Source organism: Stenotrophomonas sp. YJH_SMC_10, assembly GCF_059371555.1.
Window position 1 is genome coordinate 54115 of the sequence record NZ_JCAFUS010000014.1, and the last position, 56676, is coordinate 110790.

Genomic DNA, 56676 nt, shown 5'->3' on the forward strand with positions numbered 1-56676 from the left:
GCTACATCGCCGCGCGCCACGACTGGATCGAAGCGCTGACCGACCTGAAGCTGGCGACCAGCTTCGGCGGCGGCCATCTGGCCTCGCAGCTGATGCACATCGCGCTGACCGACAGCGGCTACCGGCGCCACATGCAGTCGATACGTTCGCGTCTGGCTGACGCGCGCCGGCACACGTTGCGGAAGCTGCATGCGCTGGGCATCACCCCTTGGCTGCAGCCGGAAGCCGGCCTGTTCCTGTGGTGCCAGCTGCCCGATGGCCGCGACGCCGCGACGCTGGCGCGACGGTGCCTGCGCGAGGGCGTGGTGCTGGCACCAGGCAACGCCTTCAGCCAGTCGCAGCGCGCGGCCGACTATCTGCGCTTCAATGTCTCGCAGTGCCAGGACCCGCGGATCTGGCAGGTGCTGGCGCGGGCGTTGCGTTGAGCTGGATGCAAGCCGGTCAGCGCAGGCAGGAGTGACCCGCGGCAAATGCACTTGCATGCCACGCTACAGTGGAATGTCCCCGCCGCAGGAATCCGCGCATGTCCACGTTCTCCGATCCGCAGGCGGTAGCCCGCTATGCCGAAGCACCGCTGCGCCAGGTGCCCGGCTTCCTCGCGTTGCAGCAGATGAGTCGCCTGCTGCTGGCCGAACACGTTCCTGCGCAGGGACGCGTGCTGGTGCTGGGCGCCGGTGGCGGGCTGGAGCTGAAGGCTTTTGCCGAGGCGCAGCCGGGCTGGCAGCTGCTGGGCGTAGACCCGGCTGCACCGATGCTGGCCCTGGCCGAGCAGACACTGGGCCCGCTGATGTCGCGCGTGCAGTTGCTGGAAGGCTACATCGACGATGCCCCGGACGTGCGTTTCGATGGTGCCAGCTGCCTGCTGACCCTGCACTTCCTCGACGCCGCGCAGCGGCTGCACACACTGCGCGAGCTGCACAGGCGCCTGCAGCCCGGCGCACCGCTGGTGGTGGCCCACCACAGCGTACCGCAGGATCCGGCCGGCAAGCTGCGCTGGTTGCAGCGCTACGCCGCGTTCGCCGAAGCCTCCGGCGTTGCCCACGCCGATGCACGGCGCGCGATCGACGCCATTGCCGAGCGGCTGCCGCTGCTGGCCCCCGAACAGGAAGTGGCGCTGCTGCATGAGGCCGGCTTCGACGATGTGGAGCTGTTCTATGCAGGCTTCAGCTTCAAGGGCTGGGTGGCGTGCGCCGGGTGATGCCTACGGCACCACGGTGATGCCGATGCGCTGCATCAACAGCGCCACCTGCTGCACGTCCAGCGTGGCGCCGCGCAGGTTGGTGCTGCGCAGGTCCAGCTCGCCCAGCTCCGAGTTGGTCAGGTCGCAGTCGGTGAAGTTGGCGCTGTTCCAGTCGATGCCCTCGAACTGGCCGCCGGACAGGTCCGAGCCGGCGAAGCTGGCGCCGCTGACGTTCGCACCGTCCCAGCGGTTCTCCCACAGTTCGCATTTCTCCAGCGTGACCCGCGAGAAATTGGCATAGCGCAGGTTCGACTTCTTGATGAACGCGCTGCAGAACCAGCTGCGCGTGGTGATCTGGTTCATGAAGCTGGCGTTGCTGAAATCCGCGCCCTGCGCACGGCACTCGCTGATCTCCAGGCCCAGTGCCTTGATGAAATTGAAGTGGCACATGCTGATGTCGCAGCTGCGGAAGCTGGCTTCCTTCAACGTAGCGCCGTTGAAACGGCAGCCGCTGCGACTGTCGGCGTCGTAGAAGCTGCAGTTGATGAACTCGGTGGCGGTCAGGTCCACGCCTGAAAAATCGCACTCGTGGAACTGCTGGTCGACCACTTTCTGGCCGGTGTACTGGTCCGCGCCGATGCGCAGCTTGCGGTGAACGGTGGGGGACATCGTGGATTCCTTGCCAAACGCCACGCCATGATGCCGGGCCGCGGGGGCGATCCACAGACACGGCCGCGGCCAATTCACCGGCAGTCCAGTTGACCTGTGTCCACACGGGTCAAATGCACGTTATTGCACGTTGATGCACGAACGTGCAGACTCGCAGCATGAGCTCCGATCCCAGCCCTCTCCCCGCCCAGCGCACCCGGCAGATCCTGGAGGAACTGCGCCAGCAGGGCCGCGTGGTCGCCGCCGAGCTGGCGCGCCGCTATGCCGTCTCCGAAGATTCGATCCGCCGCGACCTGCGCGAACTGGCCGCACAGGGCCTGTGCCAGCGTGTCTACGGCGGCGCCGTGCTGCCGCCGCCCAAGGAACGCCCGCTGCGCGAGCGGCTGACCCGTGACCGCGGCGACAAGGCCGAGCTGGCCGCCCGCGTCTGCGCATTGCTGCAACCCGGCCAGGTCGTACTGCTCGATGCCGGTTCAACCAACCTGGTGATCGCCCAGCAGTTGCCGGCCGCCCTCGGCCTGACGGTGATCACCAATGCGCCACAGATCGCCACCGCCGCCAGCCTGCTTGATGGCACCTCGGTGCAGCTGATCGGCGGCCGCCTGGCCAGTGGTGGCGGCGCGGTCGGTGCCGAAGCACTGGCCCAGGTGCAGCGCCTGCGTGCCGACGTGTACCTGCCCGGCCCCTGCGCGGTGGACGGCGACACCGGCGTGTGGGCAATGGATGCGGAAGAAGCCACCCTGAAGCGCGCGATGGTCGCGTGCAGCAGCCGCGTGATCGTCGCCGCCACTACTGAAAAGCTCGGTGCCCGCGGCCACTGGCAGATCGCCAGCCTGGACGAGATCGACGACCTGGTGCTGACCACCACCGCACCGCCCGCATTGGCGGCACGCTTCCGCGCCGCCGGCATCGCGGTGCACCCCACTCCCCCCTGACCGTACCGCTCATGTCCCTTGCCAACCGCGCGCGTGCCGAACAGCACGCGACCCGCGCTGCGTTCTTCATTCCCGGCTTCGCCACCGCGCTGTGGGCCACGCTGGTGCCGTTCGCCAAGGCGCGCACCGGGATCAACGACGCCACGCTGGGGCTGGTGCTGCTCTGCCTCGGTGCCGGTTCGCTGCTGGCGATGCCGTTGTCCGGCGTGCTCGCCGCGCGCCTCGGTTGCCGGCGGGTGATGGTCGCCAGCAGCCTGCTGATCTGCCTGACCGTGCCCGGCCTGGCGCTGGCCGGTTCGGCCTGGATGCTGGGCCTGGTGCTGTTCGTGTTCGGTGCCGCCGTGGGTGCAATGGACTGCACGATGAACGTACAGGCCGTCATCGTCGAGCGCGACGCACGGCGCGTGATGATGTCCGGCTTCCATGCGTTCTTCAGCATCGGCGGCTTCCTCGGCGCGGCCACCATGACCGTGCTGCTGTCTGCTCAACTGCCTCCCTTGGCGTCCGTGCTGATCGGCGTTGGCGCCATGCTGCTGGTGATGCTGCTGTCGGCGTCGTACTGGCACAGCGAACGGATGCCGCACGACACACCGATGCTGGCCCTGCCACACGGCATCGTGCTGTTCATCGGCGTGCTGGCGTTCGTCGCGTTCCTCGGCGAAGGTGCGATGCTCGACTGGAGCGCGGTGTTTCTCAGCGACGTGCGCCGCATCGATGCCGGCCTCGCCGGCATCGGCTATGTGACCTTCACCCTGACCATGACCGTCGCGCGCCTGTTCGGCGATGCACTGGTGGCACGCGTGGGCCGCCAGCGCGCGATCGTGTTCGGCGCGTTGCTTGCCGCCGCGGGCGTGCTGGTGCTGACCCTGGTCACGCCGTGGCAGGCATCACTGCTCGGCTATGTGCTGGTCGGCCTCGGCTGCGCCAACATCGCACCCGCACTGTTCTCGCTGGCCGGCCACCAGACCCGCATGCCCGGCGCGCTGGCCATCACTGCCGTTTCCACGCTGGGCTTTGCCGGCATCCTTGCCGGACCGGCGCTGATCGGTTTTGCCGCCAACCACTTCGGCCTGATCGCCGCGTTCGTCGGCGTAGCCACGGCCTTGTTGCTGGTGGCGATGTCCACGCGTTGGCTGCGGGTGTAGCCCAGGTCCAAAAAGTACCGCGCGCCCGAAGGCCCGCGGTTCAACAACGCTGAATCAGCGGCAGCAGACCTCAGTACGAGGAGAACTCCCAGCGCTGATTGTCGCCACCATGGCACATCCACATATGCACCTTGGAGCCGTTGGTGTTGCCCAGGCCCGGATCATCCAGGCACATGTTGGTCTGCGGATTACGGATTTCGCCGACCAAGCGCCAGGACTGGTGGGCGCCACCATTGCACGACCACATGCGGATCGGATTGCCGTCATGGCTTGCGCCATCGGCCGCCTCCAGGCACTTGCCACCCAGCCCACGGATCGAACCATCCGCACCCAGCTCGAAGCGCTGCTGTGGCACGCCCGTGCAATCCCACAGCTGTACGCGCGTGCCATCTGCACTGTTGGCACCTTCCACATCCAGGCACTTGCCGCCAACGCCGACGATCGAACCGTTGGCCGGGTTGAACTCCCACTTCTGGTTGCTGGTCTGCGCGTTGCTATACAGCTGGATCTTGGTGCCGTTGGCACTGGACGCGCCGATGGCGTCGAGCACCTTATCGCCCACGCCGACGATGGAGGTATTGGTGAACTTCCATGACTGGTTCCAATCACCGTGCGCGTCATACAGCTGGATCCGGCTTCCATTACTGGTGCCGTAACCTACGATATCGAGTACGCGGTTGCTGGGCACACCGGTGATGGTCGACGTGTTGGGCTTCACCGTCCACAACTGCTGCGGCGTGCCCGGCGTGCAGTCCCACACTTGGATGGCGGTACCCGGACCGGTGTTGGCGCCTTCGGCGTCGAGGCACTTGTTGCCTGCGCCGCGGATCTCACCGAAGGTTGGAATGTTACGCAGGTTGACCGGCGCCGACACCGAACCTTGCGAGAACTGGCCATCGCCGCTGAACGTGGCGGTGATCGATGCGGTGGTGAAGCCGGCGGGCACGGTGTAGTTCACCGCAACCTTGGCGGGGCTGCCATAGGCATAGCGATGCGTACAGAACTGGACATCGCGTGTTGCCGCGTAGCAAGCCTGGTCAAGCTGGGAAACGAGACCTGCCATTGGTGTATTGGTCGTGCTGACCTGCACTTTACCCACCGCCTGGCCATTCACCTTGAATTCGACGAAGCCACCGATCTGCTCATTGCCCGGGATGTGATACAGCCCCAGCGCCTGGCCATCGACCTGCGCAGAAAGCTGGATCACCTGCCCCGGCGCCGGAAGGGCATTGGACACGGAAGCCGTGGTGGTGGTCGGGAGGTTGTAGAGACGCGGGAACGATTTGGCCTGCGCGCCCGCAGATGCCGCTGCAATTCCAATTGCGAGAACACCCATCGAAACGTAGTTCATCCTTGCTCCATTTACGTTGTGTGGAAATCCTATCCAGGGACCACCATTGAAACGCTGCAAGTACGGTGCCCCCTGCACTCCCTGGCCATCGACATCGACTGCGGGCCGCGGCCTTCATGGCCAGGAACTCCGGATAGTCTCACAGACGGCATGCTCGCGGCAGGATGCTACCGCCGCCTGCGCCGCAGCTTCATCCGCAATCGCCGATAGCCGATCACTGTCGCCGTGGCACACAACGCGGTGCCGGCAGCGCTCAGCAGCAGCAACACCACCAACCGGGCACCTTCCTGGCGCAGCATCGCCGGCAGGTCCCAGCTGTGCAGGAAGTAGAACAGCCAGCGCCCGACCCGCTCGCGATGCCCCATCGTCAGCAACGGATCGCCGTTCGCCAGGTCGAGATAGACGCGTGTCGCCTCGGCATCACCGAAATCCACCACTGCCACCGGGAAGCGACGTACCGCTGCACCATTCATGGCCTCGGGCGCACGCGGGTAGAAGTACGCATCCGCTGCATGCTGCACCACGAAACCCTGCATGGGTGCAGCGGACAGCGCACGTGCCCTCTGCTGCAACCACGCGGTCGGCAGCCACCGTGCGACATGCAGGTGCCCATTGCCGCCGGACACGATGCGCGTATCACCCCGCCCGTCCAGCAACACCGCGAACAGCTCACCACCGATCCGTCGCCACTGGATCTCCACCGGCTGGAAGCGGGCAGCTTCGGCCACCGCCAGAAGCTTCGCAGGATCACCCAGCGCACCATCGACCACCACCGCGCCGCCACGGTAGTGCTCAACATCGATCGCTTCACCCGTACTGCTGAATACACCCAATGGGTTCATCGACATGAGCCCGCTGAAGATCCAGGTGAACACGAAGGCGGACGCCATCAGGCCAAGCAGGTGGTGCCAGCGCATCCACGACTCGACGTACGGCGTCTTCGCACCGGAACGATAGTGTCCACGGAAGCGCCAGCGCCACACCCCCACCACGATGCCGCTGACCGCCACCAGCGTGCACAGCGCGGACAGCGCGATCACCCCCCACGTCCACACCGGATCCACCGACTGCATGCGCAGGAAGTACAACCAGTGCAGCCAGGCGCCCACATAGTTCCAGCGCTGCTGCACATGCGGGGCGTCCAGCACGACTTCACCGGTACGCGAGGACACATACAGGTCGCCCGGCTGCGCGCCACCCACCTCGACGCGATACAGCGGTCGATGCACATCCAGTGCGCGCGAATGCGTCCAGCGGTCCTCCTCCACGCGCGTCGCACCCACGAAGGCCTGGCCGCCCGCGAACTGTGCAGCGGATGCTTCGGCGCGCTGTGCCGAGACCGGCAGCAGGGCCTGGCCGGTATATGCAGACCAGGCCCCCACGTGGTTGCCACTACGCACCACATAGGCGGGCTCGCCACGCAGCGTGGTCACCGCCACGCTCTCCGGTTCGGCCTGCACGGCGGCAGGCAGTATCGACGGCCCCTGCCAACCGCGGGCATCACCCAGCGCCGGCAACGCCGCCAAACGTTCGCCAGGTGTCAGCTTCGGATATCCGATGAACAGCATGACCGTGCCGCTGACGAACCACAGCAGCATGAGCAGGGATCCGCCGATGCCCAGCCAGCGATGCACCAGGTAAGTCCAGCGCTTGGCGGTGGATCGCAATGTCATCGCCAGCGTCCTCAGAAGCGATGGTCGACGGTGAATTCGACGCGCCGGTCCGCACCCAGCAGCCACTGCGTGCTGGTGTAGTACGCGGTGGCGTAGTACGCCTTGTCGAACACGTTGAACAGCCGCGCGGACAGTCGCGTGCGCGGTGCCGCCTGCCAGGTCAGTGCCAGGTCGGTGGTGCTGTAGCCGGGCAGTTCCAGCGTATTGGCGTTGTCGGCGTAGCGCTTGCCGACATAACGCACGCCCCCCGCCGCACTCCAATCCGGTGCGAACTGCCAGCTCAACCACATACTGGCCAGGCGCTCGGCCACGTTCGGCGGCACGTTGCCGTCGCGCGACACCAGCACCGCCGGCGAACCCGTGGATTCCAGGAAGTCCTCGAACTCGGCCTTCAGCACCGTCGCATTGGCATCGAGCGACCAGTGCGGCGCGACGTTCCAGCTCAACGACGCTTCAACACCGCGCGAGGTCTGCGCGCCCACCTGCACCCGACGATCCGGCACCAGCGGATCACGGCTGAGCAGCCCGGTCTTGCGGATGCGATACGCCGCCAGCGTCCACTCGCCACCGTCGAAGGCCTGCTTCAGGCCCACCTCGATCTGCCGCCCCTTGGCCAGGTCGAAGGCACCGTTGGCCGGGCTGATCATCAGCAGGCCACTGACCGGGTCTGCCGCCTGCGAATACTGCGCATACAGGCTCAACGTCGGCTGCAGCGCGAATACCGTGCCTGCACGCCAGCCGGTGCTGCTGTAGGTCTTCGAGAACGCGTTCTGGCCGCTGATCAAATCGGTGCGATCAATGCGCGCGCGGTCGTGGCGCAGGCCACCCAGCACCGACCAGCGCTCGCTCAGCGCCAGCCGGTCCTCCACGAACAGCGCGTACTGCGCGGCACGGTTACGGTAGCGCGGCAGGTTCGGCGCGTCGCTGGCGAACTGGCCCGGCACCGGATCGAACGGATCGACCGGGCCCGAGCTGCCGGCATAGGTGTTGTTGGTGTGCTTGAAGTGCGCGCGGTTGGCGTCCAGGCCCACCGCGAAGCTGTTCGCCCAACCGCCCACATTGCCCTGCACACGCAGCGTCGAGGTCAGTCCGGTCTGGTCCTGGTTGTGGGTGATCTCGGTATTGCCAGATCGATCGATCAAGCCAGTAGCGCGGTTGTAGACATAGGCCTCGGCATTGCGCCAATCGCGCTGGCTGTCGATCTGGTAGACGCGCGTGCGCCATTCCACGTTCGCGTTCGGCGTCCACAGCGCATCGAGCTGGGTCCAGCGGTCGCGGAAGCGGATCTCGCTGTCGTCCACGTTGTAGTTGCGGTGGCGCAGCGCCTCCAGCTGGCGGCCGTCGACCAGCGGCGTGCCGAAGTAGCGCATCGGTTGCTGGTAGCCCTGCGCATGGGTGAGCGTCAGCTGCAGGTCCGCACGCGGCTGCCACAGCAATGCACCGGAGAACGTCGCGTCATTGTTGCGCCCACGATCAACCCAGCCACCGCTGTAGTTGCCACTCAGATCCAGCCGGTAGGCCAGCTCGGGCGTCAGCGCGCCACCACTGCCGAAACCCAGACGCGCGGTGTCGTCGCTGCCCACGGTCACGCTGATCTCGTTTTCGATGGCACCGCGCGAGGGCTTCTTCGGCACGATGTTGATCACGCCGCCGATCGCACCGTCGCCATGGATCACCGAGGCCGGGCCGCGCAGCACTTCGATGCGCTCGATCGACCAGGTATCGAACGGGAACGTGATTCCCACGCCGCCGTACTGGCGCAGCCCATCGTACAGCCGCATCACCGAGGCACCGTCGGTGAAGCCGCGGCTGGACAGCGCACTCAGGCCATTGCCCGGATGCGGCATGGCACTGATCGCACCCGCCCGGCTGATCGCATCGTTGAGGTTACTGTCGCCGCGCTGCTCCAGCTGCTCGCGCGAAATGACCGTCAGGCTGGCCGGTGTCTGCAGCACGCTCAGGCCCAATGCAGAGCCTGCGCTGGCAGTGGAGGACAGCTCGCCGCTGCGGGTGTCGACCACCCGCACGGTCTCCAGCGTGGTCGGGGGTGCCGCGTCGGCGGCAAGCAGGGGCGCAGCATGCAGGAGCAGCGCGCACAGGACAGGCAGCGTCGCCCGGCGCAGGCACGCGGGGTTGGGGTTCGTTTTCATTTTTTCACGGCATGCAAGGCTACCCCGCAATGGCAGGGCAGCAATCAGAAAGGGACAGACACGCGCGTGCGGGCACCGGCCGTAGCCGGCAACCTCATGGAAGAACGTTCAATGCAGCGCGCGTGCGGCTCAGGCAGCCATCAGTGCCGGCGGTCCACGCGCGCCCAATGTGCCGCTGATCCGTTGCGGCAACGCCCGCACCGCGCCGCGCAGTGCGCGGCACACCGGTGCCATCGGCGCCAACAGCAGCACGGCCGCCACCAGCAGGGTGATCAGCCGTGCAGCGATCAGGCAGTAATCGCAGTCCACGCCCATCTCATGATCGGCGTGTGGGTCGGCGGGCGGCTTCTTCGTGGCCCCGCCGTGCGGCATCGCCATCGCGTGATGGTCGTGGTGCCCTTCCATCGCGTGCTGTGCATGCTCTGCGTGCATCGCATGGTCCATGGCCGCCACCGGCGCAGCGGCAGCCACGTGACCGTGCGCCAGCCAGCGGCTCACCAGCGGGGCGAGCAACACCAGCAGCATGGCAAGCCATGCCAGGGCCTGGAACCGGCGGTGGAGAGCAGAACGGCGCACGCCGCCATTCTACGGGGCCATGGCCAACCTTGGACCCCGTTCAGGGTTTGCCCCCTGCGACACGGTGACGCAGGGGCTCGCCTCCAGCGGCGACATGTGAATGCAACGCACCGCGGTCCCTACGCTTGCAGGCCCCGCCTCGCCAACGTTAGGGTTCAGATGGCCACGGCAAGGAGCCAGAGGGATCCGCATGACCACCCGCATCACACAACGGCTGCGCATCAGCCTGCTCGGCCTGACCGCGCTGCTTGCCGCCTGCGCCGACAAGGGGCCGCCCCCACCGCCAGAGCCGCTGGAACTCTCACAGCCCATCGCCGTGGACGCGCCCGGCCAGCAGGTGCAGTTCGAGTTCGAAACCACGGCGCGCAATTTTGCCAGCTACCACACATATGCGGTGGAGCTGGATCTGCAGCACGTTTCCTCATCGCCAGATGCCGCTTCTCCGCGCGACCTGCACATTCCTTTACGCGTAGGACTTCAGCAATGGTCCGGCGGCACGTGGCAGCCGCTGGCAAGCCCCGACGCGTATCAGATCGCACAGTCGCAATCTGGCCAGCCTCTGCCAGACTGGCACCGCGGTAAGGGTCTGAACTACGCCCAGACCCAACGAGGCAGCGATGGGGCCTATCGACTCCATGTCGCACTGCTGCCGTTGCAGGCACAAAGTCGCTACCGCGTACAGATCAGCACGGTTGAAGACTTCGCACCACTTCGTGGCGCAAGCGCCAGGATACTGATTCACGAATCGCGTCCGCTCGCCAAGTAGCACAGTGCCTTGGCACGCACTAAAGAAACAGCGCAGCGTTCCCGCATCAACTCACGTACTGCGCCTGCCCATTGCCAAACGACCAGTTCTCCTTCTTCACCTCCACCAGGTTGATGAACACATCCTCGCGGCGGATGCCCACCGCCGCATGCAGTCCATCGGCGATGCCAGCGTACAGCGCCTTCTTCTGCTCCAGCGTGCGCCCTTCGTTCCAGGTGATCTGGATGCAGATGAAGTCGTCGGTACGGTCCACGCCCAGGTAGCCGGGGTCGTACATCAGCGTGCCGGGCGCGTGTTCCTGGAAGATCTGGAAGCGGTCGTTTTCCGGCACACCCACCGCGCGCATGGCCTGGTAGATGGTTTCGCCGACGCGTTGCAGGTAGTCGGCGGATTTACCTTTGCGAAGATCGATGCGGGCGAGCGGCATGGTGGCACTCCAGAGTGGATGGGCATGGCAACGGGCTGAGACTACGCCTGCCCGGGGCGGCGGGACAGCGCAGGGATGGAACCCTCTGGCTCCATGCGTGGCATGGTCCCGACTCCGCCGCGCGGGGTGACGCGATTGCCGTGGCGGCGCCGCTCTGGAGTCGTCTCGTGCACTGTCGGTAGGGGCGGCGATGTGCGCCATCAGTGATGGGCCGCACTACTCGCGCGTGTCGAACGGCACACATCAGAAAACGTCTGGCCTGCCTAGGGACAGTTGAGAATTTTCCTTACAGACCGATGTGATTGCCCGGCTTGAAGATCGCCGCGCCGAGGCAAGACGCCTTGGCCGGGATTGGCGTCTCGAATAAACGAATGAACACCCATCGCTGCGGTTTGTGCCGCAGCAGAGAGAATGCATCGATTGCCTTTCATGGCGGCCGGTGCGTGGGGATCGACAGATCCGCCAGGCCTTCTTCTTGATGGGAGTTCGTTTGCCTTGGCACGCCAACCCGCACCGTCCGCCACCTTCACTCCGGAAGGTGGCCCTACGCCAGTGAGGGTTTCGCCATGACCAACCGCACCGCCATCCATCCCCGCCTGCATGCCCTGATCGGCGACGTCGCAGCCGACGTGCCCGGGGACCTCGCACGCGAGATCGAGTGCGCCCTGAACGAACAGAACCTGCCGGCGCAGTCGGCCACGTTCTTCACTTGCCTCAATGCCATCAACCATGCCGACGGCGATGACGGACAGCCGTGCAACAACCTCACCCTCGGTGCCAGCAATCACGCTTCATTGCGCCGCTCGCTATCTGGGCTCGGCGCGTTGCTCGATCTGCTGCAGGCCGCCGACCGGGCGCGCAACGAAGGCGGTCCGAACGAGCAGTTGGGCGCCTTCCATATCGACGGACTGATCGTGGCCGCACGACAGTTGGTGCGCGAGGCACATCATTGCCTCTCCAGCGGCGATGCCTGACCGGCCCGGATGTGCTCCCGCTACAATCGCGCAGGGAGCGCAGGAGACCACACAGCGCTTGAAGTTCAGCAAACTTGATGAACGCCTGCTCGCAGGGGTTAGCGTCGTGTCCCGTAGTACGGCGGACAAGCACTATGAAATGTACTGCACGCGGTTCTCAGCGGACGTAATGGACGCGAATGGTCGCCCGCTGCTGGCCATCTGGCGGCATCATGGCCGAGGATCAGCCCTGACCTCTTCGAACTGAATCTGCGAAAAATCCAATCCCAGCCTGAACCTTATGGGCGCGTCTGCGTCCATTTCGGCCTCCGGGATCATTTCTAGCGCATACGGGAAGCTTGATGACAACGTCTGCATTACGAGATGTACGACCAGGATTTCAGCAATCTCCACGAGACTCTCCGCGATCACCTGCATATCCAAATGAATCGCTCCCGCAGTCTCATCATCGCTACCGACGATAAACCAGGTTGGTACACTGACACTTCCGTTGGGCAGAAGATGGAAATTCCGAACGACCGTCTTTTTCTCTGGAGCCGGGTGCTCTTGGAAGTTTCGAAGAGCGGCAATTTTGGCTATGAACTCTGAATTTTCTTCAACAAAGATGCAGAGCGGCGACTCGCCAATTCTTGCTCGCAGCGCTCTTCCCAAATGATCAAAATTATTGCACTGCTTCGCAAGCTCCAGAAAATAAGATGGGACCTGCGAAATCAGCTTTACAGCCCTGTTCGCCTGCACAAGAAACGTTACACAGTCAGCATCCAGGTCTTCAACCTGCGGAAATGGGTTCAAACCGTGACCTGAAGAATCAATGGAGAGTCCTGCCGACTGGATGGCTTCAACGATCGCCTTTACCCGTCCTCCCACTCGAATTGCTACTGCGTCACAGGCCAAAAGCGCTTCTTTGCATGCATGAAGGTGAAGCATTAGGTCTTGCCTCTGCTTCCCCGGGGCGAGCGTAGCGTGGTTCAAAAGTTCGTCCGATTGGATCAATACCCGGGCAATGGCCGGGTGTGAGGATCCGACCCAAGCGACTGGAGAAGTCACCCATGGCAAATTCACATTTGTCCGGTCTGGATCTATGGAATCTGGGGTCCTCAAGCGAAAAGTCACATCACGCTTGTACACCTCCAAAAACTCACCCATAGGTAGCATCTTGGTAATAGGCCCGGTGCCCTCTACCAGCTTGACCTGCCCTGCCTGATCTCGTTGCGACATGACTCGCTGGTTCACAGAAGCACTCCCGTGGGAACTTTCGGCATCGACCGTTATGTCAAAACTAACTCAAACAACAAGACTTCAACTGTCTGCTCTAGAGAAAGAACGTCTCTACTATCAGAGATGACCAGCGGTGGTGCACCACTCACTACGATCAGCGATCAACGGGAACTGAGACACCCCGGTCCTACAACTCGTCGTCTAGCGTCAGCTCGAAAGATTCCGACGGCAGCTCTCTCCCCTCATACAGCTCGTCAAGTGCATCATCAATTGCCTTATTGAGGCGATCAATCTGGTACTGACAGACCTGCCCGAGCGACGAGAACAAGCCGCCACTGATGTAGTAGGTGTCAAGCTTCAACGCGATCCCAATGCGCGACATGGGAACGATGTCATCGGGCGCAGCCCCAGGGGGCACTATCGTCAACTTGCGGGCGTTCTGATCGTTGTGCGCGATCACCTCGTGCCGCGCCCTGATTACGTCATTATGGACGTCGGTCATCCACCGGTGCTCAAACTTCGCCCATCTACTTGGAAGGACGCCAATAGCGGAATTCACGAAGGGCTTTGCGTACGAAACAACGGAGGATGCGTACAGGTGATAGTAAAGCGGGTGATCGAACCCAGTGACATGCTTGACCATGTAGGCACAAGCCTTTCGGCTGGCGAAGAAGTCAGAGCGGGCCAGAGTGAGCTTGTAGAGCCCCATCTTCATCTGGCGGCGAGTCAACTGCTTGTTGGAGCCCATTCGACCTCCCTGCACTTACTCTGCACTTACGAAAAAGCCGGCTCAAGGCCGGCTTTGACGTTAACCCATTAAAATCAGGGTTCTATTTGGTGGGCGGTACAGGGATCGAACCTGTGACCCTTGCCGTGTGAAGGCAATGCTCTACCGCTGAGCTAACCGCCCGGTGTGTTGCTGAGCCGCTCATTATAGGGGCTTTTCAGAGGCCGTCAACAGTTTTTCACAGTCGTGTTCACGGCGTTTCGGGGCACGCAGCCGGGCATGGCCCGGCGCTACCGGAATCACATCGTATGGGTCGGCTTGTCCGAGCCGGTCAGGCCGGCCAGCAGGGTCTCGATCTTGTGGCGCACGCCCTCGCCTTCGGCACCGTCGGCCAGCTGCACGCCGATGCCGGCGGTGCGGTTGCCCTGCGCGCCGGCCGGGGTCACCCAGATCACCTTGCCGGCCACCGGCAGGCGCTCGCTGGAATCGGGCAGGGTCAGCAGCAGGAACACCTCGTCGCCCAGGAAGTAGCGCTTGGGCGTGGGCACGAAGATGCCGCCATTCTTCACGAACGGCATGTACGCGCTGTACAGCGCGGCTTTGTCCTTCACAGCCAGGGACAGGATGCCCTGGCGGGCGTTGCTGGCACTCATCGATTTCCCCTTGCGGCAGGCCGCTCGTTCACCTTGTTCCAGGCCAGCAGCAACTCGACCACCGCGAGGTCTGCACGCACCGTGGTGCGCAGCAGGTCGCGGGTGCGGTTGGCCGCATCAAACCAGGCTGCAAGCTTGTGCAATCGCTCCGGCGTGGTCAAGGCATCGGTGCTGGCCTGGGCCAGCGCCAGGTCGGCAGCGAAGCGCAGGCGCAGCGCCGCGTTGTCATCACCACACCACTTCTGCGCCAGCTCCACCGCGCCGGTCTTGCCGGCGGCCAGCTGTTCCAGATCTCGACCGACTTCGCGGCGCAGGCTCAGGCCGTCTTCGCGCAGCCAGTTGTCGGCCTGCCCGGGATGGCCGCGGGCGGCCTCCAACGCTTCGCGCGCCGATGCTTCGCTGTGGCCCTGCTGCTGCAGCCAGGCCAATGCTTCGTGCTGCGGCGGCAGCTTGAATTCCAGGCGCTGGCAACGGCTGCGGATGGTCTGCGGCAGGCGTGCCGGGTCGCTGCTGATCAGCCACAGGTAGCGTCCGGGCTGCGGCTCTTCCAGGGTTTTCAGCAGCGCATTGGCGGCCGAACGGTTGATCGCATCGGCCGGATCGACGATCACCACCTGCGCCACGCCGTACTGCGGGGTCAGCGCGAGCTTGTCGGTGATCTCGCGCACCTGCTCGATGACGATCTCGGTACGCAGCTTGTCGCCGCTCTTGTTCGGAATGAAGCTGACCAGCTGCAGGTCCGGATGGGTACCGGCGGCGATCAGCTGGCGCGTGCGCGTGGCGTGCGTTGCATCACCCTGCGCCAGCACGTGGTCGGCCAGCGCCAGCGCCACCTCGCGCTTGCCCAGCCCGGCCGGGCCGCAGATCAGCAGGCCATGACCGAGGCGACCCGCATCGAGCGCGGCCACGGTCTGGTCGAACGCGCGCTGCTGCCACGGCGAAAACGTGCTCATGCGCCCACCCCGTCCTGCAGCCAACGCTCGATACGTGCAACCACATCGGCGGCCACGCGTTCCTGCACCTGGCCGGCGTCGATCAGCGCGAAGCGCTGCGGGTCCTGCTGTGCGCGGCTGCGGAACACTTCGCGCACGCGCTGGAAGAAATCGTCCTGCTCGCTCTCGATGCGGTCCGGCCACAGGTCACGACCGTTGGCGCGCGCGCGGCCGACGGCCACGTCCACGTCCAGCAGCAGGGTCAGCCCTGGCAGCAGGCCGACCGCGCGGCGCTCCAGGTCGGCAATCCACTGCGGGTCAAGCCCGCGGCCACCGCCCTGGTAGGCATAGCTGGAATCGGTGAAGCGATCGCTCAGCACATAGGCACCGCGCTGCAGCGCCGGTCGGATCACCTGGCGCACATGCTGGGCGCGTGCGGCGAACACCAGCAGCAGCTCGGCTTCGGCGCTGAGCGGCTCGGCGGCGATTTCGGCATCGGGCTTCAGCACCAGGCCGCGGATGCGCTCGGCCAGTGGCGTACCGCCCGGCTCGCGGGTCAGCACTACCTCGTGGCCGTGGCTGCGCAGGCAGTCACGGATGGCATTGATGGCGGTGGTCTTGCCGGCGCCCTCGCCGCCTTCCAGGCTGACGAAACGCGGGTGGCGAAGCAGCGCGGGACTCATTGCGCCGGGGTCTCCTGGGTACGTTGCTGGCGCAGCTGCTGCAGGTAGCGGGCTACGGCGGCGTTGTGCTGGTCCAGGCTGGGCGAGAACACGTGCGCGCCGCTGCCGTCGCCCACGGCGACGAAGTACAGCGCGTCGCCCGCAGCGGGCTGCGCGGCGGCCATCAGCGCGTCGCGGCTGGGCATGGCGATCGGGGTCGGGGTCAGGCCGGCACGGGTATAGGTGTTGTACGGCGTATCGGTGGTCAGGTCGCGACGGCGGATGTTGCCGTCATATGCAGCACCGAGGCCGTAGATCACGGTCGGGTCGGTCTGCAGGCGCATGCCGATCTTCAGGCGGCGCATGAACACGCCGGCGATCTGCGGTCGTTCGCTGGCCAGCGCGGTTTCCTTCTCGATGATCGAGGCCAGCGTCAGCAGTTCGTAGGGCGTGTTGATCGGCAGGTCCGGCGCGCGGCTTTCCCAGGCTTCGTCCAGCGCCTTTTCCATCGCGGCGTGGGCGCGCTTGAGCACGTCCAGATCACTGTCGCCGCGCTGGTAAACGTAGGTCTCCGGCAGGAAGCGGCCTTCCGGATGCTGGCCACCGAAGCCGAGGCGCTGCATCAACGCGGCGTCATCCAGGGTATCGGTGGTGTGCAGCAGCGGCTCGGCGCGCTTGAGTGCGGCACGCAGCTGGCGGATGTTCCAGCCCTCGACAATCGTGACCCGGTGCTGCAGCACCTTGCCGGCGCGCATGCGCAGCAGCAGCTCGCGCGGGGTCAGATCGCCACTGAGCGCATACTCGCCCACCTTCAGTTTGCCGGCCGCATCGAGCTGGCGCGCCAGCAACTGCCACTGGGTATCCTGGCCCTCGTCCACGCCGGCCTCGCGCAGCTTGCGCAGCACGCTGTTCATGCCATCGCCGCTGGCGATGACCACGCTCTCGGCGGTCGGGGTGATCGGGGCATCGGCGAACCGGGTCTGCTGGTAGAAGAACCACGCGCCCGCGCCGGCCACGACGGCGCCCAGCACCACCAACAGCGTTACCACGAACAGACACCCGCGCTTGGCTCCCGCCATGGACTACCTCTGAACTCGATTCCGTCGTGCAGGATACCGTGCCGGTGGATTGGGGTCATGACCGGGGCCACACACCCGTGCCGACCAACGGTCGGCACCCACCACAACACTGGCACCCACCGGTACGGTAGTGCCGGCCGCTGGCCGGCAAGCGCGCGGATCATGGGTGCATGAGGTTGCCGGCCAGCGGCCGGCACTACCGGAACACGCCTACCCTTGCTGGCCCAGCGCGCGCAGCAGGCCGCGGGCCTTGGCGCGGGTCTCGTCCAGTTCCTTGTCCGGGTCCGAATCGACCACGATGCCGGCGCCGGTGCGGAAGCTGACCTGGTGGCCATCCACTTCGGCGGTGCGGATCAGGATGTTCAGGTCCAGGTCGCCATCGCGGTTCAGCCAGCCGAACGCGCCGGTGTAGGCACCGCGCGGCACCTGCTCCAGCTCGCTGATGATCTGCATGCAGCGCACCTTGGGGCAGCCGGTGATGGTGCCACCGGGGAACGTGGCGGCGATCACCTCGCCGGGGGTGACCTCCGGGCGCAGGTGGCCGCTGACGTTGCTGACGATGTGGTGCACGTGCGCGTAGCTCTCCACGGTCATCAGCTCGTCGACCACCACGGTACCGGGCAGGCAGATGCGGCCCAGGTCGTTGCGCTCCAGGTCGATCAGCATCACGTGTTCGGCGCGCTCCTTGGGGTGGCCGACCAGCTCCTGGATGCGCGCGGCATCATCGTCCCCCTCGAAGCGCGGACGCGTGCCGGCAATCGGACGGGTCTGCGCGTGGCCGGCATGCACCGACACCAGCCGCTCCGGCGAGGAACTGACCACATGGCGGCCATGCGCGCTGAACAGGCCGGCGAACGGTGCCGGGTTGGCGCGGCGCAGCTGCGCGTACAGCGCCTGCGGGCTGACCGGCGCGGCAAACTGCGCGCTCCAGCGCCGCGACAGGTTCACCTGGAACACATCGCCGGCGCGCAGGTACTCGATTACCCGGCGCACACCGTCGGTGAAACGTTGCGGCGCATCCTCGTCCACCGCCTGCGGCGGCTGCCAGCCCTGCCCGGCTTCGGGCAGCGCGGCCGAGGCCAGTGCCACCAGCGCATCCAGCAACGCCTGCTCGCCGGCCTCGGCGATGACGAAGCTGGCGTCGTTGTGGTGGTCGTGCAGCACCGCGGCCGGGCAGCGCAGCGCCAGCGCGGTCGGGCGGCCATCCTCGCGTGCGCGCGCCGGCAGCACCGGTTCGATCTGGCTGGCCACTTCGTAATCGAGCATCAACGCCCAGCCGCCGCGGAACGGCAGGCTGTGGCTGCCGTCATGCGGCAGGCGTTCGCGCTGCCAGGCACGGTCCAGCACCTGCAGGAAGCTGCCGGCGTGCACCGCGTCGTGCTGGTCGCGCACCTGGCCATCCGCATCCAGCCGCAGGCCATCACCCTGCGCGGCCAGCAGCAGGCTCCAGCGGCCCTGCGCGGTGCCCGAAGCAGTGGATTCCATCAGCAGCGGAAAGCGAGCCGGGTCATGCTGCTGCAGGGCCAGCAGATCGATCGGGTGCGGCAGCGGGTGGATCAGCGGTGCGTGGGTCATGGCAGCCAGTTCTGGGGGTTCAGATGCACGGAAGCCGCCTTGCGGCGGCTCCGGAGAACGCGGCGTCGAGCATGGCCCGACGCTACAACTCGGTCAGACGCGCTTGAAGACCAGCGTGCCGTTGGTGCCGCCGAAGCCGAAACCATTGGACATCACCACGTCGACCTTGGCCTGGCGTGCTTCGTTGGGCACGTAGTCCAGGTCGCAGCCTTCGCCCGGCTGCTGCAGGTTGATGGTCGGCGGGATGACGTTGTCCTGCAGTGCCATCACCGAGAAGATCGCTTCCACGCCGCCGGCAGCACCCAGCAGGTGGCCGGTCATCGACTTGGTGGAGCTGACCATCATCTTGTAGGCGTGGTCGCCGAAGGCGGTCTTCATCGCCATCGTCTCGCCCAGGTCGCCCAGCGGCGTGGAGGTGCCGTGCGCGTTGAGGTAGCCCACCTGTTCCGGGGTCACGCCCGCGTCCTTCATGGCCATGGCCATGCAGCGCGCGGCGCCTTCGCCGTTCTCGCTCGGTGCGGTCATGTGGTACGCGTCGGAGCTGGCGCCGAAGCCGGCCAGTTCGCAGTAGATCTTCGCGCCACGTGCCTTGGCGTGCTCGTACTCTTCCAGGATCAGGATGCCGGCGCCGTCGCCCAGCACGAAGCCGTCACGGTCCTTGTCCCACGGGCGCGAGGCCTGTTCCGGGGCGTCATTGCGGGTACTCATGGCCTTCATCGCGCAGAAGCCGCCCACGGCGGTCGGCGAAGAGCCACGTTCGGCACCACCGACCACCATCACGTCGGCGTCACCGTACTGGATCATGCGCATCGCGGTGCCGATCGAGTGGTTCGAGGTCGCGCACGCCGACACCGCCGAGAACGACGGGCCCTTCAGGCCGGTGATGATGCTCAGCTGGCCCGGCAGCATGTTGATGATGGTCTTGGGCACGTAGAAGGGCGAGATCTTCTTGCCCTCATGGAACTCGATGGTCTGCTCTTCGATGCCGAGCAGGCCGCCGATGCCGGCGCCGACGATGGCGCCGATGCGCTCGGCATTGGCGTCGGTGATCTCCAGGCCCGAGTCGTGCAGGGCCATGAACGAGGCACCGAGGCCGTAATGGATGAACGGGTCCATCTTCTTGGCATCCTTGCCGCTGACCCGGAACTTGCCGAACAGTTCATTGTCGGCGGTGATGTCGAATCCCTTGACCTCACCGGCAATCTTGGTGGTGAACCGATCCAGATAGGCATCAGAAACGTTGGTCAGCGGACCGATGCCCGAACGACCGTGGGTGATGCCTTCCCAGCTGCTGGCCAGATCATTGCCCAACGGCGAGACGATACCCAGGCCGGTTACGACGACGCGACGCTTCATTGCTGATTCTCCTGGCCCGGCTGATTTCAACGGGCAACGCGGTTTGCTTCGGTGTGATGCCCAAACACACGGGGCCGCAACAGCGGCCCCATGGGGTGCGGTGCGCGGCGAGCGTGGCCCGCGCGCGCACTGCCGTCTGACATCAGGCCTTGACGTGGGCCTTGATGTAGTCGATGGCGGCCTGCACGGTGCTGATCTTCTCGGCTTCTTCGTCCGGGATCTCGCACTCGAATTCTTCTTCCAGGGCCATCACCAGCTCGACGGTGTCCAGCGAGTCAGCGCCCAGGTCATCGACGAACGATGCGCTGTTGGTGACTTCTTCTTCCTTGACGCCAAGCTGTTCGACGACGATTTTCTTGACGCGTTCTTCGATGGTGCTCATGGGATCTCGCTCCAGATGGAGTTGTGGTTCAAAAGTGGTCGCCATCAAGGGCGATGGCCGTGGGATAGTGTAGTGGAAACCGGCGCGGCCTTGCATTGCAGCAAAAACCTCCGCAGATCAATCACTTGCGGCGCAATCCCTGCGCCCCTTGCTTACGGCATGTACATGCCGCCGTTCACATGGAGGGTTTCGCCGGTGATGTAACCGGCAGCCGGGCTGGCCAGGAAGGCCACCGCATGGGCGATGTCTTCCGGCGATCCCAGGCGTTCGAGGGCGATGTCGTTGATCAGCGCGGTGCGCGCTTCTTCCGGCAACGCCTTGGTCATGTCGGTGTCGATGAAGCCAGGTGCGACAACATTGACGGTGACACCGCGCGAACCGATTTCCTTGGCCAGCGACTTGCTGAAGCCGATGATGCCGGCCTTGGCCGCGGCGTAGTTGGCCTGGCCGGCATTGCCGGTCACGCCCACCACCGATGCGATGTTGATGATGCGGCCCTTGCGCGCCTTCATCATGCCGCGCATCACCGCCTTGCTGGTGCGGAACACGCTGGTCAGGTTGGTGTCGATGATCGACGCCCAGTCCTCGTCCTTCATGCGCATCAGCAGGTTGTCGCGGGTGATGCCGGCATTGTTGACCAGGATCGAGATCGGGCCGAATTCCTTGGCGATGCCATCGAGCACGCTGTCCAGCGCGGCGGCATCGGTGACGTTCAGCGCGCGGCCGTGACCACCGTGGGCGGCCAGGCGTTCGCCGATCGCGGCAGCGCCGGATTCGGTGGTGGCGGTACCGATGACGGTGGCGCCCTGGGCGGCCAGCAGATCGGCGATGGCGGCACCGATGCCACGGCTGGCGCCGGTGACCAGTGCGATTTCACCCTGCAGGGGCTTGCTCATGATGTTTTCCTCAGGCTGGGGCGACCGCCGCACCCGTGCCGCTTGCAGCGGCGACCGGCACGGTCGGCAGGAACAGGGGAATCAGGCCGACCACGCCTCGCGGGCGGCTTCGAAGTCGCCCGGAGTGGCCAGCGGACGGCCGTCGATGGCCTTGTCGATGCGCTTGACCAGACCGGTCAGCACCTTGCCCGGGCCGCACTCGGCGATCCGGGTGACGCCACGGGCAGCCAGCGCCTGCACGCACCCGGTCCACTGTACCGGCTGGTACAGCTGCTGGACCAGCGCGGTGCGGAGGGCGTCCACGCCGTCGTGCACCTGGGCATCGACGTTCTGGATCACCGGCAGCTGCGGCGCCTGCCAGGACAGGCCGGCCATCACCTCGGCCAGGCGGTTGGCGGCTTCGCGCATCAGCGGGGTGTGCGAGGGCACGCTGACGGCCAGCTTGACCGCCTTGCGCACGCCCTTCTCGGCCAGCAGCGCCAGCGCACGGTCGACCGCGTCGGCGTCGCCACCGATCACGATCTGGCCCGGCGAATTGAAGTTGGCCGGCACCACCACCTGGCTGCCCGCCGCTTCGGCGCAGACGTCCAGTACCAGCTGGTCTTCGGCGCCGAGCACGGCGGCCATGGCGCCGACGCCGGCCGGGGCGGCTTCCTGCATCAGCTGGCCGCGCAGGCGCACCAGGTGCGCACCGTCATGCAGGCTCAGCGCGCCTGCGGCAACCAAGGCGGTGTACTCGCCCAGGCTGTGGCCGGCCAGCACCGACGGGCGCGGACCGCCCACGGCGTTCCAGGCGCGCCACACGCCGATGCTTGCCGCCAGCAGGGCCGGCTGGGTGTATTCGGTACGGTTGAGCATTTCCTCCGGGCCACCCTGGGACAGCGCCCACAGGTCGACGCCGGCACCATCGGATGCCTCGGTGAAGGCTTCACGCACCTGCGGGTGCAGTTCGGCCAGCTCGGCCACCATGCCCACAGACTGCGAGCCCTGGCCGGGGAAGACAAAAGCGAGGGTGGATACGGTCACGCGGTCATCCGCTTGTTGCAATCGAAGCGGGCCATGATAAGGGCGAATCCGCTGTGTCGTCTGTACGTGCGCGTATGCAGGCGTATGGAGCGCGGCCGGGCAAGCGCAACGGGTCAGATCCCTTTTCCGCAGGAAAAGGGATCTGACCCCTGTCAGCCATCAGCAGAACAGCTGCAGCACGTCCAGATCGCCGTCGGCGAGGAAATCCACGCACAGCCCCACCAGCATCAGCACCCCGGCCGTACTGGCGCCGTGGGTGATGAAGATCGAATGGGCCAGCGCGCGCGCTGAACGCCCCAGCTTCATGCAGACCCGGGCCAGGCTGCGCAGGCGGCCACTGACCGCATGCACGTGCTCGCGTACCGGCGCCTGAACGTCGCCCATCGCTTCGGCCATCATCGCCTGCAGGTGCTCGGGGCGGTCGGCGTAGTACTTGGCCACGCCATAGCCGAACATCAGCCAGTCACGGGCCTGCGCTTCGGACAGGTCCATCACTTCCAGCGGATCTTCCTCGAAGTCGATGAAGCCGACCTTCTCGCCATCCCAGGTGAGGTTGCGCGGCAAGGGCTGGCCGAAATAGGCCCCGCGCGCATGCGCCTGGGCGATGGACTGCATCGCCGCCATCACCAGCCGATCGCGGCCGGCCTCATCGGCTTCACGCAGGCAGGTATTGAACGAGCTGCCGTTGTCGCCGATCACCAGTGCAGCGTGGCCGGTGCCCAGCACGTCGGGCACGTTCACGCCCTGTGCCTGCAGTTCCCCCAGGCGCCGGGCTTCGGTTTCGCGTGCTGCATCGCCGCCGCGATGCGGTGGCGGGCGCAGCGCATCCAGATGGAAACGGCGCGCAACAAAATTGAGCAGGCCCAGGGCCATTGCCCGGCTTCCCTTGCCGTACTGCTTCAGCCAGGCACGTTGCCCTTCGATGACGATGGGCTCAACCATGACAGGTCCTCCTTAAACGCGTTACGGCCCCGGAGGGGCCGTAACGACAAGACTTCACATTGTCGTAACTTGCACTATCAATAGCGCAGCAGGGCCGAACCCCACGTGAAGCCGCCGCCGAAGGCCTCCAGCAGCAGCAGCTGGCCACGCTCGACCTTGCCCGAACGCACCGCGGCGTCCAGCGCCAGCGGCACCGAGCCGGAGGAGGTGTTGCCGTGCTTGTCGACGGTCACCACGACCTGGTCCATCGACATCTCCAGACGCTTGGCGGTGGCTTCGATGATGCGCAGGTTGGCCTGGTGCGGGATCAGCCAGTCCAGGTCGGACTTGTCCAGGCCGTTGGCAGCCAGGGTCTCGTCCACGACCGAGTCCAGCGCCTTGACGGCATACTTGAACACGTCGTTGCCCTTCATGTTGATGGTGCCACCGCCGTTGGCGCCGTCCTTGAAGCCGGTCGAAACGCCGACCGGGTTCCACAGCAGTTCCTTCTTGCTGCCATCGGCATGCAGGTGGGTGCTGAGGATGCCGGTCTCTTCGTCGGCCTTCAGCACGACAGCGCCGGCGCCATCACCGAACAGCACGCAGGTGGTGCGATCGTTCCAGTCGACCATGCGGGTCAGCGTTTCGGTGCCGATCACCAGCACATGCTTGCAGTCGCCGGAGCGGATGAACTTGTCGGCCACGCCCAGCGCGAACACGAAGCCGGAACAGGCCGCGTTCACGTCGAAGGCAGGGCACCCCGCCACACCGAGCTTGGCCTGGACCAGGCACGCGGTGGACGGAAAAATGAGGTCAGGCGTGGTCGTACCGACCACGATCATGTCGAGCTGCGAGGCATCGATGCCTGCGGCTCCCAGCGCGCGCAGGGCGGCGTTGTAGCCGAGGTCGCTGGTGGTTTCGCCTTCGGCCGCGATGTGCCGTTCACGAATGCCGGTGCGCGACTGGATCCACTCGTCCGAGGTTTCGACCATTTTTTCCAGGTCGGCGTTGGTCAGGACTTTTTCCGGCAAATAGCTGCCGGTGCCCGCGATCCTCGAGTAGATCCGCTTGCTCATCATGTTTCCTGTTGCGCGGGCCGCCGATCACCGGCACGCCCGGGAAAGAAGGCAAAGGCCGCTGCCCGGAGACAGCGGCCTTCCCGGCACATCAATCTTCTTCGACGGCCGAGGTCTTGGTCTGGATGACCTTCTTGCCGCGGTAGAAACCATCGGCAGTGATGTGGTGACGCAGATGCACTTCGCCGGTGGTCGGGTCGGTCGACAGCTGCTTGGCGCTCAGGGCGTCATGCGAACGGCGCTGGCCGCGGCGGGACGGGGTAACACGGGATTTCTGCACAGCCATGGGATTGCTCCAAACTCGGTTCGTTTTGCTTCGTCGTATCGTCGCGCAGGACGCCAGCGCCCAGCACACTTTCGCTTTCGCCGCAGCCGCCGACGACAATCCGGCTGCTATTGTTTCTTCAGTGCCGCCAACGCCGCGAACGGGTTGGCCTTCTTCGTTTCTTCTTCGCTCGGTGCCCAGTCCTTGTCGACTGCTTCACCGTCGGGCGACAGCGGCACCACAGGCACCGCCAGCACCAGCTCGTCCTCGACCAGGTCCAGCGGACGCAGCTGGCCGTCTTCCGGCACCAGCAACGCCTCGTATTCCTCCGGCAGGGACGATTCCTCGTCCTCGTCGCGGATCAGGCCAAGCCTCTGGGTCACCTTCACCGGCAACAGGAATCGCTGCATGCTGCGCTGACAGGTCAGCGGCAACGCGGTGTCGATGGTCAGTTCCACATAGGATACCCGCAAGACGTCGTCGCGACCGAATTCAAGCGAGTAGACACACTCGCCGTCGGTATCTGCGACCAACCCTTGCAGGCGGGTCAATTCAGCCAGGGGCACCTGACCGTCGAAGCGCCTTCGCGCTACAACCATCCGCCAGGCATCCAGCGTTTCGGGCACGTTCGCGGACATAAGCCGCTGAATACTAAGGATCGCGGTGTCTGCTGTCAAATGCCTGCCCTGCAGGACTTGCCGCGGGCGGCGCAGGCGGGCCAGACTGCCGCGCCCTGCCCCGGTATTGTCACATGCCACTGGTCCTGGCCTCCACCTCCCGCTACCGCCGCGAACTGCTGCAACGGCTGGGCCTGCCCTTCGACTGCGCACGCCCGGACGTGGATGAAACCCCGTTGAACGGCGAAGCTCCGCTGGCGCTGGCCACGCGCCTGGCGGCCGCCAAGGCCGCCGATGTGGCCGCCCACCATCCGGGCGCCTGGGTGATCGGCTCGGACCAGGTGGCCGACCTGAACGGCCAGCCGCTGGGCAAGCCGGGCACGGCCGAGGCCGCCTGTGCGCAGCTGGCGGCGATGTCCGGGCAAACCGTGCGCTTTCACACGGCAATCAGTCTCAGGCGCGATGGAGAATCCTTCGCCGCAGTGGATCTGACCGAAGTACGCTTCCGCGCGCTGGACCCGCTGGAGATCGCCCGTTATGTCGCCGCTGAGCAGCCACTGGACTGCGCCGGCAGCTTCAAGTGCGAGGGCCTGGGCATCAGCCTGTTCGAGGCGATCGACAACCGCGACCCGACCGCGCTGGTCGGCCTGCCGTTGATCGCGCTGTGCGGACTGCTGCGCAGGGCCGGATTCGCGGTGCCGTGAACGGTAGAGCCGAGCATCGGCTCGGCTCGACAGGACCAGAGGACGTCAGCGCACCTCGAACGGCTGCTCCTGCCACGCCTCCACGCTGCCATCGCGCCCGTACAGGCGCAGGCCGAGCCAATGCCGCCCCGGTGCCAGCGTGGCGGTATCCAGCGAGGCATCAAAGCCCACCGACGGATGCTGCGGGTCGGTACTGCCCGGCCAGGCGGGGCGGACGTCGAACACGCGCCCGTAGCGCGCATCACCGATCGGGCGGCCGTCGACCAGCACTTCGATGCGTGCCAGGCCGACGCCATCCTTGAAGGCCCAGCCCTTGATCGCCAGCGTTCCGGAAACCGTCTGACCATTGGACGGCGCATCCAGCCACGCCATCGCCGGCGTCACGCACGGCCCCGGTGCACGCTGCGCCGGCAACCGGAACAACAGGAACCGCTGGAAGCCATGGTCGCTGCTGACCACGCGCGGCGCGGGCAACGGCCCGACCTGCTCGCAGATGGTGTGATAGCGCGCCAGCAGATCGCGGTAGCGCTGGTCGCTGGGTGACAGCACCAGCAACATCGGCGTATTGCGCGGGCCTTCGTGCAGCAGGTTCCACTGCGCCAGCTGCGCGGTTCGCCCATGCTTGTCATTGAGCGGATGCGGCAACACCTGGATATCACCGTCGCCCAGCTGGAAGCCCAGTTCGGCACCGACCTTGAAGTTGCCCGCCAGGACACGCGTGCCGGGCGGCATCTGGCGCAGCTCGTCGCGCACCGCCACGGCCAGCGGTTGCCAGCCGGCGAAGTTGCGCGGGTAGTACTTGCTGCCCGCCATCTGCTCGCGCAGCGCCGGCGTGGACGCCATCAGGTAGTAGCCGAAGGCCAGCACGGTACCCGCCGCCGCCAGCCACCAGCCGGTACGGCGCAGCCAGCGCGGCCAGCCATTGAGCACCACCGGCACCGCCACCAGCAGTGCCAGGTAGCCCGGCAGCGGCCAGTGGAAACTGATGCGTTCGACATCGGTGAAGAAACCCAGCAGGAAAATGCCCAGCGTCGATACACCGCCCACCAGGCCGAAGTAGCGCCACTGCACCCGCGCGCCGCCGCCGCTGCGGGTGCCGGCCAGCGCGACCTTCCACATCGCGATGCACAGGATCGGCGTGACCAGCATCGGCTGGATCACCAGGAACCACAGTCCCTCCCACTCGAAAGCCCACGGGTGGCGCTCCACCACCTGGAACTTCAGGCCGGCATCATGGTTGTCCGCGTTCCAGGCCAGCAGCGGCAGCCAGGCCAGCACACCCACCGCCAGCGCCACCCATACGCGCGGATCGGCCAGCATGCGACGCCCCTGCGGCAACGCCAGCAGCGCGATGAACCCGACGCCGATGACACCGATGAAGCGGTAGTGGCTGAGCGCACCGATCAGCAGGCCCAGCGCCAGCTTCATCGCCGATGATGCATCCACGCTGTGCAGCAGGCGTGCGCCGGCGTGCAGGCAGATCACTGCGGCCAGCGCCATGGGCACGTCCGGCACCGCCAGCAGGCCCAGCGTGGCCGACAGCGGCATCAGCAGGGTCAGGCTGCCCGCCTGCCACCCGGCAACGTTGCCGAACCAGCGTGTGGCGATGCGCACCACCAGCAACGGCAACAGCGCACCGATGGCCAGGAACGGCAATCGCAATGCGAGTACGTGATGACCGCCAATCTCCACACCCAGGCGTGCCAGCCAGGCGGTCAGCCCCGGCAGATCGGAATAGGCAGCGGCCAGGTGCTGGCCTTCCTGCCAGTAGAACGCTTCGTCGACGAACAGCGGCAGGCGCGCAGCCACCACCAGCTTGGCCGCTGTGACCAGCGTCCACAACCAGAGAAATATCGTCCGCGCGCGCTGTTCGCCTTGCATTGCTCTATGGATAATCGAATGGATTCCAGACCTGAGACGATCATGCCAGCCTCGTCCCCCACTCCCAGCATGCTAACCGATCAACTGCGCCAGGCCCTGCGGGAGGCACAGGATCAGGTGAACGCACTGGTGCTGGGCAAGGTGCCGGAAGTCAGGCTGGCCTTTGTCGCCCTGCTTTCCGGCGGCCACCTGCTCATCGAGGATCTGCCTGGCCTGGGCAAGACCACGCTCGCGCATGCGCTGGCCAGCAGCCTCGGCCTCAGCTTCCAGCGCGTGCAGTTCACCTCCGACCTGTTGCCGGCCGATGTGCTTGGCGTATCGGTGTACGAGGCCGGCAGCCGCCAGTTCCAGTTCCATCCCGGCCCGGTGTTCACCCACGTGCTGCTGGCCGATGAGATCAACCGCGCACCGCCGCGCACGCAGAGCGCGTTGCTGGAGGCGATGGCCGAGCAGCAGGTCACCCTGGACGGACAGACGCATCCGCTGCCCGATCCGTTCTTCGTCATCGCCACGCAGAACCCGGTCGACCTGTCCGGCACCTTCCCGTTGCCGGATTCGCAGCTGGACCGTTTCCTGCTGCGCCTGGCAATGGGCTACCCGAGCGCGCAGGCCGAGCGCGAACTGCTGCGTGGCAGCGATCGCCGCGACCTGATCGCGCGCGCGGTGCCGAAGCTGGACGACACCCAGGTGCGTGCGTTGCGTGAAGCGGTTGGCCAGGTGCACGCCAGCGACGCGCTGGTCGACTACGTGCAGGCGCTGCTGACCCGCAGCCGCCAGCATGCCGGGGTCCGCGTGGGTCTGTCGCCGCGTGCCGGGCTGGCCCTGCTGCGCGCCGCCAGGGCGCACGCGCTGCTGCTCGGCCGCGGGCACGTGGTTCCCGAGGACGTGCAGACCCTGTTCGTGGCGGTGGCCGGCCATCGCCTGGTGGCCGAGGCCGAATCCAGTTCCGGGCCGGCACTGGCGCGCGCGATCCTGCAGACCGTCGCGGTGGACTGAAGGTGGCCACTCGCTGGGCACGCATGCAGCTGCTGGCACGCCCACGCAGGCCCGAAGCCCTGCCGCAGCGACTGGATCGCCATCGCATCTATGTACTGCCGACGCGCTTCGGCCTGTTCGTAGCCACCCTGCTGTCAGCGATGTTGCTGGGCGCACTGAACTACAACAACAACCCGGCCCTGCTGCTGGCGCTGCTGTTGGCCGCAGCGGCGATCGCCAGCGCCATCGCCGCGCACCTGCAGCTGTCCGGCCTGCAGATCGATGCAATCTCCGCCGAACCGGTACCGGCCGGGCAGCCGCTGCGCCTGCGCGTGGACCTTTCGCTGCGCGACCCGCGCGCGCGCCATGGGCTGCACCTGCAGCTGGCGGGAAGCGAGGCCTGGGTCGCGCTGCCGGCGCAGGGTCGCGGCGAAGTGGAGCTGGATGTCCCCAGCGAGCGCCGCGGCTGGCTGGAACTGCCCCGCATCCGCCTGTCCAGTACGCAACCGCTGGGGCTGGTGCGCGCGTGGTCGTGGGTGTGGCCGGAACAGCCGCTGCTGGTTTACCCGCTGGCCGAGGCCCAGGCACCGCCCCTCCCGGAAAGTGGCAGCGATCCCCTGCACACCCGCGCCCACGCCACGGGCGAAGAGCTGCATCAGCTGCGCCCCTATCGTGCCGGCGACGCCCCGCGCAGCATTGCCTGGAAGCACTCGGCACGCCGTGACAGCCTGCTGGTGCGCGAGTACGAGAAGCCGATCGGCATCGAAGTGGTACTGGACTGGCGCACGCTGGCGCCGCTGGCGCATGAGGCGCGCATCGCGCGGCTGGCACGCTGGGTCGACATGGCCGAGCGCGAGGGCCGGCGCTACACACTGCTGCTTCCGGCGCATCCGCCATTGGGTCCCGGCCAAGGCGCCAGCCACCACCACCTGTGCCTGCGCGCGCTGGCGTTGATGCCCCATGACTGAGCCCGCCGTCCTGCTTGATCGCAACGCCCGCAGCTGGACCCTGGCCAGCGCTGCGCTCGCGCTGTTGCCGCTGCTGCTGCAGCTGCCACCGGTGCTCGCCCTGGTGATCGCGATCGCCGCCGTACTGACCGCGGCACTCGCGTGGCGGCGGGTGCTGCCGATGCCGGTGCGCCTGCTGCTGGTACTGGCCATGCTGGCAACGATCGTCTGGCAGATGGGCATGGTGCGGCCGGGGCGTGACACCGGCTGTGCGCTGCTGGCGGCGATGCTGGCGATCAAATCCAGCGAACTGCGCAACCTGCGCGATGCACGCAGCCTGCTGGGGTTCGCACTGTTCTCGCCGTTCGCGGCCTTCCTGCTCGACCAGGGGCCGCTGACCACGGGGCTGGCGGCGCTGGCCGCCGTTGTCGCGCTGTTGGCCCTGCAGCGCCTGGCCCAGGACGAAGGCCGCAGCCCACGCCAGCCACTGCGTGGACAACTGCGTGGTGTCGGCCGCTTGCTGGGCATCGGCCTGCCGCTGGCACTGGCCTGCTTCTGGCTGTTCCCGCGCTTGTCCACGCCGTTGTGGGGCGTGCCCGAGCGGGCGGTGGGTACGCCGGGCCTGGCCGACAGCATGGCACCGGACCAGTGGCTGGACCTGATGGCCGACGACACCCCGGCGCTGCGCGTGCAGTTCTTCGGCGCGGTACCCGAGCCCGCGCAGCGCTATTGGCGCGGCCCGGTGCTGACCTCCTTCGATGGCCACCGCTGGAGCCGCGATCCCGCCGCGGCCCGGCGGTCCGCTCCCGTGGTCCAGGCGGCGGCACCGGGATGGGACTACCAGATCGACTACGAGCCTACCGACCGTCGCCTGCTGGTGGCACTGGACCTGCCCAGCCGCGCACCGGAGGGCAGCAGCTTCGATGCCGACATGAGCCTGCGCAGCGACCGCACGCTGTCCGCGCTCAGCCGCTGGCGGCTGCATTCGGCGCCACCGCAACGGTTCGACACCGATCTTTCGCCCTATCTGCGCCGCGCCGCGTTGCAGCTTCCGCCGGGCTTCAATCCACGTACCGCCCAGCTCGCACGGCAATGGCGGCAGGAGGTCGGCAACGATGACGAGGCTATCGTCCGTCGCGCGCTGCAGTGGATCACCCGCGATTTCTCCTACACGCTCGATGCCCCGGTGGCCGGGCGCGATCCGGTCGACGATTTCCTGTTCAACTACAAGGCCGGCTTCTGCCAGCACTTCAGCTCGGCCTTCGTGGTGCTGATGCGCAACGCCGGCATTCCGGCCCGGGTGGTGACCGGCTTCGCCGGCGGCACCCGCAACCGCATCGGCGACTACTGGGTGGTGAGGCGCATGGATGCCCACGCCTGGGCCGAAGTCTGGCTGCCACAACGCGGCTGGGTCCGGGTCGACCCGACCGCGGCCGTGGCGCCGGAGCGCATCCTGGACACGCTGGACGACCGCCTGCAGGCCGGCACCGATACCCCGCTGCAGCAGCGCTGGCTGCAGCTGGGGCAGATGGGCGACTGGCTGCGCCGCGGCTGGAACGACCTGGTGCTGTCCTTTGACGCGCGCCGCCAGCAGCAGCTGCTCAAGCCATTCGGGCTGGATGACCTCGGGCCGGCGCAGCTGGTGGCTGGCCTGGTGGTGGCCGCGCTGCTGGCGCTGGCGTGGATGGCCTGGCTGCTGGCCCGCGGCGAGCGCGAACGCGACCCGCTGCTGCGCGCCTGGCACCGGCTGGGTCGGCGGTATGCGCGCCTCGGGCTGGCTCGCGAGCCCTGCGAGACCGCGCGGGACTGGGCACGGCGGGTGCACGCCCAGCGCCCCGATCCGGCCCTGCTCGCGCTCAGCCAGCGTTTCGCCGACGCGCGCTACGCTGGAACTTGCACCGACCTCGCTTCATTATTGCGGGACCTGCGCAGGCATCGCCCGACTTCCGGAGCCTCCCCATGAACACCAAGTTCCTCCTCACCGCTGTGGCCACGCTGGCCCTGTCGGCCTGCGCCACGGCCCCCAAGCCGCTGCAGGGACAGTTCAGCCTGGTTTCCCCGCGCGACTCGGTCGCCACCCAGCAGGTCGGCACGCCGGTCCGATGGGGCGGCCGCATCATCGAAACCAAGCCCGGCCAGGGCGAGACCTGCTTCCAGATGATCTCGCGCCCGCTCAACGCCAGTGGCCGCCCGAACACCACCTCGTCCGATGCCAGCGATGGCCGCTTCATTGCCTGCCGCGCCGGTTTCTACGACCCGGCCGTGTTTGAAGCCGGCCGCGACGTGACCTTCATCGGCAAGATCGACGGCTACCAGAACACCCGCATCGGCGAGTACGACTATCGCCTGCCCAAGCTGTCGGCCGATGTGATCTACCTGTGGCCGGAACAGCGCCAGGTCGATGTGGTGCCCTACCCTTACGGCCCGTGGGGCCCGGGCCCGTATGGCCCGTACTGGGGTGGTTACGGCCGCTGGGGCTGGTGGTGATCTGATCGCCAACCGCCACGCGTGATCGGAAAAGGCCGCCTTCGGGCGGCCTTTTTTCATCCGTGCATGGCGTGGCTCTACTGCGGGGCAAGGGTGGAGGCCGGGCGCATCAGCGCCCCGGCGCGCCGAAATGGCCCAGCGGGGCACCCGCCAACAGGTGCATGTGGATGTGGAACACGGTCTGCCCGGCATGCTCGCGGCAGTTCATCACGATGCGGTAGCCGTCCTGCGCGAACCCTTCGCGGCGCGCATATTCGGCGGCAGCCAGGGCAAGCTTGCCGATCAGGTGCGCCTGCGATGGCTGCAGGTCGTCCAGGGTCGGGATGATCTCGTTCTTCGGAATGAACAGGACGTGCACCGGCGCCTGCGGTGCGATGTCCTTGAAACCGAGCACCTCGTCATCCTCATAGACGATGGTGGCCGGGATCTCGCGACGGATGATCTTGCTGAAGAGGGTTTCGTTGCTCATGGTCGGCCTCGGCGGGAGTGTCTTCCGCATTGTAGGCCGGTCGCGCCGGTCGCTGCCCGGCGCCTGCTCAATCGCGGAATTCGCTGCGCGTTCCGAACGCGTGCGACAGCGTGCCGCGGTCAACGTATTCAAGCTCGCCGCCCAGCGGCAGGCCCTGCGCCAGCCGGCTGGGCTGCACCTTGCGCGCGCGCGCCAGCTGCGCAAGGTAGTGCGCGGTGGCTTCGCCTTCGACGGTGGCACTGGTGGCGATGATCAGCTCCTGCACCTCACCTTCGGCCAGCCGTTGTTCCAGTTGCTCCAGGCCCAGCTCGCGCGGGCCGACGCCATCGAGCGGCGACAGCCGGCCCTGCAGCACGAAGTAGACACCGCGGAAGCCGGTGGCATTTTCGATGGCCAGGCGGTCGGCCGGCGATTCGACCACGCACAGCTGGCTGCGCTCGCGGCTGCTGTTGGCGCAGGTCGGGCACAGCTCGGTTTCGCTGAAGTCGCGGCACTGCGCGCAGTGGCCGATGCGCTCCACCGCCAGGGCCAGCGTCTCGGCCAGGCGCTGGCCACCTTCGCGCTCGCGTTCGAGCAGGTGGTACGCCATGCGCTGTGCGGTCTTCTGGCCTACGCCAGGCAGCACCCGCAGCGCGTCGATCAATTGTTCAAGCAGGGGTGCGGACACGGCGGCGTGCTTTCATGGCGTCGAGCAAGCTCGACGGCTACAGATTCCGTGGCACCCGCTTGCACGGGTGCCACGCTGGCAATCAGAACGGCAGCTTCATGCCCGGCGGCAGCTGCATGCCGGCGGTGGCCGAACCCATCTTCGACTTCGACTCGGCGTCGATCTTGTTCGAGGCATCGTTGAAGGCGGCGGCGATCAGGTCTTCCAGCATCTCCGGGTCGCTGGTCAGCGACGGGTCGATGCGCACCTTGCGGCATTCCTTGGCACCGGTCAGGGTCACGCTGACCATGCCGCCGCCGGCGCTGCCGGTCACTTCGATCCGGGCGATTTCTTCCTGGGCCTTCTGCAGGTTTTCCTGCATCTTCTGGGCCTGCTGCATCAGTTGGGCGATGTTTCCGCGCATGGTGTCTTACTCGTCAAAAGAACGGATGGAATCGGAAACAACCCGCGCGCTGTGCTGTTGGATCAGCACCTGCACTTCCGGGTCGTCCATGAAAACGGCCTCTGCCACCTGCTGCCGCTCGCCACGCTGGCGGTCGGCCCGCTGATGCAGGGTCTCGGCCGGAACGTGTTCGGTTTCCACGGTCTCGACCACGATCTTCGGCGCCTGGCCGAGGGCCTTCTGCAGCATCTCGCCGAGGGCAGCCAGCGCGCGCTCCGAGCGCAGGTATTCAAATCCGGGCGAAAGGCCCAGTTTCAAGGTCCCGTGCTGGCAGCTGATGAACGCGGCGTTGGCAGCCAGCTGCCGCGAGGGGCCGCTGAGGCCACTGGTGGCCACCAGGTCCAGCCAGTCTTCGGCAGTGGCCAGCTCGCTGACACCGTCCGGCGGCGCTACATCACGCACCGGGGCGGGTTCGACCGGCGCAATGGCAATGCCTTCGGCGCGGAACGGACGCTCCGGCCGCGCAGGCTCGCCAGCGACTGCGGCGGGAGCCGGAGGCTCATGCCAGGGCGCGACCATGGCCGCGTCCGGGCCCGCCATCTCCGCGGCCAGCGCCTCATCGCGCGCCTCCGCGTCCTGGGTGGCCCACGGTGGCAGGTCGTCGCTTGCCGCCTCCGCCTTCACTGGCGGCGGCGACTCGGGTTCCTCCACCGGAACCGGCTCGGGCTCAGGCGTCGGATCCGGCTCCGGCTGCGGGGCCGGCTCCGGTTCGGGATCAGGTTCGCGCGGAACGGCCTGTACCGGAGCGGCCACCTGCGCCGCCACGGCCGGGCTGGCCGAAGCAGCGGCAGCGGCCGGCGTCGCTTCGTGGCTACCGGCACCGCCGCCGCCACCGGCAGCGTTGCCACCTGCCGTGCCGCCCGCCGCACCGTCGATCGCCTTCGGCACCGGCGGTACCGCTGCGGCCGGACGGAACGCCAGCATGCGCAGCACCGCCATCTCGAAGCCCGCGCGCGGGCTCGGTGCCAGCGGCAGGTCGCGACGGCCGTTCAGGGCCATCTGGTACCAGAGCTGCACCACTTCCGGGCGCAGGCGCTCGGCGAATGCCGCCACATCCAGGCCTTCCGCAACAGCGGCGCCCGGCACCAGCTGCTGCACCTGGATGCGGTGCAGCCCTTCGGCCAGCGCTTCCAGCACGCCACTCCAGTCCGGCGAGAACTCGGCCAGCGCCGCGACCACCTGCAGCAGCCGCGGGCCATCGCCGGCGGCCAGCGCATCCAGCATCGCCGCCACCTGGGTGCGGTCCACGGTGCCCAGCATGGTGCGCACCACGTCCTCGCGCAGCGCGCCGCCGGCATAGGCGATCGCCTGGTCCAGCAGCGACAGGCCATCGCGCAGGCTGCCGTCAGCAGCCTTGGCCAGCTGCACGATGGCACTGCCGTCGGCCTCGATCGCTTCGGCCGCCAGGATGCGGGTCATCTGGCCCTGGATCTGGTCTTCATCCAGGCGCTTGAGGTTGAACTGCAGGCAGCGGCTGAGCACGGTGACCGGCAGCTTCTGCGGATCGGTGGTGGCCAGCAGGAACTTGACGTGCTCCGGAGGCTCTTCCAGCGTCTTCAGCAGCGCGTTGAACGCCGCCTTGGACAGCATGTGCACTTCGTCGATCAGGTAGACCTTGTACTTGCCGCGCGAGGGCATGTACTGCGCGTTCTCGATCACCTCGCGCACGTCGTCCACGCCGGTGTTGGACGCGGCGTCGATTTCCAGCAGGTCGATGTAGCGGCCGGCGTCGATGTCCAGGCAGGCTGCACACTGGCCGCAGGGGTCGGCGCTGGTGCCCTGCTCGCAGTTCAGCGACTTGGCGAAGATGCGCGCGATGGTGGTCTTGCCCACGCCGCGGGTGCCGGTGAACAGGAACGCGTGGTGGACCCGGCCGCTGTCCAGCGCATTGCTGAGCGCACGGACCACGTGTTCCTGGCCCACCAGCTCGGCAAAACGCTTCGGACGCCACTTGCGGGCAAGGACGAGATAGGACATCAGGCCACCGTTTTCCATCGGATGTTCCATTGTGCCATGCCTGTCCAGCCCCCTCGCCAACATCGCCCCCGGAGGTGTTGCCTGGCCGGGGTGCTTGTGTCCGGCCGCGCCGCCCGCTAGAATCTGCGCCCCTGCTAAGGCGTTTGCCGATGGCAGGATCCGGAGAGGTGTCCGAGTGGTTGAAGGAGCACGCCTGGAAAGTGTGTAAGCGTCTAAACCGCGCTTCGGGGGTTCGAATCCCCCTCTCTCCGCCAGATAAATGAAGAAGCCGCCCCTTGGGCGGCTTTTTTATTGGGCTGGCGGGAAGCGCCGCAGGTACTACCGGACTGAACAGGCCCTGCCGCCGTGGCCGGTCCAACGGCCCGCCCGCCGACGCCGCGCGATCCGCCGCGAGTCATCTGCGCCGGAGCAGTCCGCGCACGCAGGCGCCGACGAACGCCAGCCCCAGCAGCACCCACACGACCGTCATTCCCCACAGCGCACCGAACGTATCCAGGACCGGCTCCAGCCGCGGTTGCGCCGGGTCGTACAGCACGCGTACCGGCTGCCCGGGCTCATAGCCGAAGATCATGCCGCCCTGCGGGTACGAGACGCGTTGGCCGGTCGCGGTGGTGAACGCGACCTGCGGATGCGATCCGCCGGCGTTCAGGTGCTCGACCTGGCCATCAACGGCCTGCGCGACCTGCAGGAACTCAAGGCGATGCGTCACCTCGAAGGCGGCCACGGCAAGGATCAACAGACCCACCGCGCCAAACAGCAGGCCGCGCATGATCGGGGCTGGCCGGAAAAAAGAAGGGTCGGGCATCGCTGGGCAGCTCCGTTGCAGGCGGGAACACGAATGGGGCCGGCGGATCCTGCCGCGCGGTCAGTCCCACGTGTCGACAGCATAGCCCAGAAGCCATCGCGCCCCACTGCACGCCATCGCGACCGGATGCGCCTCGCCATTGCCCGCCACCGACGCACTCGCCTGGTACAGGCGCCTGTGTTCCGCACGGTCATTCGAGTGGGGAGACGTCAGCTGTAAAAGCATCGGCATCGCTCCATGTACCCTGGAACGCTTCGCCCCCTCCCAACGCCTGGACGGTTGAAATGCAGCCGGGCAACTCCAAGGCATTTCCCATGAACCTCCGCCTCTACCGCCCCGCAGATGCCCGCGCCTGCCTGTCGATGTTCGACAGCAACGTGCCCACCTACTTCGCGCCCGAAGAGCGCAGCGACTTTGAACGCTTCCTGCGCGAACAGGCCGTGGACTGCGCATTTCAGGTCATCGAGCGCGACGGCAGCATCGTGGCCTGTGGCGGCCTGTCGCGACGCGGCGACAGCAGTGCCGGCTTCTGCTGGGGCATGGTGCAGCGCGCGCTGCACCGGCAGGGACTGGGCCGCGAACTGGCGCTGGCTCGCCTGCGCCAGGCCGAAGCGGATCCCTCGATCAAGCGCATCACGCTCAGCACCAGCCAGCACACCCAGGGCTTCTATGCTGGCCTGGGCTTCCAGGTGACGCGGATCGTGTCCAATGGCCACGGCGCCGGGATCGACGCCGTGGAGATGGAGCGGAGGGTCTAGCCCTCCGCCCGCCCTGGATCCACGCGAGCCTGGATCCAACGTCGCCGCGCTTTCCTCAGAAGCCCACGCGCAGGTTGATCTGCCCACCCACATCGCGGCGGCCGTCGCCATGCTGGCCCTGTACGAACATCGACAGCTGGCTGTTGCGGCCAAGGCCGACCGCCACGCCAAGCTGGCTGACCAGCGCATTGCGTGCCATCACCGCACTGTAGACATCGAAGGCATTGCCGCCCACCGCGAAGCGGTTGCGGCTGGCCACATCGGTGTCACCCGAGGCGTGCTGCCAGCCGAGGCCGACGGTCAGCTGCGCCGGGAAGCGCTCGCCGCTGCCCACGTCCCAACGGCCGCGCACGCCCACCGTGCTGACATTGAGCGTGTCCTTGCCGCCTTCCAGCACCAGTGCGGCGCTGCCGCCCTGCTCCACGGCACGATCACTGTCGACCCAGTGCCGGGTGAACTGCACGTAGGGTTGCAGTTGGGTCCTGCCATGGGTCCAGGTCCAGCTGCCCTCCACCTGCGCGATGGTCACGTCCGAATCCTGGCGGCTGTACAGGGTCTGGCTCAGCAGCGGCACCTCACGCGTGGTGCGCGTGCGGTAGTCACCGCGCGACACGCTGCCACCGACCGCGAAGCCGTTGTTCCATTGTCCCTGCGCGTACAGGCCGAACGTGTTGCCACGCAGGCGGGACCGCGCGCTGCGATCGTACAGGCGGGTATCCAGGCGCTCATTGCCAGCCGCCGCACCCAGCACCACGTGCTCGCCCAGCTGCCAGTCCACGCCCGCCATCACCGCATTGCGGTTGGAGCGGATGTCGGCACCGTTGCCGTCACCGTCCTGGCGGAACACCTTGCCGCTGCCGGCCAGCCAGGCCGAAGCGCGCTCGCCCCGCACGGTCGGCAATTCGCTGCCCAGGCGCTGGCGGATGCCCTCCTCCAGGTAGTTGTCATACAGCAGCACCGCGCGGCTGGCCGCATGCACTTCGCCTGACAGCTGGTCGAAGGCGCTGCGCGCAGTGGCCGCGTCGTAGAGCAGCACCGTGTTGTACAGGCCCAGCGCCGGGCCACTCTGCGGCAGGCTGTCCAGCGCTGCGGCAGTGTTGTACTGGTTGCGCGTCGTCGCTGCGGTGGTGAATGCCGCAGTCTGCGCCACGTCGATCTGCAGGTTGGCGGTGTTGGCCGTATAGACCGGCGTGATCGTCAGGAAGGCCGACGGCGAGGTTGCCGCAGCGAACTGCCCGCTCACGCCCCCCCCTGCATTGACCACCGTGTACTGCTGGCCCTGCTGGTAGCTGGTGCTCGGCGAAATGGTGTTCACCCGCACCGTACTGCCACCCACATTGGCACTGCCGCCCACCTTCACCGTGTCGCTGCCGGTGGCCCCCAGATCGATGCCCAGCGTACTGCCCGGCGACAGCGTCAGGTTGCCGCCGACGGTGATCGTTCCGGTGCCATTGCCGGCACCACCGCCATTGCCCGGGCCATTGCCCGGCGACAGCACGCCACCGCTGGATACGGTCACGCCACCGCCGGTACCGCCGATGGTGCCGGTGCCGGAGAGCGTGGTGCCACTGCCGATGGTCCACTGGCCGCCGATGTTGCCGGTGACGTTCAGGCCACCGCCGGTGACCTGGCCCGTGCCGCTGAAGCCAGCACTGTTGCCGCCCAGATTCAGGCTGCCCGGGCCGGCCTGCACGATGCTGCCGCCACCACTGATGCTGCCGCCGAGCGTGGTGGTGCCACCGGTGTTGATCACCAGGCCACCGTTGTTGGTGATGTTGCCGGTGATCGCACCGCTGGCGCCACCGTTGCCGACCTGCACGGTGCCGCCGGCATTGATGGTGGTACCGCCGGTGTAGGTGTTGTTGCCGGTCAGGACCACGGTGCCGGCACCTGCCTGGGTCAGGCCACCGCTGCCGCTGATCGTGCCGCCCACCGTGGTGTTGCCGCCGACGTTGAACACCAGGCTGCCGTTGTTGGCAACGTTGCCGGTGATCGCACCGCCCGCGCCACCGTTGCCGACCTGCAGCGTGCCGCCGGTGTTGATGGTGGTGCCACCGGTATAGGTGTTGTTGCCGGTCAGGACCACGGTGCCGGTGCCGGCCTGGGTCAGGCCGCCGCTGCCGCTGATGGCGCCGCCGACGGTAGTGTTGCCACCCACGTTGAACACCAGGCTGCCGTTGTTGACGACACTGCCGCCGATCGCACCGGTCGCACCACCATTGCCGACCTGCAGGGTGCCACCGGCATTGATGGTGGTCGGGCCGGTATAGGTGTTGTTGCCGGTCAGGGTCAGCGTGCCGCTGCCGGCCTGGGTCAGCCCGCCACTGCCGCTGATGGTGCCGCCCAGCGTGGTGTTGCCGGCCACGTTGGAGAGCAGCGTGCCGTTGTTGATGACATCACCGACGATCGAGCCCGTCGCACCGCCATTGCCAAGCTGCAGCGTACCGCCGGCGTTGATGGTGGTGCCGCCGGTGTAGGTGTTGGTCCCGGTCAGCAGCAGCGTGCCGCTGCCGGCCTGGGTCAGGCCGCCGCTGCCACTGAGGGTGCCGCCCAGCGCGGTGTTGCCGGCCACGTTGGAAATCAACGCGCCATTGTTGGTGATATCGCCGGCGATGGCGCCGGTCGCGCCGCCGTTGCCCACCTGCAGCGTGCCGCCGGCATTGATGGTGGTCCCGCCGGTGTAGGTGTTGTTGCCCACCAGGGTCAGCACACCGCTGCCGGCCTGGGTCAGGCCACCACTGCCGCTGATCGCGCCGCCGACCGTGGTGTTGCCGCCGACGTTGAACACCAGGCTGCCGTTGTTGGCAACGTTGCCGGTGATCGCGCCGGTCGCACCGCCATTGCCCACCTGCAGGGTGCCACCGGCATTGATGGTGGTGCCGCCGGTATAGGTGTTGTTGCCGGTCAGGGTCAGCGTGCCGCTGCCGGCCTGGGTCAGGCCACCACTGCCGCTGATGGTGCCACCGAGCGTGGTGTTGCCGGCCACGTTGGACACCAGCGCACCGTTGTTGGTGATATCGCCAACGATCGCACCGGTCGCACCACCGTTGCCGATCTGCAGCGTGCCGCCGGCATTGATGGCGGTCCCTCCGGTGTAGGTGTTGTTGCCGGTCAGCACCAGCGTGCCGCTGCCGGCCTGGGTCAGGCTGCCGCTGCCACTCACCACTGCGCCCACGGTGGCCGTCGTGCCCAGGTTGTAGACCAGGCTGCCGTTGTTGGTGATGTCGCCCAGCACCGAACCGCTGCTGCCGCCGTTGCCGATCTGCAGCGTGCTGCCACCGTTGATGGTGGTGCCTCCGGTATAGGTGTTGTCGCCACTCAGGGTCAGCGTGCCGGTACCGCCCTGCACCAGGCCGCCGGTACCACTGAGCACGCCGGCAAAGGTCGTGCTGGCATTGTTGCCGCCGGTGGTCAGGGTTGCACCGCCCAGCACCACGCTGGAACCGGTCACGCCGGCCAGGCCTCCGATGCTCTGGCTGCCACCGGCGCTGATATCCAGCGTGCCCGCACCGGCCAGGTTGACCGTGCTGGCGCCGGACAGGCTGCCGCCGGCCGCAACTGCCAGCGTGCCGCTGTTGATGGTGGTGGTGCCGGTATAGCTGCTGGCACCGCCCAGGGTGACTGTCGCCGCGCCATCCTTCAGCAGGCCACCAGCGCCGCTGATCGGGCCGTTCAAGGTCAGCGCGTTGCTGCCAGCCAGGGTCAGCGTGCCGCTGGCCAGCTGCACGGTGTTGGCCAGGGTCAACGCGCTGGTGCCATCCAGGCTGGCGTCACCGCCTACGGTCAGCGCGCCGGTGCCCAGCGATCCGTCGTTGCCCAGCAGCAGGCCACCGGCGTTGAGGGTCACGCCGCCGGTGAAGACGTTGACGCCCGTCAAGCCCTGGATGCCTGCGCCGTTCTTTACCAGACCACCGGCCCCTCCGATGGTGCCAGCGAACGTGGTATTGCCCACGCCATTGAGGGTCAGCGTGCTGCCGCCCAGCGCCACGGTCGAACCTGCCACGCCTGCCAGCGAACCGATCGCCTGCGCACCACCCGCGCTGATGTCGAAGGTGGTACCGGCGTTGGCCAGGGTGACCGCACCGGTCGCCGCCAGGCTGCCGCCGGCACCGATCGCCAGCGTGCCGGCGTTGATGGTGGTGCCACCGGTGAAGGTGTTGGTACCGGTCAACGTCTGCGTTCCCGAACCTTCCTTGATCAGGCCACCGGAGCCGGCCACCGAACCACTGAACGTACCGTTGGTGGCATCACCGATCGTCAGCGTGTTGGCACCCAGGTTCACCGTACCGTTGCCGACCAGGGTGCCGAACTGCTGCGTGCCGCTGCCCGCTGACAGATCGAAGGTCGCACCCGAGGCCAGGTTGACGATGCCGCTGGCGTGCAGGCTCGCGCCCGCGCCCAGTGCCAGCGTACCGGCGTTGATGTTGGTGCCACCGGTATAGGTATTGGTGCCGTTCAAGGTCAGCGTTGCGGCGCCCTCCTTGGTCAGGCTGCCGGTGCCGCTCAGGTTGCCGTTGAGGGTGAGGTTGTTGCTGCCGAGGACGGTCAACGCGTTGTTGAGGGTGAAGTTGTTGGCGAGGGTGACCGCGGTGTTCGAATCGAGCGTCGCAGCGCCTGCGACCGTCACCGCACCGGTGCCCAACGCAGCATTGTTGCCGACCACCAGGCCGCCGGCGTTGAGCGTTACGCCGCCGCTGAAGGTGCTGACGCCGTTGAGCGTCTGCACGCCTGCGCCGTTCTTGACCAGGCCGCCGTTGCCACTGATCGCACCGCTGAAGGTGCTGTCCACGGTGCCGCCCAGGGTCAACGTGCTGCCGCCCAGCGCCACCGTACTGCCGGCGACGCCGGCCAGCGAGCCGATGGCCTGGTTGCCCGCCGAAATGTCGAACGTGCCGGCACCGGCCAGGTTCACCGCGCCGGTCGCGGCGAGGCTGCCACCGGCGCCGATCGCCAGCGTGCCGCTGTTGATGGTGGTGCCACCGGTGTAGGTGTTGGCGCCGGTCAGGGTCACGGTGGCCGCACCGTCCTTGATCAGTCCGCCCGTGCCGGAGATCACGCCGCCCAGGGTCAGCGCCTGGCTGCCGAGCAGACCGAGGTTGGCGCCGCCGGCAAGCCCGATGTTGTTGGCCAGGCTGACGCCGGTCGATGCATCCAGCGTCGCGTTGCTTCCCACCGTCAGCGCACCGCTGCCGAGCGCAGCGTTGTTGCCAACCACCAATGCGCCGCCATTGAGCGCGACGCCACCGCTGAACAGGTTGGCGCCGCCCAGCGTGAGGCTGCCGGCGCCGTTCTTGACCAGGCCGCCGGTGCCGGAGATCGCGCCATCGAAGATGCTGTTGCCAACGCCGCCCAGGGTCAGCGTCTGCGCCCCCAGGCTCACCGTCGAACCCGCCACGCCGTTCAACGCCCCGATGGTCTGGTTGGCGCCGGCAGCGGAGATATCGAAGCCTGTGCCTGCCGCAGTGAGCGTCACCGCACCGGTCGCGGCCAGACTGCCGCCGGGGCCGATCGCCAGGGTACCGGCGTTGATGAAGGTGCCGCCGGTGTAGGTGTTGGCACCGGTCAGCGTCTCGATGCCGGCACCGACCTTGGTCAGGCCACCGGTGCCTGCGATCGAGCCACTGAAGGTGCCATCGGTGGCACCGCCGACCTCGATCGAGTTGGCGCCGAGATTCACTGTGCCGTTGCCGACCAGCGTGCCGAACTGCTGCGTGCCGCTGCCGGCCGACAGGTCCAGCGTGGCGCCGGTGGCAAGATTGACGGTACCGCTCGCGGCCAGGCTGGCACCGGCGCCCAGCGCCAGCGTGCCCGCATTGATGGTGGTACCGCCGGTATAGGTGTTGGCGCCGTTCAAGGTCAGCGTCGCGCTGCCATTCTTGGTCAGGCTGCCGGCCCCGGAAAGGACGCCGTTGAGTGTGAGTGCCTGGGTCCCGAGCACGGTCAGCCCGGCATTGAGCGCAATGTTGTTGGCCAGCGTTGCCAGGCCGGTGGTATCCAGCGTGGCAGCACCACCGACGGTCAATGCGCCCGTGCCCAGCGCTGCGTCATTGCCGAGCACCAGTCCGCCTGCATTGAGCGTCACGCCACCACCGAAGGTATTGGCGCCGGACAAGGTCTGTACGCCCGCGCCCACCTTGACCAGGCCACCACCGCCGCTGATCACGCCATCGAACGCGGCGTTGCCGGCCGTACCGAAGGTGAGCGAATTGCCGCCCAGCGTCAGCGTGCTTCCCCCCGCTCCGTTGAGCGCACCGATGGTCTGGTTGCTGCCGGCGCCGGAGATATCGAAGCCAGCGCCGGCGCCCAGCGTGACATCGCCCGCCGCGGCAAGGCTGCCTCCGGTTCCCAGTGCCAGCGTGCCAGCATTGATGGTGGTGCCGCCGGTGTAGGTGTTGGCACCGGACAGGGTCAGCGTGGTGGCGCCATTCTTGACCAGGCTGCCGTTGCCGCCGATCACGCCCGAGAGCGTCAGCGCGTTGCTGCCAGGTACGGTCAGCGCGACACCCGAGCCCAGCGTGACCGCATTGCCGAGGGTGACTGCAGCGCCTGCATCCAGCGTGGTGCTGGTAGTCACCGCCAGCGTGCCGGTACCCAGCGCACCATCCGCACCGACCACCAGGCCACCACCGTTCAAGGTCAGGCCGCCACCGAAGGTGTTGGTGTTGTTGAGGGTCAGCAGGCCCGTACCGTTCTTGACCAGGCTGCCATTGCCGGCCACCACGCCACCAAGCGTGACATCGTTGCTGCCGCCCAGCGTCAGCTGCGTGCCCGCACCGAAGTTCACTGCATTGGCCAGGGTCAACGCCACCGTGCTGTCCAGCGTGGTGGTGCCACCGATGCCCAACGCACCGGTGCCGAGCGCGCCGGCATTGCCGAGGATCAGGCCACCCGCGTTGAGTGCAACTCCGCCACTGAAGGTGTTGGCACCGGACAGCGTCTGCACGCCGGTACCCGTCTTGACCAGGCCGCCAGTGCCACCGATCACACCGGCAAAGCTGCCGTTGCCGGCGCCGCCAAAGGTCAGCGACTGCGCGCCCAGCGCCAGCTGGCTGCCGGCGACGCCGTTGAGTGCGCCGATGGTCTGCGCGGCACCGGCTGCCGAGATGTCCAGCGTCGCACCGGCGCCGGCAAGATCCACCGCACCGGCTGCGGCAAGGCTGCCACCGGCCCCCAGCGCCAGCGTGCCGGCGTTGACGGTGGTGCCACCCCCGAACGTGTTGGCGCCAGACAGCGTGAGGCGCGCCGCGCCATCCTTGATCAGCCCGCCGGCGCCGAACACCGGACCGGTCAGCGTCAGGTCATTGCTGCCCAGCACGGTGAGGTTGGCGCCCGCAGCGAGGCCGAGGGTGTTGCCCACCGAAAGCGCCGCAGTGGCATCCAGCGAAGCGTTGCCGCCCACGTCCAGCTGGCCGGTACCCAGCGCCTGTGCGTTGCCAAGCTGCAGTACGCCCGCGTTGAGCCCGACGCCCCCGCTGAACGTATTGGCGCCGTTCAATGCCAGTGTCGCCGCACCGTTCTTGACCAGCCCGCCGGTGCCGCTGATGACGCCCTCCAGCGACACGTTCTGGCTGCCCAGCAGATCCAGCACCGCACCGGCGCCGAGGTTGACGCTGTTGGCCAGGTCCAGCGCCACCGAACTGTCCAGCGTGGTATTGGCCCCCACCGACAATGCACCGGTGCCCAGCGCGCCGGCATTGCCCAGCAGCAGGCCGCCGCCGTTGACGGTCAGCCCGCCACCGAAGCTGTTGGCGCCATTGAGGGTCAAGGTGGTGGCACCGTTCTTCACCAGCCTGCCCGCACCGGACACCACCCCACCCAGCGTGATCGCCTGCGAACCCGGCAGCGACAACGCGGCGCCTGCACCCAGTGCCACGTTGTTGCCCAGGTTCAGCGGCGCACTGCCGTCGAGCGAGACGTTGCCACCGATGCCCAGCGTCCCGCTGCCGAGTGCGCCGCTGTTGCCCAGCAGCAGGGCGCCAGCGTTCGCGCTCAGTCCACCACTGAAGGTGTTGGTACCGTTCAAGGTCAGCGTCGCCGCGCCGTTCTTGACCAGGCTGCCGGTGCCCGTAATGTTGCCGGCCAGGGCGAGGTTCTGGCTGCCCGGCAGGGTCAGGGCCGCGCCGAGGTTGATCGCATTGCCCAGGTTCAGCGCTGTCGTGGCGTCCAGCGAGCCGTTGCCACTGACCGTCAGCGCGCCGCTTCCCAGCGCACCGGCATTGCCCAGCACCAGGCCACCGGCCGCAAGGTCCAGGCCACCACTGAAGGTATTGGCGCCGGTCAGCGTCTGCACGCCGGTGCCCTGCTTGATCAGGCCACCGGTGCCGCCGATCACGCCGGCGAACGTCTGGTTGGTGGCATCACCGAAGGTGAGCGTGCTGCTGCCCAGCGTCACCGTGCTGCCGGCAATACCGGACAGCGCGCCGATGGTCTGGTTGCCGCCGAGCGAGATGTCCAGGTCCGCGCCAACGCCGGTCAGGCTGACCGCACCGCCGGCGGCCAGGCTTCCGCCGCTGCCCACCGCAACCTTGCCGGCATTGATCGCCAGGCCGCCGGTGAAGGTATTCGCGCCACCCAGCGTAAGCGTGGCGGCACCGTTCTTGACCAGGCTGCCGGTGCCACCGATGGCGCCGCCCAGCGTCAATGCATTGCTGCCCAGTACATTCAGCAGGCCACTTGCGCCGAGGTTGATGCCATTGCCCACGCTCAGCGCCGCGCTGGCATCGAGCGTTGTCGCACCGCCGACATTCAGCGCGCCGGTTCCGAGCGCGCCGGCATTACCCAGGACCAAGCCACCGGCATTGAGCGCCAGCCCACCACCAAAGGTATTTGCACCGTTGAGCGTCAGCGTGGTCGCACCGCTCTTGACCAGGCCACCGGCGCCACCGATCACGCCGTTGAACGTGAGCGCCTGTCCGCCAAGCAGATTGAGGCTGGCACCCGAACCAAGGTTGACCGCGTTGGCCAGTGCAAGCGGCCCCGTGGTTCCATCGAGCGTCACGTTGCCACCGACACTGAGCGCACCGCTGCCCAGCGCAGCAGCATTGCCCAGCAGCAGGCCACCGGCGTTGAGTGCCACGCCGCCACTGAGGTTGTTCACGCCCGACAAGGTCTGCACGCCGGTGCCCAGCTTGACCAGGCCCCCCGTGCCTGCGGCGAACGTGCCGCTGTAGCTGGTATCGCCCAGCCCCGCGAGGGTGAGCGTGCGGCTGCCCAGGTTGACCGAACCGCCGAGGCCCGCCAGCGAACCGATGGTATGGTTGGCGGCCGCCGACAGGTCCAGGGTGGTACCGACGCCGACCGTGATCGCACCGGTGGGCGACAGGCTGCCGCCCGCGCCCAGCGCCAACGCGCCTCCGGCCAGGTTGAAACTGCCGGTCAGCGCATTGGCGCCGTTCAAGGTGAGCGTGCCGGCGCCGTTCTTGGTCAGGTTGCCGGCACCGGAGATCGAACCGTTCAATGACAACGCATTGCTGCCCAGCAGGCTCAGCGAGCCCCCGCCATTGATCACCAGATTGTTGCCCAGGGTGAAGCCCGCCGTCGTATCCAGTGAGGCGCTGCCACCCACGGTCAGGCTGCCGCTGCCCAGTGCACCAGCATTGCCCAGTACCAGGCCGCCGGCATTGAGGTTGACGCCGCCGGAGAACAGGTTTGCGCCGCCAAGAGTAACGATGCCGGTGTTGTTGACCGTCAGCCCGCCAGTACCGGACAGCACGCCCCCCAGGCTGAACGCATTGGTCCCTGCCAGGGACAGATTGCCACCAAGGCTGAAAGCGTTGGCCAGGTTCAGACCGGCCGTGGAGGAGGCGATGGCACCGCCGTTGGCGGTGAACAGCCCGGTGCCGAAGGAACCGGCATTGTTGAAATTGACCAGGCCATCATTGAGCGTGGTCGTACCCGCACCCGCCCACGCACCCTGCAGGTTCCAGGTACCGCTGTTGACGGTGAGCTTCTGGAAGTTGAGGTACTGGTTCCAGCCCAGCGTGGTCACCGCGCCGCCGGTGCCGGACCCCGGGCCGCTGACGACGTTCTGCAGCACCAGCGTGTTGTTGGCCGCACCACTGCCGGTACCGGCGTCGACCGATCCCGCAGCCGCAACCTTTACCCCGGTGACACCGGTAATCACGCCGGCAAGAGCGGTGCCGCCGCCACTCACAACGCTGGAACCCGACACTGCGGTGAAGGTGTTGCCGCCGGTTGAATCACCCAGGTGAACGCTGCCACTGACCGCCCCCGCATTGAGGAACGTGTTACCGCCAGAAGCCCCCAGGCCGACGCGTCCGTCGATGGTGCCGGTGTTGGTCACAGCGGCGGCTGCACCACCATAGGTCACCACCGTGGTCGCGTCGGAAACGCTGCCTGCACCGATCAACGACGTGCTGATCAGGCCGGCGTTGTTGATGGTGGTGGTGCCGTTGACGTTCTGTGCCACCAGCGCCTGTCCACCGAAGCCCAGCAGCGTTGCGATGTTGACGACACCCTTGATCTGTCCGCTGGCGTTGTTGTTGACGACGATCGCGCTGTTGTTGGAAGAAGCATTGCCGATGACCAGGCCGGGCGAGGCGAGGATGATCGAGCTCGGATCGATCGTGCCATTGTTGTTGACCGTCACGTTGTCGCCGGTCAGCGTCGCTGCGTTGCCTCCCCCTACGACCGGCGGCGTACGCAGCAATGCACCTGCGGCGATGTTCAGCGTGAGGCCGTTGGTCGCGTTGGAGTAGTTGTTGATGTTGGTGGTGCTGTCGCAGTTCACGGTTGTGGTGCCCGTGCACGCTGCGAATGCCGATCCGCTGGCCAGTGTGGCGGCCAAAGCCGCCGCCAGCTGGTGCGCCCGCAATCGCGGCACCCGCCCTGCGCTGACCGCGCTTCCGCCGGGATTCTGGGCGACCTCCGAAGCAACCTGCATTACCCCAAGGGCACGATTGAAAACCAGACGGTAAATGCGGTTCATCGGTAAATCTCCATGAAAAGACCGGATGGCACAGCTGGCAGGTTTTTTGGAGACAATGCGGCCCACCCCGGCTCCCCGAACGGGAACAAGGCCTGAAGGCATTAACTCCTGAAAATCTTCACATCTTCACGCGATCGCACCCGGGGACAGGTGCGCCAGCGCGTCCGTCAAGGCGAAAACTCCCCGGTTTCGCCCGACGAATGGCGGCACTGTGCGACCGACGGTGCCAGCGGCATGTGAATCACGCGCGCTATTTTTATGACGTGCGTCAAATAATAGGGGCGGACAAAATGGTTTTGCCGAAAATGCATATTGCTGCATGCGGCGGAGAATCCATTCCCCGCCATGAGTAAATAAATTCAGCTGCTGGAGAGTTTCATCAGCACCAGGCCGAAAACGATCAGCACCGCCGCACCGATCCGCATCGGGCTGACCTGCTCGCCCAGAAACACGATGCCCACCACGAACGCGCCGACCGCGCCGATGCCGGTCCAGATCGTGTAGGCGGTGCCCAGCGGCAGGCTGCGCATGGCCACCGCCAGCAGCCAGAAGCTGGCGACCATGCTGATGATCGTGACCACGGTGGGGGTGAGCCGGGTGAAGCCTTCGGACTGCTTCATGGATACGGCCCAGACGATTTCCAGCAGGCCGGCAAACAACAGATAGATCCAGGCCATGACGGCCCTCCTCTTGGTAGGGCCAGGCCGTCCTGGTCATTGGTTCCCGATGTGGGGGAGGTCGTTCCTCCTGGCCGGCATTCTAGCAACGGGGGTGGGTGCCGGCCGCTGCCGGCGCGACGGGTTACAGCCGATTCAGTGCGTGAAGCTGGCATCGACGCACCCGCCTGCGCTAGAATGAGCGCCTGCCATCGGCCAGCCGATGTGCAGTCCGGCTGTGGTCTCCGGCGCATCGCGCGCTGCTTCCCCTGTTCCGTGAACTGGCCGCCTACCGGGCGGCCAACGTCTCTATGGTGGCCCCGTCGGCCCCTCGCGACGCTAGGTCGAAAACCCCGCCAGGGCCGGAAGGCAGCAACGGTATCGATCGACGCGGGCGCCGAGGTCAGCCGGCGGGGCCATCGCCTTTTCTGCACTGGGGTCAGATCCCTTTGCATGGCAAGGGGCTCTGGCCCCGGCGTCGCATTCTTTGCCCGGCATGGCCCCGCGCCAATCTGGCTCGGGCGTGCCTGGTGGAACACCCGGCGCCACAGCGAACTGCGCAGCACCCCGTGCTGCAGCGGCCTATCGAAGTGACAGCGGCTGCGGTAGCGCACCTGGGCCAGCCCCTCGGCCAACCGTGCATTCCAGCGCCTCCAGTCCAGCGGCCAGCACCGTATCGGCGGGCTGGCCGCTCCTGCTCAGGGCGGATCCTGCGCCAGTACGTGCGGCGCGGTCGGGCTCGCCAGCGGCACGCACTGCCCTGGCTGCGCGACGCGGTGCCCGCGCGCGGCCAGCGCCTGGCCATCGGCCGCGCTGGCGTAGTGGTACAGCATCATCCGCGCCTGCAGGTCGGTGCTGTATTCACGCTCCAGGTCGTCCACGCCGGTGTGCGACGGATTGCCGTGCAGGCCGCAGTCGTGGGCGATCAGTTCGTTGTCGTTGGCGAAGCGGGCCAGCATCTCCGGAATCGGCCGGGTGTCGCCGCTCCAGGTCAGCGCGCCCTGCAGGCGCAGGCCGTAGGCGGTCTCCGGCCAGTGGTGGCGCACCGGGAACACCTCCAGGCGCACCCCCTCATGCCAGAACGCCTCACCCACCACGACCAGCTGGAACGCATCCCAGAAGTTCGCACCGCCTTCGGCCAGCACGTTCGGGTAGTCACCGATGCGCTTGTGCAGCAGCGGCACCACCGTGGCGGGCACGTACAGGCGGACCTTGCCGCGCCGGTGCGCATTGAAGAAGGTGTCCACGAACAGGCGCTCGAAGCCGGCCACGTGGTCCAGGTGCACATGGGTGACGAACAGCGCCTGCGGCATCTGCCCGTAGTGCGCCTTGAACGCGGTCAGTCCTTCGCCGCCGCAATCGATGGTCAGCCACGGGCGACCATCGCGCTCGATCACCGACATCGGCGACCCCAGCTCGACCGCCGACGCATTGCCGACGCCGAGGAAACGCAACGACCAGTCCATCAGGTGCCCCGGTTCCAGGCCATGTCATAGGCGCGGCGCAGCCGCGCGTAGTCCTTCTGCACGTCTTCCACGCTGCGCTCGCCGCGCAGCTTGATCAGCGAGCGCAGCAGGCGCTTGAGGTTGCGCTCGCGCCAGGCGGTGGCCGGAATGCGGATCACCCCGCGATCGAAGTCGATCAGCCAGCCATGGCCACTGCCATCGAACAGGATGTTGTGCGCGTTGAGGTCGGCATGGTCGAGGCCGGCGCGGTGGAAGCGGGCGATCAGCCGCCCGGTTTCCTCCCAGGGGGCGCCGCGGCCGGCGACCAGTGCGCGGTCGGCCAGCGAGCGCACGCCCTCGATCCGCTCCATCAGGATCGCCGCCCGGTAGCGCAGGCCCTCGCGCATGTAGAACGCGGCGATCGGCCGTGGCACCGGCAGCTTCTTCTCGCGCAGCGCGCGCATCAGGCGGAATTCGGCGAAGCTGCGGGTCCGGTCCGAGCCGCGCCAGAGATACTGGTCGTGGCTGATACGGGCGGCCATCCCGCCGCGCAGGTAGTGGCGCAGCACGCTGGCCCCGAACGGCGCATCGACGAACCAGGCGCTGCCGCGGCCGCCCTCGCCCACCGGCCGGGCCCTGCTGCCCCAGTGCTGGGGCGAGAACAGGCCGATCTCGGCTTGCCGCAGCCGCTCGCGGTCGAACAGAATGGCCCCGATGCCGCGACCCTCGCGGCATGGCGTCAGCGCTTCATTGGCGTCGAATGCGACCATTTCATTGAGTCTAACAACACATGGCATCAGCGTCCTCCTCCTTGTGCCTCCTGCGCCTGTCCGCACTGGGCGACGTCACCCACGTGGTGCCCCTGGTGCGCACCCTGCAGGCTGCGCGCCCGGACACGCCGATCCACTGGATCATCGACAAGGTCGGCCACAAGCTGCTCGACGGCCTGCCCGGCGTCACCTTCCATGCCTACGACAAGCAGAGCGGCATGGCCGGGGTCAAGGAACTGCGCAGGCAACTGCCGCCGGGGCGCTTCGAAGCGCTGCTGCAGATGCAGGTCGCGTTCCGCGCCAACCTGCTGTCAGCCTTCATTCCGGCCGAGCGCCGCATCGGCTACGACCGCAGCCGTTCGAAGGACCTGCATGGGCTCTTCATCAACGAGCGCATCCCCGACCGCCCCGGCATCCATGTGCTGGATGCCATCGGCAGCTTCTGCGAACCGCTGGGCCTGCGCCAGACCGAGGTCAGCTGGGACCTGGCCGTGCCGCCGTCCGCCTTCGAGTGGGCCGCCGCGCAGTGGCAGGACGATGGCCGCCCGGTACTGATGATCTCGCCCTGCTCCAGCCACGTGCGCCGCAACTGGTACGCCGACCGCTACGCCGCCGTGGCCAACCACGCCGTGCAGCGCGGCTGGCAGGTGGTGCTGTGCGGTGGCCGCAGCGAGCTGGAACGCAGCATGGCCGACGCCATCCAGGCCCAGCTGCAGACGCCGGCACTGGATCTGGTCGGCAAGGACACGCTCAAGCAGCTGCCCGCGCTGCTGGCCCGCGCCAACCTGGTGATGACGCCCGACTCCGGCCCGATGCACATCGCCAATGCGATGGGCACCAAGGTGCTGGGCCTGCATGCGGCCAGCAACCCGAACCGTAGTGGCCCGTACTCGGACCGTCGCTACTGCGTGGACCGCTACGACGATGCGGCACGCAAGTACCTGGCCAAGCAGGCCGCCGATCTGAAATGGGGCACCAAGATCGAGTTCGACGATGTGATGGAACTGATCACCGTGGAAGACGGCATCGCCGCCTTCGAACGCTACGTCGCCGACCACCTGGGGTGAGCGGCGAGCAGCGCGGGATTACGCGCGCTGCGCGTAATCCTGGTAGGACTTCTCTTCCACGTACGCCGAACCCAGCGCCAGGTTGATCGCCTTCTTGATGCGCGCGCGTTCGTCGTTGCGCAGGTAGACGCTGCGCGCCAGGTCGATGAAGCCCTGGTCGAACGCCTGCGCCTTCTCCTTCAGGCGGATGTCGTCCTCGATGTCCCACAGCTGTTCGTTGACGGCCTTCAACTCGGCACGCAGCTTGGCGATGTCCTTCACCGCCGCCGGGTGTGCCATCCAGGTCTTCTCCAGCGCCGACAGCTCCCTGCGCACATTGGCCAGCTTGCCCTCGTCGCTGATGCGCTCGGACTTGATCTGCAGGATCGAGATCTTGTCCAGCAGCTCGCCGAAGGAAACGGGAACGAGGATTTCAGCGGTCATGGGGAAAGGCTCCAGCAGGTGATGCAGGCAGTTTAACCCGCAGCTCGCAATGAAACGGGTAGATCCATCGGGGCGGGGAGAGGCAGGCAAAGGGAGGGGCCACGCGTTGCGCAACGCGCGTCGCGTCCCGCGCCAGATAAAGAAAAAGGGCTGCCTTTCGGCAGCCCTTTTTCTTTATCTGGCGGAGAGGGGGGGATTGTCGGGTGCATCCATGCACCCGACCCTTCCGCGCTACGCGCTCCAGGGCCAGCCTGCGGCTGTCCGGTTCTGCTCCTGCAGAACCGTCGAACCCCGTCGGGGGTTCTCATCCCCCCGCATCAGAGGTGTCGATCACTACTACAATCACCTGCACGCCCCACACGCTGGCCAAGAAAAAAGCCGCCCAGTGGGCGGCTTCTTTCTTTATCTGGCGGAGAGGGGGGGATTCGAACCCCCGAGGCGCTATAAACGCCTGCCTGATTTCGAGTCAGGTACATTCAACCACTCTGCCACCTCTCCGGGTGGTCCCCGGCGGACCGGGGACGCGCATCATACGAGGAAGTGAGCCCGACGACAAGTCATTCCGGCCCACGAAGTGAAAAATACCTGAGTACATGCCTTGCCGGATGGCGGAAGCCCCCCGATGATGCCTGTCTCCCCCGGCAATACCCGCCCTGCACACCATGATCGAATTCGGACACCTCACCCATCCCGGCCTGCGCCGCGAGCTCAACGAGGACACCTACTACGGTGACAGCGAGCTGGCCCTGTGGCTGGTGGCCGACGGCATGGGCGGGCACGCCTGCGGCGAGGTGGCCAGCGCGCTCGCGCGCGAAACCATCGTGCGCGAGATCCGCCGTGGCGCGCCGTTGGCCCAGGCCATCCGTACCGCCGACGAAGAGATCATCCGTGCCTCGCGGCGGCGCAACGACACCCTGCCGATGGGCACCACGGTGGTCGCGGCGCGCGTGCAGGGCAATCGCTACGAAGTGGCCTGGGTCGGCGACAGCCGCGCCTATCTGTGGCGCGACGGCCAGCTGGCGCAGCTCAGCCAGGACCACAGCGTGGTGCAGGAACTGGTCGCGCAGGGCAACCTGACCGCCGAACAGGCGCGCGCGCATCCGCATCGCAACGTGGTCACCCAGGCACTGGGCGTGACCGACCCGGCACACCTGAACGTGGCGACCACCAGCGGTGAGCTGCGCCCGGGCATGCAGCTGCTGCTGTGCAGTGATGGCCTGACCGAGGAAGTGGACGACCGCAGCATCGCCCGCACCCTGGCGTTCGAGGACGCCAGCGCGCAGGAATGCGTGGACACGCTGGTCGCCGCCGCGCTCGACGGCGGTGGCCGCGACAACATCAGCGTGATCCTGGTGCGCTGCCACTAAGCGGTAGATCCACGCCATGCGTGGAGGCGGTAGTGCCGGCCGCTGGCCGGCTCACCGGGAAAACGTGTTGCACGCAGATGCCGGCCAGCGGCCGGCACTACCTCATTGCAGGCATTACGCGCTGACGGGTTCTTCCACCTTCGGGCCATCCCACAGTGCGTGACCGGCCTTCTTGCGCAGCCGCTCCAGGCGTGCGGCATGCGCTTCCAGCTCCGACGGCGTGGCCACCACGCGCGGGCGCGGCAGCAGCTTGCTGGTGTCGAACGCGTGCAGCGCCGCACCGGCGCTCCCGCCCTCCTCGTCGCCCAGACCGAAGCCGATCTCTTCCTGGCCGGAGGTCAGCGCGATGTAGACATCGCCGAGGATCTGCGCATCAAGCAGGCCGCCATGCAGGGCACGGTGCGAGTTGTCCACGCCCAGTCGCTTGCACAGCGCGTCGAGCGAATTGCGCTGGCCCGGGAAGCGCTCGCGCGCCATCACCAGGGTATCGATCACCGTGCAGCGGTCGGTGATCTTTCCGTACTGTGGGCCCAGCAGCGACAGTTCGTTGTCGAGGAAGCCCAGGTCGAACGCCGCGTTGTGGATGATCAGCTCGGCGCCATCGATGAACGCCAGGAACTCATCGGCGATCTGCGCGAAGTCCGGCTTGTCCTCCAGGAACTCCAGCGTCAGCCCGGTGACTTCATGCGCGCCCTGCTCGAACTCGCAGTCCGGCTTGATGTACTGGTGGTAGTTGTTGCCGGTCGGGCGGCGCTTGAACAGCTCCACGCAGCCGATTTCGACGATGCGGTTGCCCTTCTTCCATTCCAGGCCGGTGGTTTCGGTATCAAGGATGATCTGACGCATGGGCTCAGTTTACCGGGCTGGCGTCGCGGATCTGGATGGCCGCGTTGCGCGCCAGGGTGTCCACCCGCTCGTTGTCCGGGTCGCCGGAGTGCCCCTTCACCCAGCGCCAGTCGATCTGGTGCCGCAGCGTGGCCGCATGCAGGCGCTCCCACAGTTCGCGGTTCTTCACCGGGTCACCACCGGCGGTCTTCCAGTTCTTGCGGATCCAGCCGGGCATCCACTGGGTCAGGCCCTGCCGCACGTACTGCGAATCGGTGTAGAGCACGATGTTGCACGGCTCGGTCAGCGTCTCCAGCCCGGAAATGGCCGCCATCAGCTCCATCCGGTTGTTGGTGGTATGCGCTTCGCCGCCGCTCAATTCGCGCTCATGGCCCTTGTAGCGCAGCAGGGCGGCCCAGCCGCCGGGGCCAGGATTGCCAAGGCAGGAACCGTCGGTGTGGATTTCGATGGTTTTCAATACAACTCCAGATCAGGTGACAACGGTGCCGTGCCAGCGCACCGGCAGCGGTTTCGGCCCGGGCAGGGCCAGCGTGCGTTTTTCGGCATGGAACAGGCAGGCCGCGCGCAGCGGCGCCCAACCGCCCGGCCGGCGGCTGCCGGCGCCGCGCCAGAGCGGGCCGAGGAAACGCATGTCGTCGCACTCCAGGCCGTGGCGGCCAAGCAGCAGGCGGATCCGCTGCGGCGTGCGCACCACCAGCCCATGCTGGCGCCAGTGCGTGCGGTAGGGGCTGAACGGGTTGAGGCTGCTCAGCCACAGGTGGCCGCCCGGCATCAGCACGCGCTCGCACTCGTCCAGCAGCTGGTCGGCATCGCCGGTGGTGACATGCTGCAGCACGACCGCATTGACGCTTTCATTGGCCAGCGGCAGCGGCAGTGCGCAGCGGGTATCGCCGGCATACCCCGGCCCCTGCCGGAACAGGCGCAGGCCACGCCCGCCCAGCTGTGCATCGTCCAGCCAGCCTGCGCTGGGCGCGATCCACAGCCACGGCTGCACCGGTAGCGCCGACAGCTGCGGCAGCAGCAGCTGCCGCTCCAGCACGCGCAGGGACGCCGCCGGTTCACTGTCGAACCACGGGGCCTGGCTCGCTTGACGGGTGCTCTGCAGCGCGGGCATGGTCCAATTCTATGCGACTGACTGCCCTGCCCGCATTTGCGGACAACTACATCTGGACGTTGATCGACGACGATGGCGCCGCCGTGGTCGTCGATCCCGGCGATGCCGCGCCGGTACTCGCGCTGGCCGATCAGGGCCTGCGCGTGGACACGATCCTGCTTACCCACCACCACGACGACCACATCGGTGGCGTGCCCGCACTGCGGGCGCGTTTTCCCGGCGCACGGGTCATCGCACCGGTCGACGAACGCATCCCGGCGGCGACCGAGCGGGTCGGCGAAGGTGAACGCGTTCAGGCAATGGGCCAAACATTCCACGTACTATCCGTGCCCGGGCATACCCGCAGCCACATCGCGTTTCACACCGCTGAACATCTTTTCAGCGGAGATTCGTTGTTCAGCCTGGGCTGTGGACGCCTGTTCGAAGGTACGCCGTCCCAGCTTCTGGCATCGATGCGCAAGCTGGGTACCTTGCCCGCGCAGCTGCTGTTGTGTTGCGCCCACGAGTACACCGTGTCAAATGCCGTCTTCGCGCGGCATGTCGACCCCGCCAACGCTGCCCTGTGGCAGCGCCAAGAGGAGGCTTTGGCCATGCGCCGCGATGACCGTTCCACCCTGCCGGTAACCCTGGCCAGCGAATTCGAATGCAATCCGTTCCTGCGTGTGCACACGGCGCCGATCCGCGCGTCGGTGTCGGC

50 protein-coding genes, 3 tRNA genes and 1 other RNA gene (2 of these 54 cut by a window edge) are annotated in these 56676 nt (G+C 67.1%); 17 read left to right on the plus strand and 37 right to left on the minus strand.

Annotation, left to right across the window (positions count from 1 at the left end):
- Both AC5P9C_RS16800 and AC5P9C_RS16805 read left to right on the plus strand, forming a co-directional pair.
- A protein-coding gene (locus tag AC5P9C_RS16800; protein ID WP_495205217.1) for an aminotransferase-like domain-containing protein crosses the window boundary here: on the plus strand, positions 1 to 425 show its end. Its footprint begins 955 nt before the window's first position; the window shows 425 of its 1380 coding nt (coding positions 956–1380); its start codon lies off the left edge, out of view; the stop codon is at positions 423 to 425.
- Positions 426 to 523: 98 nt separating this feature from the next.
- Positions 524 to 1198 (plus strand): class I SAM-dependent methyltransferase, encoded by a 675-nt coding sequence (locus AC5P9C_RS16805; RefSeq protein WP_343540781.1) that lies wholly within the window; start codon positions 524 to 526, stop codon positions 1196 to 1198.
- A gap of 3 nt (positions 1199 to 1201) precedes the next feature.
- On the opposite strand, the gene smqnr is transcribed toward AC5P9C_RS16805, so the two are convergent.
- Complete coding sequence (gene smqnr, locus AC5P9C_RS16810; protein ID WP_150827627.1) at positions 1202 to 1849, minus strand: SmQnr family pentapeptide repeat protein; 648 nt, start codon at positions 1847 to 1849, stop codon at positions 1202 to 1204.
- A 158-nt stretch (positions 1850 to 2007) separates the two neighbouring features.
- Here smqnr and AC5P9C_RS16815 point away from each other — a divergent pair, with 158 nt between their 5' ends.
- On the plus strand, positions 2008 to 2784 hold the full coding sequence (locus AC5P9C_RS16815; RefSeq protein ID WP_049469246.1) for a DeoR/GlpR family DNA-binding transcription regulator: 777 nt from the start codon (positions 2008 to 2010) through the stop codon (positions 2782 to 2784).
- 11 nt (positions 2785 to 2795) lie between these two features.
- Positions 2796 to 3929, plus strand: a complete 1134-nt coding sequence (locus tag AC5P9C_RS16820; protein ID WP_343540777.1) for an MFS transporter — start codon at positions 2796 to 2798, stop codon at positions 3927 to 3929.
- Between the two features lie 70 nt (positions 3930 to 3999).
- Here the strand turns inward: AC5P9C_RS16820 and AC5P9C_RS16825 are convergent, their stop codons facing one another.
- From AC5P9C_RS16825 to AC5P9C_RS16840, 4 genes are all read right to left on the minus strand, one after another.
- Positions 4000 to 5340 (minus strand): RICIN domain-containing protein, encoded by a 1341-nt coding sequence (locus AC5P9C_RS16825; RefSeq protein WP_244483142.1) that lies wholly within the window; start codon positions 5338 to 5340, stop codon positions 4000 to 4002.
- Between the two features lie 107 nt (positions 5341 to 5447).
- Positions 5448 to 6953: a PepSY domain-containing protein gene (locus AC5P9C_RS16830; RefSeq protein WP_343540775.1), complete on the minus strand. Its 1506-nt coding sequence runs from the start codon at positions 6951 to 6953 to the stop codon at positions 5448 to 5450.
- Between the two features lie 11 nt (positions 6954 to 6964).
- Complete coding sequence (locus tag AC5P9C_RS16835; RefSeq protein ID WP_343540773.1) at positions 6965 to 9103, minus strand: TonB-dependent receptor; 2139 nt, start codon at positions 9101 to 9103, stop codon at positions 6965 to 6967.
- A gap of 129 nt (positions 9104 to 9232) precedes the next feature.
- Positions 9233 to 9628 (minus strand): DUF2946 family protein, encoded by a 396-nt coding sequence (locus AC5P9C_RS16840; protein WP_057495159.1) that lies wholly within the window; start codon positions 9626 to 9628, stop codon positions 9233 to 9235.
- A gap of 241 nt (positions 9629 to 9869) precedes the next feature.
- On the opposite strand from AC5P9C_RS16840, the gene AC5P9C_RS16845 reads away from it, so the two are divergent.
- Entirely contained in the window at positions 9870 to 10445 is a 576-nt protein-coding gene (locus tag AC5P9C_RS16845) for a hypothetical protein (RefSeq protein ID WP_343540772.1), read from the plus strand.
- 46 nt (positions 10446 to 10491) lie between these two features.
- On the opposite strand, the gene AC5P9C_RS16850 is transcribed toward AC5P9C_RS16845, so the two are convergent.
- Entirely contained in the window at positions 10492 to 10872 is a 381-nt protein-coding gene (locus AC5P9C_RS16850) for a tautomerase family protein (RefSeq protein ID WP_049417078.1), read from the minus strand.
- 566 nt (positions 10873 to 11438) lie between these two features.
- On the opposite strand from AC5P9C_RS16850, the gene AC5P9C_RS16855 reads away from it, so the two are divergent.
- Entirely contained in the window at positions 11439 to 11846 is a 408-nt protein-coding gene (locus AC5P9C_RS16855; RefSeq protein WP_049417077.1) for a hypothetical protein, read from the plus strand.
- 210 nt (positions 11847 to 12056) lie between these two features.
- On the opposite strand, the gene AC5P9C_RS16860 is transcribed toward AC5P9C_RS16855, so the two are convergent.
- The 16 genes from AC5P9C_RS16860 to AC5P9C_RS16935 form a co-directional block, all read right to left on the minus strand.
- Positions 12057 to 13079, minus strand: coding sequence for a hypothetical protein (locus AC5P9C_RS16860; protein WP_152904740.1), 1023 nt, complete (start codon positions 13077 to 13079; stop codon positions 12057 to 12059).
- Positions 13080 to 13251: 172 nt separating this feature from the next.
- The gene (locus AC5P9C_RS16865) at positions 13252 to 13812 is read right to left on the minus strand and encodes a hypothetical protein (RefSeq protein ID WP_033835182.1); all 561 of its coding nucleotides are present in this window, start codon (positions 13810 to 13812) and stop codon (positions 13252 to 13254) included.
- Between the two features lie 87 nt (positions 13813 to 13899).
- Positions 13900 to 13974 (minus strand) — tRNA-Val (locus tag AC5P9C_RS16870).
- Between the two features lie 116 nt (positions 13975 to 14090).
- The gene (locus tag AC5P9C_RS16875; RefSeq protein ID WP_005412452.1) at positions 14091 to 14444 is read right to left on the minus strand and encodes a PilZ domain-containing protein; all 354 of its coding nucleotides are present in this window, start codon (positions 14442 to 14444) and stop codon (positions 14091 to 14093) included.
- Positions 14441 to 15397, minus strand: coding sequence for a DNA polymerase III subunit delta' (locus AC5P9C_RS16880; RefSeq protein ID WP_049469129.1), 957 nt, complete (start codon positions 15395 to 15397; stop codon positions 14441 to 14443). The genes AC5P9C_RS16875 and AC5P9C_RS16880 overlap by 4 nt, the downstream gene beginning before the upstream one ends.
- On the minus strand, positions 15394 to 16059 hold the full coding sequence (gene tmk, locus AC5P9C_RS16885) for a dTMP kinase (protein WP_329853464.1): 666 nt from the start codon (positions 16057 to 16059) through the stop codon (positions 15394 to 15396). Before tmk ends, AC5P9C_RS16880 begins: the two co-directional genes overlap by 4 nt.
- Entirely contained in the window at positions 16056 to 17117 is a 1062-nt protein-coding gene (gene mltG, locus AC5P9C_RS16890; RefSeq protein ID WP_495205218.1) for an endolytic transglycosylase MltG, read from the minus strand. Before mltG ends, tmk begins: the two co-directional genes overlap by 4 nt.
- A 210-nt stretch (positions 17118 to 17327) precedes the next feature.
- On the minus strand, positions 17328 to 18692 hold the full coding sequence (locus tag AC5P9C_RS16895; protein WP_088476248.1) for an aminodeoxychorismate synthase component I: 1365 nt from the start codon (positions 18690 to 18692) through the stop codon (positions 17328 to 17330).
- A gap of 93 nt (positions 18693 to 18785) precedes the next feature.
- The gene (gene fabF / locus AC5P9C_RS16900; RefSeq protein WP_049471064.1) at positions 18786 to 20048 is read right to left on the minus strand and encodes a beta-ketoacyl-ACP synthase II; all 1263 of its coding nucleotides are present in this window, start codon (positions 20046 to 20048) and stop codon (positions 18786 to 18788) included.
- Positions 20049 to 20190: 142 nt separating this feature from the next.
- A complete protein-coding gene (acpP, locus tag AC5P9C_RS16905) occupies positions 20191 to 20430 on the minus strand; it encodes an acyl carrier protein (protein WP_005415509.1) in 240 nt (79 codons plus the stop codon).
- Positions 20431 to 20582: 152 nt separating this feature from the next.
- Positions 20583 to 21326, minus strand: coding sequence for a 3-oxoacyl-ACP reductase FabG (fabG, locus tag AC5P9C_RS16910; protein WP_005408312.1), 744 nt, complete (start codon positions 21324 to 21326; stop codon positions 20583 to 20585).
- A gap of 81 nt (positions 21327 to 21407) precedes the next feature.
- Positions 21408 to 22352, minus strand: coding sequence for an ACP S-malonyltransferase (gene fabD, locus AC5P9C_RS16915; protein WP_049471061.1), 945 nt, complete (start codon positions 22350 to 22352; stop codon positions 21408 to 21410).
- A 159-nt stretch (positions 22353 to 22511) separates the two neighbouring features.
- Entirely contained in the window at positions 22512 to 23294 is a 783-nt protein-coding gene (locus AC5P9C_RS16920) for a BUD32 family EKC/KEOPS complex subunit (protein ID WP_049471060.1), read from the minus strand.
- Positions 23295 to 23371: 77 nt separating this feature from the next.
- Positions 23372 to 24349, minus strand: a complete 978-nt coding sequence (locus AC5P9C_RS16925; RefSeq protein WP_495205219.1) for a beta-ketoacyl-ACP synthase III — start codon at positions 24347 to 24349, stop codon at positions 23372 to 23374.
- Positions 24350 to 24440: 91 nt separating this feature from the next.
- A complete protein-coding gene (rpmF, locus tag AC5P9C_RS16930) occupies positions 24441 to 24635 on the minus strand; it encodes a 50S ribosomal protein L32 (protein WP_005408308.1) in 195 nt (64 codons plus the stop codon).
- Positions 24636 to 24742: 107 nt separating this feature from the next.
- Positions 24743 to 25252: a YceD family protein gene (locus AC5P9C_RS16935; protein ID WP_049471056.1), complete on the minus strand. Its 510-nt coding sequence runs from the start codon at positions 25250 to 25252 to the stop codon at positions 24743 to 24745.
- A gap of 113 nt (positions 25253 to 25365) precedes the next feature.
- Between AC5P9C_RS16935 and AC5P9C_RS16940 the strand changes: the two genes are divergently transcribed.
- Positions 25366 to 25935 (plus strand): Maf family protein, encoded by a 570-nt coding sequence (locus AC5P9C_RS16940; RefSeq protein ID WP_329853457.1) that lies wholly within the window; start codon positions 25366 to 25368, stop codon positions 25933 to 25935.
- 45 nt (positions 25936 to 25980) lie between these two features.
- Here the strand turns inward: AC5P9C_RS16940 and AC5P9C_RS16945 are convergent, their stop codons facing one another.
- Positions 25981 to 27816: a glycosyltransferase family 39 protein gene (locus tag AC5P9C_RS16945; RefSeq protein ID WP_329853455.1), complete on the minus strand. Its 1836-nt coding sequence runs from the start codon at positions 27814 to 27816 to the stop codon at positions 25981 to 25983.
- A gap of 42 nt (positions 27817 to 27858) precedes the next feature.
- Here AC5P9C_RS16945 and AC5P9C_RS16950 point away from each other — a divergent pair, with 42 nt between their 5' ends.
- Genes AC5P9C_RS16950 through AC5P9C_RS16965 form a run of 4 tightly spaced genes read left to right on the plus strand, consistent with a single transcriptional unit; the run spans position 27859 to position 32225 of the window.
- Positions 27859 to 28812, plus strand: a complete 954-nt coding sequence (locus AC5P9C_RS16950; RefSeq protein ID WP_049471052.1) for an AAA family ATPase — start codon at positions 27859 to 27861, stop codon at positions 28810 to 28812.
- 23 nt (positions 28813 to 28835) lie between these two features.
- On the plus strand, positions 28836 to 29759 hold the full coding sequence (locus AC5P9C_RS16955; protein ID WP_049471050.1) for a DUF58 domain-containing protein: 924 nt from the start codon (positions 28836 to 28838) through the stop codon (positions 29757 to 29759).
- The gene (locus tag AC5P9C_RS16960) at positions 29752 to 31701 is read left to right on the plus strand and encodes a transglutaminase TgpA family protein (RefSeq protein ID WP_329853453.1); all 1950 of its coding nucleotides are present in this window, start codon (positions 29752 to 29754) and stop codon (positions 31699 to 31701) included. Before AC5P9C_RS16955 ends, AC5P9C_RS16960 begins: the two co-directional genes overlap by 8 nt.
- Positions 31698 to 32225 (plus strand): Slp family lipoprotein, encoded by a 528-nt coding sequence (locus AC5P9C_RS16965; protein ID WP_014036182.1) that lies wholly within the window; start codon positions 31698 to 31700, stop codon positions 32223 to 32225. The genes AC5P9C_RS16960 and AC5P9C_RS16965 overlap by 4 nt, the downstream gene beginning before the upstream one ends.
- A 109-nt stretch (positions 32226 to 32334) precedes the next feature.
- Here the strand turns inward: AC5P9C_RS16965 and AC5P9C_RS16970 are convergent, their stop codons facing one another.
- The 4 genes from AC5P9C_RS16970 to dnaX all read right to left on the minus strand — a co-directional run bounded on the left by AC5P9C_RS16970 (position 32335) and on the right by dnaX (position 35780).
- A complete protein-coding gene (locus tag AC5P9C_RS16970) occupies positions 32335 to 32694 on the minus strand; it encodes a histidine triad nucleotide-binding protein (protein ID WP_005408300.1) in 360 nt (119 codons plus the stop codon).
- A 67-nt stretch (positions 32695 to 32761) separates the two neighbouring features.
- A complete protein-coding gene (gene recR / locus AC5P9C_RS16975) occupies positions 32762 to 33361 on the minus strand; it encodes a recombination mediator RecR (protein ID WP_005415496.1) in 600 nt (199 codons plus the stop codon).
- 82 nt (positions 33362 to 33443) lie between these two features.
- Positions 33444 to 33764 (minus strand): YbaB/EbfC family nucleoid-associated protein, encoded by a 321-nt coding sequence (locus AC5P9C_RS16980; protein ID WP_019659509.1) that lies wholly within the window; start codon positions 33762 to 33764, stop codon positions 33444 to 33446.
- 6 nt (positions 33765 to 33770) lie between these two features.
- On the minus strand, positions 33771 to 35780 hold the full coding sequence (gene dnaX / locus AC5P9C_RS16985) for a DNA polymerase III subunit gamma/tau (protein WP_329853451.1): 2010 nt from the start codon (positions 35778 to 35780) through the stop codon (positions 33771 to 33773).
- A 161-nt stretch (positions 35781 to 35941) separates the two neighbouring features.
- Between dnaX and AC5P9C_RS16990 the strand changes: the two genes are divergently transcribed.
- Positions 35942 to 36034: transfer RNA gene (locus AC5P9C_RS16990), tRNA-Ser, on the plus strand.
- 140 nt (positions 36035 to 36174) lie between these two features.
- Here the strand turns inward: AC5P9C_RS16990 and AC5P9C_RS16995 are convergent.
- Complete coding sequence (locus tag AC5P9C_RS16995) at positions 36175 to 36549, minus strand: DUF3592 domain-containing protein (RefSeq protein WP_329853428.1); 375 nt, start codon at positions 36547 to 36549, stop codon at positions 36175 to 36177.
- Between the two features lie 350 nt (positions 36550 to 36899).
- Between AC5P9C_RS16995 and AC5P9C_RS17000 the strand changes: the two genes are divergently transcribed.
- Positions 36900 to 37343, plus strand: coding sequence for a GNAT family N-acetyltransferase (locus tag AC5P9C_RS17000; protein WP_074726424.1), 444 nt, complete (start codon positions 36900 to 36902; stop codon positions 37341 to 37343).
- Between the two features lie 55 nt (positions 37344 to 37398).
- Here AC5P9C_RS17000 and AC5P9C_RS17005 read toward each other — a convergent pair whose 3' ends face one another.
- Together AC5P9C_RS17005 and AC5P9C_RS17010 are read right to left on the minus strand one after the other, a co-directional pair.
- A complete protein-coding gene (locus AC5P9C_RS17005; protein WP_495205220.1) occupies positions 37399 to 48291 on the minus strand; it encodes an autotransporter-associated beta strand repeat-containing protein in 10893 nt (3630 codons plus the stop codon).
- Between the two features lie 359 nt (positions 48292 to 48650).
- On the minus strand, positions 48651 to 48968 hold the full coding sequence (locus tag AC5P9C_RS17010) for a DMT family transporter (protein WP_343543748.1): 318 nt from the start codon (positions 48966 to 48968) through the stop codon (positions 48651 to 48653).
- 299 nt (positions 48969 to 49267) lie between these two features.
- On the opposite strand from AC5P9C_RS17010, the gene ffs reads away from it, so the two are divergent.
- An RNA gene (gene ffs, locus AC5P9C_RS17015) (signal recognition particle sRNA small type) lies at positions 49268 to 49364 on the plus strand.
- A 281-nt stretch (positions 49365 to 49645) separates the two neighbouring features.
- Here ffs and AC5P9C_RS17020 read toward each other — a convergent pair.
- A complete protein-coding gene (locus tag AC5P9C_RS17020) occupies positions 49646 to 50413 on the minus strand; it encodes an MBL fold metallo-hydrolase (RefSeq protein WP_343543750.1) in 768 nt (255 codons plus the stop codon).
- Positions 50413 to 51162 carry a 3-deoxy-D-manno-octulosonic acid kinase gene (locus tag AC5P9C_RS17025; protein ID WP_032958195.1) on the minus strand — a complete coding sequence of 250 codons (750 nt, stop codon included), beginning with the start codon at positions 51160 to 51162 and terminating at the stop codon, positions 50413 to 50415. The genes AC5P9C_RS17020 and AC5P9C_RS17025 overlap by 1 nt, the downstream gene beginning before the upstream one ends.
- 20 nt (positions 51163 to 51182) lie before the next feature.
- Here AC5P9C_RS17025 and AC5P9C_RS17030 point away from each other — a divergent pair, with 20 nt between their 5' ends.
- Positions 51183 to 52229 (plus strand): glycosyltransferase family 9 protein, encoded by a 1047-nt coding sequence (locus tag AC5P9C_RS17030; protein ID WP_049466380.1) that lies wholly within the window; start codon positions 51183 to 51185, stop codon positions 52227 to 52229.
- A gap of 18 nt (positions 52230 to 52247) precedes the next feature.
- On the opposite strand, the gene AC5P9C_RS17035 is transcribed toward AC5P9C_RS17030, so the two are convergent.
- Both AC5P9C_RS17035 and AC5P9C_RS17040 read right to left on the minus strand, forming a co-directional pair.
- Positions 52248 to 52652, minus strand: coding sequence for a DUF6165 family protein (locus AC5P9C_RS17035; RefSeq protein WP_049466382.1), 405 nt, complete (start codon positions 52650 to 52652; stop codon positions 52248 to 52250).
- Between the two features lie 407 nt (positions 52653 to 53059).
- Positions 53060 to 53150, minus strand: a tRNA-Ser gene (locus AC5P9C_RS17040).
- A 164-nt stretch (positions 53151 to 53314) separates the two neighbouring features.
- Here AC5P9C_RS17040 and AC5P9C_RS17045 point away from each other — a divergent pair.
- Complete coding sequence (locus AC5P9C_RS17045; RefSeq protein WP_053506497.1) at positions 53315 to 54019, plus strand: PP2C family protein-serine/threonine phosphatase; 705 nt, start codon at positions 53315 to 53317, stop codon at positions 54017 to 54019.
- A gap of 114 nt (positions 54020 to 54133) precedes the next feature.
- Here AC5P9C_RS17045 and dnaQ read toward each other — a convergent pair whose 3' ends face one another.
- The 3 genes from dnaQ to AC5P9C_RS17060 are packed head-to-tail and all read right to left on the minus strand — an operon-like array spanning position 54134 to position 55979.
- Positions 54134 to 54865, minus strand: coding sequence for a DNA polymerase III subunit epsilon (gene dnaQ / locus AC5P9C_RS17050; protein WP_495205221.1), 732 nt, complete (start codon positions 54863 to 54865; stop codon positions 54134 to 54136).
- A gap of 4 nt (positions 54866 to 54869) precedes the next feature.
- Positions 54870 to 55322 (minus strand): ribonuclease HI, encoded by a 453-nt coding sequence (rnhA, locus tag AC5P9C_RS17055; protein ID WP_005408275.1) that lies wholly within the window; start codon positions 55320 to 55322, stop codon positions 54870 to 54872.
- 12 nt (positions 55323 to 55334) lie between these two features.
- Positions 55335 to 55979, minus strand: a complete 645-nt coding sequence (locus tag AC5P9C_RS17060; protein WP_053462283.1) for a methyltransferase domain-containing protein — start codon at positions 55977 to 55979, stop codon at positions 55335 to 55337.
- 11 nt (positions 55980 to 55990) lie between these two features.
- Between AC5P9C_RS17060 and gloB the strand changes: the two genes are divergently transcribed.
- Positions 55991 to 56676: the 5' portion of a hydroxyacylglutathione hydrolase gene (gene gloB, locus AC5P9C_RS17065; protein ID WP_049466393.1), read on the plus strand. Its footprint extends 79 nt past the window's final position; the window shows 686 of its 765 coding nt (coding positions 1–686); the start codon lies at positions 55991 to 55993; its stop codon lies beyond the right edge, outside the window.

Bases quoted from the DNA above. Each gene is read 5' to 3' on its own strand.
- AC5P9C_RS16805 (WP_343540781.1), top strand. From the start codon at position 524: ATGTCCACGTTCTCCGATCCGCAGGCGGTAGCCCGCTATGCCGAAGCA.
- smqnr (WP_150827627.1), bottom strand. From the start codon at position 1,849: ATGTCCCCCACCGTTCACCGCAAGCTGCGCATCGGCGCGGACCAGTAC.
- AC5P9C_RS16815 (WP_049469246.1), top strand. From the start codon at position 2,008: ATGAGCTCCGATCCCAGCCCTCTCCCCGCCCAGCGCACCCGGCAGATC.
- AC5P9C_RS16820 (WP_343540777.1), top strand. From the start codon at position 2,796: ATGTCCCTTGCCAACCGCGCGCGTGCCGAACAGCACGCGACCCGCGCT.
- AC5P9C_RS16830 (WP_343540775.1), bottom strand. From the start codon at position 6,953: ATGACATTGCGATCCACCGCCAAGCGCTGGACTTACCTGGTGCATCGC.
- AC5P9C_RS16835 (WP_343540773.1), bottom strand. From the start codon at position 9,103: ATGAAAACGAACCCCAACCCCGCGTGCCTGCGCCGGGCGACGCTGCCT.
- AC5P9C_RS16840 (WP_057495159.1), bottom strand. From the start codon at position 9,628: ATGCTGCTGGTGTTGCTCGCCCCGCTGGTGAGCCGCTGGCTGGCGCAC.
- AC5P9C_RS16845 (WP_343540772.1), top strand. From the start codon at position 9,870: ATGACCACCCGCATCACACAACGGCTGCGCATCAGCCTGCTCGGCCTG.
- AC5P9C_RS16850 (WP_049417078.1), bottom strand. From the start codon at position 10,872: ATGCCGCTCGCCCGCATCGATCTTCGCAAAGGTAAATCCGCCGACTAC.
- AC5P9C_RS16855 (WP_049417077.1), top strand. From the start codon at position 11,439: ATGACCAACCGCACCGCCATCCATCCCCGCCTGCATGCCCTGATCGGC.
- AC5P9C_RS16865 (WP_033835182.1), bottom strand. From the start codon at position 13,812: ATGGGCTCCAACAAGCAGTTGACTCGCCGCCAGATGAAGATGGGGCTC.
- AC5P9C_RS16875 (WP_005412452.1), bottom strand. From the start codon at position 14,444: ATGAGTGCCAGCAACGCCCGCCAGGGCATCCTGTCCCTGGCTGTGAAG.
- AC5P9C_RS16880 (WP_049469129.1), bottom strand. From the start codon at position 15,397: ATGAGCACGTTTTCGCCGTGGCAGCAGCGCGCGTTCGACCAGACCGTG.
- tmk (WP_329853464.1), bottom strand. From the start codon at position 16,059: ATGAGTCCCGCGCTGCTTCGCCACCCGCGTTTCGTCAGCCTGGAAGGC.
- mltG (WP_495205218.1), bottom strand. From the start codon at position 17,117: ATGGCGGGAGCCAAGCGCGGGTGTCTGTTCGTGGTAACGCTGTTGGTG.
- AC5P9C_RS16895 (WP_088476248.1), bottom strand. From the start codon at position 18,692: ATGACCCACGCACCGCTGATCCACCCGCTGCCGCACCCGATCGATCTG.
- fabF (WP_049471064.1), bottom strand. From the start codon at position 20,048: ATGAAGCGTCGCGTCGTCGTAACCGGCCTGGGTATCGTCTCGCCGTTG.
- acpP (WP_005415509.1), bottom strand. From the start codon at position 20,430: ATGAGCACCATCGAAGAACGCGTCAAGAAAATCGTCGTCGAACAGCTT.
- fabG (WP_005408312.1), bottom strand. From the start codon at position 21,326: ATGAGCAAGCCCCTGCAGGGTGAAATCGCACTGGTCACCGGCGCCAGC.
- AC5P9C_RS16920 (WP_049471060.1), bottom strand. From the start codon at position 23,294: ATGGTTGAGCCCATCGTCATCGAAGGGCAACGTGCCTGGCTGAAGCAG.
- AC5P9C_RS16925 (WP_495205219.1), bottom strand. From the start codon at position 24,349: ATGAGCAAGCGGATCTACTCGAGGATCGCGGGCACCGGCAGCTATTTG.
- rpmF (WP_005408308.1), bottom strand. From the start codon at position 24,635: ATGGCTGTGCAGAAATCCCGTGTTACCCCGTCCCGCCGCGGCCAGCGC.
- AC5P9C_RS16935 (WP_049471056.1), bottom strand. From the start codon at position 25,252: ATGTCCGCGAACGTGCCCGAAACGCTGGATGCCTGGCGGATGGTTGTA.
- AC5P9C_RS16940 (WP_329853457.1), top strand. From the start codon at position 25,366: ATGCCACTGGTCCTGGCCTCCACCTCCCGCTACCGCCGCGAACTGCTG.
- AC5P9C_RS16945 (WP_329853455.1), bottom strand. From the start codon at position 27,816: ATGCAAGGCGAACAGCGCGCGCGGACGATATTTCTCTGGTTGTGGACG.
- AC5P9C_RS16950 (WP_049471052.1), top strand. From the start codon at position 27,859: ATGCCAGCCTCGTCCCCCACTCCCAGCATGCTAACCGATCAACTGCGC.
- AC5P9C_RS16955 (WP_049471050.1), top strand. From the start codon at position 28,836: ATGCAGCTGCTGGCACGCCCACGCAGGCCCGAAGCCCTGCCGCAGCGA.
- AC5P9C_RS16960 (WP_329853453.1), top strand. From the start codon at position 29,752: ATGACTGAGCCCGCCGTCCTGCTTGATCGCAACGCCCGCAGCTGGACC.
- AC5P9C_RS16965 (WP_014036182.1), top strand. From the start codon at position 31,698: ATGAACACCAAGTTCCTCCTCACCGCTGTGGCCACGCTGGCCCTGTCG.
- AC5P9C_RS16970 (WP_005408300.1), bottom strand. From the start codon at position 32,694: ATGAGCAACGAAACCCTCTTCAGCAAGATCATCCGTCGCGAGATCCCG.
- AC5P9C_RS16980 (WP_019659509.1), bottom strand. From the start codon at position 33,764: ATGCGCGGAAACATCGCCCAACTGATGCAGCAGGCCCAGAAGATGCAG.
- dnaX (WP_329853451.1), bottom strand. From the start codon at position 35,780: ATGTCCTATCTCGTCCTTGCCCGCAAGTGGCGTCCGAAGCGTTTTGCC.
- AC5P9C_RS16995 (WP_329853428.1), bottom strand. From the start codon at position 36,549: ATGCGCGGCCTGCTGTTTGGCGCGGTGGGTCTGTTGATCCTTGCCGTG.
- AC5P9C_RS17000 (WP_074726424.1), top strand. From the start codon at position 36,900: ATGAACCTCCGCCTCTACCGCCCCGCAGATGCCCGCGCCTGCCTGTCG.
- AC5P9C_RS17005 (WP_495205220.1), bottom strand. From the start codon at position 48,291: ATGAACCGCATTTACCGTCTGGTTTTCAATCGTGCCCTTGGGGTAATG.
- AC5P9C_RS17010 (WP_343543748.1), bottom strand. From the start codon at position 48,968: ATGGCCTGGATCTATCTGTTGTTTGCCGGCCTGCTGGAAATCGTCTGG.
- AC5P9C_RS17020 (WP_343543750.1), bottom strand. From the start codon at position 50,413: ATGGACTGGTCGTTGCGTTTCCTCGGCGTCGGCAATGCGTCGGCGGTC.
- AC5P9C_RS17025 (WP_032958195.1), bottom strand. From the start codon at position 51,162: ATGGTCGCATTCGACGCCAATGAAGCGCTGACGCCATGCCGCGAGGGT.
- AC5P9C_RS17030 (WP_049466380.1), top strand. From the start codon at position 51,183: ATGGCATCAGCGTCCTCCTCCTTGTGCCTCCTGCGCCTGTCCGCACTG.
- AC5P9C_RS17035 (WP_049466382.1), bottom strand. From the start codon at position 52,652: ATGACCGCTGAAATCCTCGTTCCCGTTTCCTTCGGCGAGCTGCTGGAC.
- AC5P9C_RS17045 (WP_053506497.1), top strand. From the start codon at position 53,315: ATGATCGAATTCGGACACCTCACCCATCCCGGCCTGCGCCGCGAGCTC.
- dnaQ (WP_495205221.1), bottom strand. From the start codon at position 54,865: ATGCGTCAGATCATCCTTGATACCGAAACCACCGGCCTGGAATGGAAG.
- AC5P9C_RS17060 (WP_053462283.1), bottom strand. From the start codon at position 55,979: ATGCCCGCGCTGCAGAGCACCCGTCAAGCGAGCCAGGCCCCGTGGTTC.